We start from the raw sequence: 43254 nt of genomic DNA on the forward strand, positions 1-43254 counted from the left end.
ATGCCTGATCCAAAAACTCAAATGGAACATAACTTGTATCTGTTCCAACCATCAATTTTGGCGTACTTCCCTCGTTGTCGGATGCATTCCCCGCAGAACATGCTGCAAGGAGTACACTGCCTGCTAGTGTAAATCCGACAGCTAATTGTTTGAATGTTTTTCCAAACATAATAGAATCCCCCTTTGTTTTACTATTCTTTAAACATACTATTTGAATTTATAAGAAAATGCAATAGTTATTTCATTTTTGATTTTGGATAAAATAAAAATATCTTTTGTTTATTGAAGTTTAAATTTTCACTATTTACATTCATAAACTATCGATGTATACTTGCAATAAATATTTCATATTGTTTAGAAATGAAATAAAAAATTCATAGGGGTGGAAAAAATGGTTCAAAGTAAAGTTGTCACGGGAATTGAAGAGTATCGTAAAAAAACACCTGCTTCACTTGAGTTTTCAAAGACTTCCCGAAATGTCATGCCTGGGGGAGTGACCGCCAACATCAAGTTTTTCGAACCTTATCCGGTCATTATGCAAAAGGGGAAAGGTGCCTATTTAACGGATTTGGATGGCAATGAATACGTAGATTATTTGCTTTCTTACGGTGCATTGATGACCGGCCATGGCCATCCGAAGGTGATGGAAGCCATTCGGAAGCAGATGGACGAAGAAGGGACGTTGCTATTTGGAACGCCACATCATTTAGAAGTGGAAATGGGGAAGAAAATCCAAGAGCTTTATCCTGGGATGGAAAGATTGCGTTACACGAATTCTGGAACGGAAGCGACATTGCTTTCGATTCGAATGGCTTATGCATATACGGAAAAATACAAGATTGCTAAATTCGAAGGTCATTACCATGGCGGCTATAACCAAGTACTTCTCAGCGTCAATCCACCATTAAACGAGGCAGGACCTGCGAAAAACCCGAACTCGATTGTAGAATCAAAAGGCGTTGAGCCGCATCAAATTGAAAATACGATTATTTTGCCGTTTAACGATTTGGAAGCGACAATTGACATTTTAACAAAACATCAGGACGAAATCGCAGCTGTCATTCTGGAGCCTGTCCAAGGAGGTTTTATCCCGGCAGAACAGGAATTCATGGAAGGTCTACGAGCTGTGACGAAAAAACTAGGCATTCTGCTCATTTTCGATGAAGTGAAGACGGGGTTCCGCCTTGGTTTAGGCGGCGCGCAAAAGGTTTACGGCGTCACGCCGGATATTACAGCATTGGGGAAAGTAGTCGGCGGCGGATTCCCAGTAGGCATCGTCGGGGGCAGCAAGGAAATCATGGAGATCAGCGCGCCGACCGCTGCTTCGGATGTGTTTGATAACAGCCAAAGTAAACGTTCCGGTGCGAAGGATGTATTGTTCCACAGTGGGACGTACAATGGGCATCCGACAATACTCGCTGCAGGGTTGGCGACGATTGAGGTGCTTGAGCAAGAGATCGACCATGTGTTTGAAACGGCTAATCAACTGAAGTCGGGAATTCAAGATTTATTCCTCCAAAAAGGAATCAATGTACAAACGATTGGCATGGGCTCCATTTTCAATTTTATCTTCACCGAAAAAAAGAAAGTCCAAAGTTATCGCGATTTGCAGGAATCCAATTTCGCACTCAGAAAAGACATTGATTATCACTTGCTCGCTCGCGGCATTTACAACAAACCTCTGAACCGATACAGCCTAGCGACAGTCCATGGAGAGAAAGAAGTGGATCGTACGTTGGAGGCATTTAAAAAGACACTTGATTCACTATAATTAATCGAGAAAGTGGAAGTCGAACATGGCAAAACGTTCGACTTCTTTTTGTGTTTTATATCAATTACAAATCCATTAGATGATAGAATGAAGTATCAGAAAAGTTGGAAAGGGGAGATGCAAGTGAGCCAGTGGGCAGAATTTGAAGCATTTGTTGAAGACATTATGAAAGCCGAGCACATACCTGGCGTTGCTGTGGCGGTTTCTGAAAATGGAAAAACGATCTATCAAAAAGGGTTTGGAACGAGGGATTTGGAAACGAATGAGCCAGTCACTCCGGACACTATTTTTGGCGTCGCTTCCGTTACGAAATCATTCACTGCGCTTGCGATTATGAAGCTAGTGGAAGAGGGGAAATTGCAAATTGCCGATCCGGTTACGAAGTACCTTCCTCAATTCCAGTTAATTGGCTATGACGATATTGACGACATCACAATCCATCATCTTTTATCGCATACGACAGGAATTGCGACGATGAAGAGGGTGGAGCAATTAGACGGATTTGACGAACATCTTCGTTATATTAATAAAGTGGAAAGAACCGTTTTAGGGAGACCCGGGGAGTTTATTTGTTACAACAACGATCTGTTTTTATTGTTAGGCGCGATTATTGAACAGGTGACGGGAGAAAGTTATCAGGATTATATTAAGAAGCTGTTATTGAAGCCGTTGGGGATGAATCGGACAACTTACAGTCTCGATGAATTACAAAGCTTTGATAATGTGACGACACCCTATGTTCTAGAAGACGGTAAACCCAAACCATGTGAGTGGCCGACATTGGGGAACTATGCAGTCGGTGGTGGGATTCGTTCGACTGTGAAGGATTTACTAAAGTACGGAAACGTATTTGTCGCCCAGCAGGAAATCATTGGTCATGAATCTATTGCGAGAATGGCGGAACCCGTGCACTATACAAGCGGAAATAGCTTTTATGGCTATGCTCTTCAAATCACTCCGAATTATTCAGGTGTAACGATAGTCGAGCACGGCGGAGGGCAGCCAGGGGTATCGTCCAATTTCGGTTTCATCCCAGAGCGAGGAATTGTGGCAGCGGTCTTAACAAATTTGAGTGATGTCAGTGCAAGTGCCATTTGGCTTGCAGCTGTGAATACTGCTCTCGGTCTGTCAATCGATCAAAAGAGAAGTACGGAACCTCACTTTGACATGAAACCCGAGCAGCTTCAGCGTATGGTCGGAACGTATCGATCAGGAGAAGGATTGGAAGTGAATATCACGTTGGAAGATCAAAAGATGATGGCTACGGTTTCGGATAAGACGTACGAACTTCGAGCAAGTGATGAAAGTACGCTCGTCGTCATGATGCCGATTGAAAAGCCGATCCGGTTCTTTTTTGATGAGGACAACGATGCGTGGGCGATCTTTTTAGGGCTTCGAATGTTAATGAAACAAGTAAGTTAAGAATTATGGCTAGTCATTCTATGAATGGCTAGTTTTTTCTTTGGCCAATTAATGAATCTTATCATTCAATAAGAACGTACCAGTATTAAGGGGTGAAATAACTGTGGGGAAGAAAAATATAGGGATAATTATAGCCGTACTTATCCTGTTTATAGTGGCTAGCTATCATTTATATAATTCAAGAGAGTTATATGGAAATGATAAGGCTTCAATCAGTAAGGTAATTAAGTCTATTAATGACTATGAGAATAAAGAAATTGAAATCCTGGAAATTAACGATTTTGAAGATATTAGAATTGTAGGATTTCTATCCAATAATCAACCTTCTTATATAGAGTTCAATAAAAATGAGAAGGGGAATTTTGCTTGGAAGCATATTGAAACGCATCATAATGAATCATTTAGTATGTTCTTACCTCTAGGAATTTCAAAAATGATGTTCGTGACTAATTATGAAAGTGAAGTTGCCAAAATGCAGGTAGATATAAATGAGACAACAATAGAACAAGATTTTACTACTTATCAAGCAACTGTTACTTGGGTTGACTTGCCTCCAACAAATAATGATACTTACGAATATCGGAATTATAAATATTACGATGAAGATGAAAATCTAATTACAGAGCGGAATTAGTTCTTTAATTACCGGGTTCGTTAGAAATGAAAATCAACATTATTAGAGGCTTGTCTTTAAGTCGATACGTATAGTGAAATAGGTGAACATCCGTTTCATATGACTATTCATTTACATAACCTGTTAAGAAGGCGGTTATTAATAGGGAGTGTGATGGAATGGGGGTAAACCCAAAACGTAGTGTGGCCGTAGTTCCAGTTGGACAGGGACAAGATACAATGAGTCAAGTAAGAAGGATGTGTGATCATCATCCTTCTATCCAATCGTGTTTACAGGGAACGAGGCATCTGTTGTTATCGCTGGAAGTGCTTGATGAAGATACTAAATCCGCGGGTCTCCTGAAAAGTGCTCAATCAACTTCTCAAAGCGAATTTGTAGCCACGTACTATGACTACACCAACAATCGTACAGTGATGGCAACTGGACCGATCGGTGATTCAGGATCTATCCGTGTTTCGTACCCAGATACACAGCCACTGCCAAGTGCGGATGAGTTTGAGTTAGCGGTATCGATTGTTCGGGAGTATCCTCAGCTTGGCTACTTACTTCGAGAAAATCTTGTCCGTCCTTACAGGGCAATGCCTGCAATAATTGGATCAGATACGGATGACTATATGGAAAGAACCCTTGCAGTTGGACTTCTTCCTGTGAAGGGGAAAGTAGAGGATGGAACCGGAGAGCCGAAGCATCAGATTGTCGGAGTTAATATGGTTAAACGCGAAGTGATCTTATATGAAACGGGTGCACCGCCATCTGCAATAGCACTTGATCATATTTGTATGCCTCCACCTGATGCCAATCAACCTACCGCAAGAAAAGGTACAGCGGGACAATACAAAGTGACTGTCACGGAAGACGATCAGGAGATCTGGAGTTTCCTTGCAGTGAGACCGGCTGCCTCTTCAGGTAGAGTTGGGTCGGGCATCGAACTTCGAGATGTGTATTATCGTGGAAAAAAAGTCTTATCCCGTGCACACGTGCCGATTTTGAATGTCCGCTATGAGAATGATCTTTGCGGACCGTATCGGGATTGGCAGTGGCAGGAAGGGATGTTTGAAGCGATCGGCACAGACGTTGCACCTGGAATTCGATTATGTTCCAGTCCTCCAAGAACGGTTCTCGATACTGACTCAGATACGGGCAACTTTCACGGTGTCGCCATTTATGAGGATGAAGAAGAAATTGTATTAATGAGTGAATTGGAAGCGGGCTGGTATCGCTATATTAGCGAATGGCGTTTTCATAAAGATGGTACGATTCAGCCGCGATTTGGAATGGGCGCGGTCGCTAATTCATGTACATGCAACGCTCATACGCATCACGTATATTGGCGATTTGATTTTGATATACGTACAAGTGGGAATAACGTTATACAAGAAATTAATGAAAAGATCAGTACCGGAACATTGATTCCTCGGACAATCAATTATGAAATTCGAAGGTCTCGCGACAATTATCATAATCGCCATTGGCTCATATCTAACAAATCGTCGGGGGAAGGATATGCGTTATTCCCCGGTAAGAACGATGGCAAAGCGGATAGTTTTGGAGTGGGGGATGTATGGCTCCTTCGTTACAATAGTAATGAGTTGGATGATGGACAGGGTTTTACGACAGATATAAATAGAGCGAAAGCGAATTTAGATAAATTCCTTGTTCCACAAGAAAAAATCAATGGACAGGATGTTGTCGTTTGGTATTCGGCACATTTCCATCATGATGAAACGAGTGGAGAGGAAGTTTCGCATATTGTTGGTCCGGAGTTGAAACCACGGAATTGGTAGGGCTTGCTTTTATGCGTAGTTATAGGCGTTTATGCGGTTTTGTAGCGTTTTATGCGTAGGTTCGTTCAGTTATGCGTATATTCTGAGGTTTATGCGTGGATTTCGCGATTTATGCGCGATTTGAAAGATTTATGCGGGATTGTGGCGTGGAGACGAGATCTCTTGAGACGCGATTGAAAGAAAAAAGGGCTGTCCTAAAAATGGGGCAGCCCTTGCTACTTTTACTTCGCATTTTCATCTGGTTGGTGGATTCCGAAAAGATTACCTTCCGTGTCAGTGTAATAGCCTTGCCACGCCATGCCAGGCAGGGCGTATTTTGGCATGGCGACTGTTCCGCCGTTCGCCAAGATTTTCTCTTCGGTTTCATCGTAATTTTCTACACCAATTGTGCAAGTGAATCCGTTTACAGGTTGTCCTGCTTCAGGCAGAGGGCTTTGACGTTGCATTAATGCACCGTTGATCCCAAGTTCGCTATCTTCGCCTGTCACTGCCCCGAAGTAAGGCAACCCTGCATAGTCGCTCCAGTCTTGAAATGACCATCCGAATACTTCGCCGTAAAATTTCTTCGCCCGTTCCATGTTATCGACATGAATTTCGAAGTGAATTAATCTCCCCATAACTTCATCCCTTTCCTGTTTTACTTTTGAAAATTTAGACTTGTTCGATTAATGATATCATCTCATAATTAAATGTGTAAATGATTATTAATTGAATCCGCCAGTTAAAGAGGATTTCAGTTGTTTATGGCGAAATAACGTGAATATGAAATTTATTAAAATGAACGGAGGAAAGGTATGAAGGTTCTTATCTTAGGGGGCACTCGTTTTTTAGGGAGAGCTTTAGTGGAGGAAGCGTTGAAAAGAGAGCATGAAGTCACTTTGTTTAATCGTGGTACCAATCCCGAAGTATTTCCAGAAGTTGAGCAGCTGACTGGCGATCGAAACGGCGATGTGTCACAACTGGAAAATCGAAAATGGGATGTTGTTATAGACACATGCGGGATTTCGCCGCATCAAATTGAGAAGATTGCAGCTGTACTCGGGGCTAACATCGAGCATTATACCTATATTTCAAGCATCTCCGTTTACCCGGATTGGATTCCTCTAAATATTGCGGAGGACTATCATGTGCATTCCATCCCTCCGGAAAATGTTCTGAAAGACATTGAGGAGGGGACTGTATCTCCTTATGAATATTATGGTGGAATGAAAGTGGCGTGTGAAGAAGAAGCGGAGAAGCATTGGCCTGAACGGGTTTTGCAAGTGAGAGCGGGATTGCTTGTTGGGTCTTATGATTATACGGATCGGCTACCGTACTGGGTGCATCGTGTAGCGCAAGGCGGAACCGTATTAGTGCCGGGGCGTCCGGATCGGGCTGTCCAATTCATTGACGTCAAAGATCTGGCAGCATGGGTGCTCACGATGGCGGAAAACAGAAAGGCGGGCACGTATAATACGACGGGGCCTGGGACTACATTGACGATGGCAGAGTTTTTGAATACGTGCAAGGCAGTGACGGACAGCGATGCCAAGTTTGTTTGGGCAGATGAACAATTCATGCTTGAGCAGAAGGTGCAGCCTTGGACGGAAATGCCGTTATGGATTCCCGAACAATTTGCATTACAAGGCGCCTCGGAACCGTGGAAAGGCAGTTCTTTCATTAGTATAGAGAAAGCTGTTAGGAACGGCTTGTCCTTTAGACCGCTAGAAGACACAATTTCTGACATTTATCAATGTGTAAAAGCAAAAGAAACAGAATGGAAAGCGGGAATTTCACGGGAACGGGAGCAGGAGTTGCTGGAAGCATGGCTTCAAAAAGCCGAATAAACGGCGCTTGTGCAGCGCACTATTCAGTTAATCACTACAATTTTATATTCGTAAAAGTGAAAGCCGGTCAGAATTGAAATTGACCGGCCTTCCCATTCAATTGTATAAATCCAACCTGTACCACCACAATTAACATCTTACATATTTGCGTTTGAAGCCGATTTTTCCTCGATCTATTTCCTTTTGAATGCTTTCGTAGGCGTTTAGAATACTGCTTTTTTTGTTGTCGCGCTTCATTTCTACTGGGCCCATCGCTTTTGCGGTTTCGACCGCCATTTCATGGAGGGGGACGTATGAAAATCCGACTGTGTAGACGAAGTTGTTCATGGCGGATTTTGTCCGTTCCGGTGCATCGTGAATCGTATTTTTCACGGTTTCAAGCATGCCAGCGATTTTGCTTTCGGAAAACTCGACGTCTTTTCGATTTCCTAACAGCCAGCAATAGCAGCTCCAACCGGCTGACATTTTCAGTTCTTCACCGCTCGCAATCCATTTGTCGGCGACTTCTTGGGCGATATCCGCTTCCGCCAACGTGACGGCGACGACATAGTCGGACAGCATGTAAAAATACGCGGAATCAATCCAACGATCATAATCCGCTGCAGTCATTGCTTTCGGGTCGGCAATGATGCCGGCAAAATACATAGCGTCATAGTTCCCAGTCGCGTAAAGCTCTTCCGCCAACGGTTGGTTTATTTTTATCTTCCTCGCCATTGGTTTCATCGCACCCGTTGCTACACCGAAAAGCGGCTCATGCGCACCATTGGACATGTATATTTTCTTCGTTCGTTCCTTGCCGAGCGCTTCGAGCTCCTGCATAACCTCTTCTACATTCATTGTTCAGCACTACTTTCTATTTGAAGTTCTCTACCTGCTATTATCCTATACCAAGCAACCGTTTGTCAGCAAAAGACTGAATTGTTTGGGTGCCTGTGCAAAAAACTAATCAGTTTATTCGCTACAATTGCATAGTGTAAATATGAAAAGTCATTTATCTAGGCGAATGGTTAACTTTGATATGGATATTTATAACAGAAAGTGAATTGTCATAAATGTACCATGCACAGGCACCGTTAATTTCAGTACGCTTTTCGTGCAATCTATGGAAATGGTATACTAGTAGGAAATATAAGAATTATTTGGGATGGGGGATTATTTATGTCGGATGAAGAGAAAGTGTTGTTGGATTTTTTGAAAGTGAATTCTGCGTATGAAGCGAAGGTTGTGCCTGGGACAAGCACGTTTACTTTTCTAACGAAATTAACTGGTATTCCGCAAGTGTGGAAACTCGACGACCAAGGTGAGCCGTTCCAGTTTATTGAGATGCATGACCGGGTTTTGAGTGTTCATCATTCGCCTACCGGGGACCGGACTGTCATAGGTGTGGACAGTAAGGGGAATGAAAAGCAGCAACTGTATATCGTTGATGCGACCGGAAGCAATCCGGAAGTACTTGTGGAGTCATTGGATCATTTCCATTATGTCGGGGGCTGGTCGAAGGATGGCCGTTATTTATCCTATTCGAGCAACCGTCGTCATCCCGGATCTTTTGATGTATTCGTAATCGACGTGGTCACGAGAGAAGTGGAACAAGTCTTTACGAGTGATCGCAATTGTGTTCCGCTCGGTTGGGTGGATGAGGAATCGCTTTTTATTAGCATTATGGATACGAATATCGACAGGTCCGTTTATATCGTAAACATCCGAACGAAGGAAACGGTACGTCTTGGAGTGGATAGAGCCGTTGCACGTATACATTCCCCGATTGTTAAGAATGGTAAGGGGTTTGTCCTTACAGATACTAACGAGGATACACTGCATTTATGCAGATTTTCATTGCAAGATCCGAGCAGTCTTGGAAAGATTCTCCATTGGGAGAAATGGGATATGGAAGAAATCGCACTATCACCGGATGGGGAGTCGCTTGCTTTCACTTTGAATGAAGGCGGCGTGGCAAAACTAGGTGTCTACTATCCTAATGGAAGGAATTATGAACTGATTGATGCGTTGCCGAAAGGTGTGATTGCATCACTGTCATGGCTTTCGAATGAATCCTTTTTATTCACACTGAAAACCCCGACGAATCCGGGGGACATTTGGAAATATGATTTGAAGACCAAACAGGTAGAGCGATTGACGTTCATCGGTGAATCAAAATCCGTCGGAAACTATTGGATTGAACCCGAACTTCATTCCTATTCCGCTTTTGATGGATTAGAAATTCCGTATTTCTTTTATAACAAAGACAAGGACGGACAGAAGCCTGCCGTCATTTACGTGCATGGCGGTCCTGAAGGCCAGTCGAAGGCGGAGTACAATCCTGTTTTGCAATATCTAGTCTACAAAGGTTTCGCAGTGGCAGTTCCGAATATCCGAGGGAGCAATGGATATGGCCGGAAGTATTTGAAACTGGATGATGCGGATAAGAGGTTGGATGCCGTCGCGGATTTGGCTAGTTTGGCGAAGGATCTGACGGAATCCCACCACGTATTGCCTGACCGAATCGGCATTATGGGGAGAAGCTATGGAGGATTCATGGTGTTGTCCGCGTTGACGCAATATCCGGATTTGTGGGCAGCGGGCGTTGATATCGTTGGGATGTCCAATTTGAAAACGTTCTTGACGAATACAGGGGAATGGAGAAGGTATTTGCGTGAGTGTGAATATGGTTCCCTTGAAAAATATAGCGATTTCTTCGATGAAACGGCCCCTATGAATCTCACACATAAAATTACAGCGCCGTTGCTCGTTGTCCATGGCAGGAATGATACGCGTGTACCGGTGAGCGAAGCGGAACAGCTCGTTGCTGATTTAGAGAAGTTGGACCGTGAAGTAGAATTAGTCATTTTCGAAGACGAGGGCCATCAAACGGAAAGGATCGAAAATCATATTACGCTGCATACGAAGACAGTGGAGTTTTTTGATCGACATTTAAATACATCAAAGGTAGGGGACTTGTCGCTATGAATATGAAACCGGAAATCGTTGAGACAGTGAAGTCGATTGCAACGGATGAAAAAGTAAAAGAAGCGCTCGCGTTTTTGGAAGCGGATAATGATGCGACAACGAATGAACAAATCGAGTTAACGGGAATCGAAGCGCCCACATTTGAAGAATGGACGCGAGGGAAAGTATATCAGGAGAAACTTCGGAGTTTGGGTATCGAGGATATTCAGGTGGATGAAGTCGGAAATGTGTTCGGCATTCGGAAAGGTGCCGGGAACGGTCCGTCGCTCGTACTTTGCGCGCATCTTGATACCGTTTTTCCTGCGGGGACGGATGTTCAAGCGAAGTGGGTTGACGGAAAGGTGTATGCACCGGGGATTTCGGATGACGGTCGTGGGTTGGCGGTTGTCCTTACGATTCTTCGTGCATTGAATCATGCAGGAATTGAAACGAAAGGTGATCTAATTGTCGGAGCGACGGTCGGGGAGGAAGGGCTAGGCGATTTACACGGGGTGAAGCATTTATTCAGTACGCGCAATGATATCGATGGTTTCATTTCCGTGGAACCTGGAGCTCCTGAAAGGATCACCTATTTAGGGACGGGCAGTAAACGGTATTCCGTGACGTATAAGGGTCCAGGGGGACATAGTTTCGGAAGTTTTGGGACCGCGAATCCGATTCACGCGCTAGGCAGGGCGATTGCGGGCATTTCCGTTCTGGAGACGCCTGCTGACCCGAAGACGACGTATAATGTCGGTGTCATTAGTGGCGGAACTTCGGTGAATACGATCTCGGAGACGGCGAAGATGATCATCGATCTCCGTTCCAATTCTGAAGAGGAGTTGGCGAACCTTGAGGCGAAGGTGCTTGAGATCTTGCAGCAGGCAGCGGTCGATGAGAACACCTTCAGAGGGAAATCGGATGAAGTGACGGTGGAGATTGAGCAGGTTGGAGATCGACCTGCAGGCAGTCAGAGTCCTGATGCGGATATTGTCCAAGCGTCGATGGCGGCTGTAGCCGCGCTCGGATTTGAACCGGTTTTGGGTAGTGCATCCAGCACAGATTCCAACGTGCCCATTAATCTAGGCGTTCCAGCCGTTACACTTAACGGCGGAGGAGAAGCAGGAGGCATTCATACACTGAACGAATATTACGACCCGACAAATGCCCATTTCGGCCCGCAAACAATACTGCTCACCGTATTGGCCCTTCTCGGGTACGGGGAGACGGCGGAACCGGTGCTACCGAAACGCCAGGCAGAAGTTGCGCAAAAATAGCTGCCTGTGCAGCACACAATTCAGACAATGCACTACAATTGTATAAACGAAATGAGGGAAGCCAGTCAAATCAATGTTTGATTGGCTTCTTTTCTTATGTATATACATATCGTTGAATAGTCATAAATGTACCATACACAGGCACCGACACAATTTGAAGGGATATTTTGGCATGTCGTTAAACGGAAAATTACGTGATGTTTATTGGGCCTTCTCTTATAATGAGAGCGAGTCTAATTTATTTGTTCAACTTAGAGAAACGAGGAATGACTTTATGAAAACACCAATTATAATCGATACGGACCCAGGAATTGATGACGTCATTGCCATAACGGCTGCGATATTTGCAGAGGAACTTGATGTGAAATTGATCACGACAGTCGGTGGCAATGTTGGAATTAAAAATACGACGAACAATGCGGTCAACTTGGTAAATTTTTTAGGGAAAGATATTCCGGTTGCGAAAGGCGCGGATCAACCGTTATTGAATAAATTAGTATCTGCTGCAAAAGTTCATGGAGAGAGTGGAGTCGGCGGCTACCAGTTCGAAGTAAAAGAAAATCGCACGCTGCTTTCTAGTAAGCATGCAGTTGAGGAATTAAGAAAAGCTATTCTTAATTCAAACGAGCCAATCACGCTTGTGCCGATTGGTCCTCTTACGAATATCGCACTGTTATTTAAAATGTATCCTGAAGTAAAAAACAATATTAAAGAGATTGTCCTCATGGGTGGTGCGGTGAAAGGCGGCAACAGAACGCCAGTAGCCGAATTTAATATGTTCGTCGATCCGCATGCGGCAAAAATTGTCTTTGATGAGGATGTCAAAATCATCATGTGCGGGTTGGATGTGACGCTGCAGACACGTATTTCAAACGACGATGTAAAGAAAATAGAGGGCTACGGAAAAGTGGGAGAGATGGTCAGCCAATTGCTAAGTGGCTACGACAGCCCGTCAACGGCGGCGGACGAATTTGCCATTCACGATCTGTGCACGATTATTTATTTGACGAGACCGGAACTGTTTGCAGGTAAACGGGCAACCGTCAATGTCGTCACGGAAGGTGATGCATCAGGATGTACGCTTACGCATTATAATGAAGATGGAAATGTGCATGTCGTCTTGGACGTGGATGTTGAGGAATTCAGAAGTGAATTTATTGCGACGTTCAAAAAAGTGCATGAGCAGTTAGGGTATTAATGTATTTGGAGAAGCAGAAAGAAGTGAAGAAAATGATAACGGTCATCGGAAGTATGAACATGGATTTGGTCGTCGATACAAAGAGGGTTCCGGAAAACGGGGAGACGATTTTAGGGAAAGACTTTTATACGTTTCCGGGCGGCAAAGGTGCAAATCAAGCGGTTGCAGCTGCAAGGCTAGGTGGGAACGTCCACATGATAGCGTGTGTCGGGAATGACAGTTTCGGAACTGAATTAATTCAAAACTTAAATGAAGAAAGAGTAGATACTGCTAATGTATCGCGTTCTTCGGACAAATCTACTGGAATCGCAAATATCATCTTATCTGAAAACGATAACCGAATTATCGTCGTGCCCGGTGCAAATTATGAATTATCACCGCAAACGATTGAAGGATTAAGAGATGTTATAAAAGCGAGCAAAGTCGTCGTCATGCAACTGGAAATCTTACCGGAAACCGTTAAATCGGTGTTGAAAATATGTGAGGAGTTGAATGTCCCAGTCGTCATGGATCCAGCCCCGGCTGAATTCTTCGACAAAGACATGATTTCGGGCGTTCGATACATGACGCCCAATCATTATGAATGTGAGCAACTATTCGGCGTTCAGCTGGAGGAAGCACTGGAAATGTACCCGAATCAATTGATCGTTACGTTGGGCAAAGATGGCGTTCGCTATTTTGATGGAGAGAAGCATATTCATGTTGAAGCCATTCCGACAAATGCAGTCGATACGACAGGTGCTGGAGATACGTTTAACGGCGCCTTGGCATATGCGATCAGTCATGAATATGCATTGTATGATGCAGTGAAGTTTGCGAATACAGCATCTTCTTTGTCTGTTGAAAAACTAGGTGCGCAAACGGGTATGCCGACGAAGGAAGAGGTAGAAGCTCGGATTGCTAGATTGAATAAATGAAAAACGGAAAGCCAATCAATTCGACATTGATTGGCTTTTCTGCGTTTTTATAGTCAATTCCGCCTTGCAGGTACCAGCACAACTATTTATTAAATTGCATAGTATCCCCGACACGGATCTTCTCCTTTTTCACAGTCCCAACGGGCAACTCCAGCGTGGAGTGGGCATTTTTGACGGGAAGTATGACTCGCCACGGTTTGAGATAAGACACTGTTTTAACAACGCAGTTTGATTTATCGAGGAAAACGGCGTCAATGGGATGCCACATGAAAAACATATGGATGGAATTGCATGGTGTTAGGAGAAGACCTTTATCGACAAGAGGTCCTTTGTGACTCAATAGACCTACAAATCTTGACCAAGCAGTATCTGCACGATTGATAGGGAATGGCAGGAAAATAGTTTTGGACATAACTATCAACCCTCCTTTTTAACTAGCTTATTCTTTATTAATTGTAAAAATGCAGTGGACAAGCGAGAGAGTTGTAGGACTAATACTTTATTTGAATACCAATTTTCCTAAGAAAAAATATCTGGATTTCCAGTAATATGGACAAGTTTTCACCTAATATAATCCCTTGTACTGATAATTGAAGGAGGAAGATCATGAACTGGTTAGAAAGACTATGGAAAGAAGAAGACGGGCAGGCGCTGACGGAGTATGGGTTATTGGTTGGGTTGATTGCAGTTGTGGTGATTGGAACGATTGCACTCATAGGTCCAGAGTTAGACAGATTGTTTAACCTGATTTTAACTGAATTGCAGGGTGCAGGTACTACAACGCCTTAAGCTAGTTAATTAAACAGTTTAGAAAATAGCCCGACTACAGTTGGGCTATTTTCCACATGAAAGGAGAAATCCGGATGGCAAATATAGCACTTGCGGTAATTCTTATCATTTCAGTTGTAACGGATGTACGAAGTCGGAAGGTCTTGAATATTATAACACTACCAGCCATTTTAACGGGTTTCCTTTTTCATGTGGTAACTTCAGGTCTTGACGGCTTTTTCTTTAGCGGTATCGGATTTTTGGTCGGTCTTGGCTTGCTGATCATTCCGTTTATAATGGGAGGAATCGGTGCTGGGGACGTAAAACTATTAGCAGCAATCGGCGCTTGGAAAGGCGCTGTATTTGTATTTTATGCAACCCTTTACGGAGCAGCTATTGGCGGACTCATTGCATTGTTCATTTTACTGAAAAGAAAAAGGCTCGGTTTCACGATTAAACATATTTTGTTTTCATTCAGGTTCCTTAAAAATCGAAAGGTTCTAGGGGATCTTGGTGAAACGGATGGAACTCTCTCAATTCCCTATGCCGTTCCGATTGCGGTCGGCGCATTGATTGCATTTTTGATGGAGGTTTACATATGAAATCACAACGAGGTCAGGCGTTGGTGGAAGCGGCATTCATAATACCAATTCTTTTGATTTTACTATTCGGCATTACCGACTTCGGTCGGGTTTTTCATGCTTATTTAACACTCGACCATGCAGGTAGAGAAGCTGCCAGAGTTGCGACGGTTGGAGCTGAGGATACTGAAATTGCTGCAAGGATAGAACAAGCGACGAGCAGCCTTAATAAAGATAAAGTGACGCATACTATCTCGCCGTCAGGGAAATCAAATCGACCAAGCGGGAGCGAGGTCACAATTACATTGAAATATTCTATTGATCTGTTAATGCCTCTTATTAGTCATCTGAGTGGACCCATTGAGCTGGAAAACAAAACTGTAATGAGGGTGGAGTGATGAGAAAGATTAATCAGTCGTTGCTGTTTACCTTGAAAGATGAGCGCGGGGTAACGAAAATACTTGTCGCTCTTAGCATCGTCGTTTTGCTTGGCTTCACGGCCTTAGTCGTCGATGTCGGTGCCATCTACTTCGAAAAAAGCAGGCTACAAAAAGCATTAGATGCAGCAGTACTCGGAGGCGCACAGCATTTGAAGGTTAGCAAGGAGCAAGCGGAGGAAACGGCTATTGCACTTGCTTTGGAAAATGGATTTAATGTTGTTAAAAACGACGTGACGACCGGGGAAGATTATATTGAAATTGAGAAAACCGTTCCTAAAGAATTGACCTTTGCGAGAGTGCTAGGTTTCAATGAAGCCGATATTCATGCGGTCGCTCGCGTGAAATTAGTACAGGGGTTAGTGAAGCGAAGCGGGGTCGCCCCAATTGGTTTACAGGATGATAACTTTGAAAAGAATGGGCCGTATGACTTGAACTTCAATCCAGGAGAAGCGAAAAAAGGAAACTTTGGCTTCCTTGGCATAGATGGTCCTGGTGGTTCGATCGTAGAAGAATCAATATTAAATGGAAGCAAGACTGAAGTGGAAGAAGGCATGGATGTTCCTACCGAGACAGGGCTAACATGGGGGAATGTGAAGAAGGCAATAGAGGAACGGATAAAGCGAGATGCAACCAAAACGCATTGCAATTCTCCCGATACGGCAGATAATGAATGTAGCCGAGTTATCATTATTCCATTGGTAGACTCATACGATAATTTGAGTGGAGGTGGCAAAGTGAAAATCGTCCGCTTTGCTGCATTTTGGATTGATTCCGTCCAAGGTCAGACAATAAAAGGTCACTTCATTGATTACGTAACAAGCGGCACATTCGAGCCCGGAGGAGAGTCCAACATTTATGGTGTAAAACTTGTCAAATAAACAAACCTACAGATCTATCGCCCCTTATCAGTCTTCTGATTGGACCCCGGAAAAAAATCAATGAGGGTGGAACGATGAGAAGTAAAATTAATGCGTTACTGTTTTCTTTAAAAGACGAAAGTGGAGTGGCGAAGATCCTTGTCGCACTCAGCATCATTGTCTTGCTTGGTTTCACTGCGTTGGTCATCGATGTAGGCGCGATTTACTTTGAAAAAAGTAGACTGCAAAAAGCATTGGACGCTGCTGTTCTTGGTGGAGCACATCGTTTGTTAGTATCTGAGGAAGAAGCAAAAACAACTGCGATTTCCCTTGCACTGAAGAATGGATATGATGTTGTCGATGATTCGAAAGAGATGAGCACAGGAAACTACTTTATTGAAATCGAAAAGAAAGTGAATAAGGAAATGACTTTCGCGAGGGTTTTAGGAGTAAATAGTACAGATATTAACGCCGTGGCTCGAGCAGAGCTGCTTTATTCGGCATTAGTGCAAAAGGGTGGAATTGTACCAATTGGTCTAGAGGATGGAAAGTACGACCTTTCACATGGAAATGAGTTTGCTTTAAACCTTGATAATGCAAATAAAATAAATGGTAACCATGGGTTCCTTTCATTAGACGGAAGAGGAGAGGATAGTTGGGAAGATGCGGTGAAATATGGTAGTAAGTCTGTATTTGCAATCAAAGATCAGATTTATCCAGAACCGGGGAATTTGGGTGGGAATGTATATAATGCTTTCAACTATAGAATTAAACTTGATGAAAATAACCCAGATAAAACTTATTGCAATAATTTCGAGACTGCAGATAATTCCTGTAGCAGGGTAGTATTAGTGCCCATTGTAAGTGAGTTCCCCAACGGAAGGTCTGATAAAGTCGAAATCCGACATTTCGCGGCCTTTTGGCTCAGCGGATTTGAAGGGAAGCATAACAACATAGTAAAAGGAGTTTTCATGAATTACGTCACAAGTGGCACTTTTGATGACAAGGGAACGAAGACCAATATCTACAGAGTAAAACTCACAAAATAACAAAAAATATACAAAGCAGGTGAATGGTTGAACCCGAAGAAAGTCTGGTTAGTGGCAATCATATTTGGATTCCTAGCTGCTGGTATGCTGTATGTCATTATTAAAAATTATGATGTCAGTAAAGAGAAAGCCCCAGTCGTTATTGAGGAGCCGGTCGTAGTGGAGCCTGAGGTACAGGAAGTTGAGGAGGAGCCGAAGAATGAGATGCTTCCGATACCGGAAGGCAAGCGGGCGATGACGATTGCAGTGACGGATGTGCAAGGAGTGGCGGGGTTTATTGAGCCTGGTGCACATGTAGATGTCGTCGCTATTCTTGCTGTGCCCGAAGAGCAGAAGGAGCTGCAGCATGATGCGGCAACACTTTTATTGCAAGACGTGAAGGTGTTGGCGATTGGTCACGCGGCGGATGATCCTGAAACGATGAAGCGTTATCAGATGGTGACAATTGAAGTAACGCCAGTCGAGGGGCTGACATTGAGCTTTGCGACAAAGTATGATCTTCATTTATTGTTGCGGGAAGAGGGGGATCATGCAATCGAGCCGGATCGAACGCATGTGCATGAAGATGATTTGCATGAAGGGGTGTTTAGACCAAGATGAGTACATTGATCTCCTTAACTGGAAATGGCGAATGGGCGTACAGGTTGGAAGAGATTGCAGCGGATAGTCATTTGGAGTTGGAATGGATTGAGAATGAAACGAAGCTATTTGAGCATTTGACAGCTGTCGCGGGCAATTGTGTTGTCCTGTTGCCGAATATCAATTTTGTAGATGTGTACAGCATATGTTCAAAAATTTCTCAGTCATTTAGTACAACGCCAATTTTGTTCGTATTTGAATCCAAAGATGGATTCGACATGAAGCGCGCCATGCGGGCAGGCGCAGATGACGTCATTTTCCTCGATAACCATTCGTCAAAAATACAGGAAGATCTTCGCCATGCGATGAATAAAAGGGACGCCCTGCAACAGAAACAGCCTGCTACTCAAAAAAATGCAAAGGTCATAACGGTTGCGAGCACTAAAGGCGGGGTCGGCAAAACGACCGTCGCAGTCAATTTGGCTGTCGCACTTGCTAAACAATCGAAACGGGTCGCCATCATTGACTTGGATTTACAGTTCGGAGATGTGTCCTTGTTTTTGGACGCGAGCCCAAGGCGGACAATCTATGATTGGGTAAAAGAGGATCAAGAGGGAAAACGGATCGAGGAATACTTAACACTTTCCAAACAGGGAATCTCAATATTAGCCGCCCCCCAGCGTCCAGAATTCGCTGAAGTCATTACGGGAAATGATGTGAGGCGTGCAATTGCTGCATTGAAGCCGCGGTTTGATATCATCTTGATCGATGTGTCGAGTCATATGGGTGAAATCGGCATTGTGGCACTCGAAAGTTCGGATGAAATTCTCGTCATGACATATATGGATCTCCCGACGTTGAAAAATACTAAATTACTTATAGAAACTTTGGTTTTATTGAAACTAGAAAATCGTGTAAGAGTGGTACTGAATCGTCAGTTCACGGTGAAAGGGCTGTCGATCAACACTGTTGAACAAGTTCTCGGATTGAAGCTGTTCGCAACATTGCCTGCGAAGGAAAAGTTGATGACGACTGCTGCGAATGCTGGTGTACCGATTCGTGTTTCCCAACCTCGCTCCCGCATCGCGAAGAATTTCACGAACATGGCCGACGTTTTTGTACGCACAGACGTGCGATCGTCCAAGAAGAATCCGGCTAACATTGTCACTCATGCAGGGGGGCATGCGTAATGTCATTGCTATCGCGGCTCGGTGGGAATCAACAGGAACCGGAAGCAAATCAGGCAAAGCGGCTACAACCGATTGAACCGACCAAGACGTCCAGCGATCTATGGATCCGGCTCCACAATCATCTTGTGGATGAACTGAAAAAACCGGTACATCAAGGTGTTGAGTTGGAACCGCTCATTGAAGAACTGGCCGATGAATTTATTCTCGAAGAAGCGAATCAACTCTCCTACGAGGAAAAGAAACAGCTAAAGCATGACATCACGTATGAATTGACGGGTTATGGCCCGATATCGCCTCTGCTCGCGGATCCATCTATCACTGAGGTAATGGTGAATGGACCGGATGCCGTCTATGTTGAAATTGGTGGCGTCATTGAGAAAGTGAATGTATCATTCCAAAATGACATGCATGTACTGCGTGTCATAGAGAAAATCGTTGCACCGCTCGGACGGCGGATCGATGAAAGTGTTCCGATGGTCGATGCCAGATTGCCCGACGGCTCGCGGGTGAACGCCATCATTCCGCCACTTGCCTTGAATGGTCCGACGCTCACGGTCCGGAAGTTTTCCAAGGAGCCCTTTACAATTAATGATCTACTGCGCATGAATACGTTAAGTGAAGATATGGCTAACTTCTTGAAGGCGGCAGTGGAATCAAAGCTTAATATTTTCATCAGCGGCGGAACGGGGTCAGGAAAGACAAGTACATTGAACGTCTTATCCTCCTTCATTTCCACCAAAGAGAGGATTGTGACGATTGAGGATGCAGCGGAGCTAAGACTTTCCCAGGAACATATCGTTTCTTTGGAATCCCGTCCGCGGAACATTGAAGGGCAAGGCGAAATCACGATTCGCGATTTAGTCCGAAACTCCTTACGGATGCGCCCGGACCGCATCATTATCGGTGAGGTGCGGGGCGCGGAAACATTGGATATGTTGCAGGCGATGAACACGGGGCATGAAGGCAGCTTGGGGACAGGGCATGCGAATTCGCCAAGGGATCTATTGGCAAGACTTGAAACGATGGTGCTCATGGCGGGGTTCGACTTGCCAGTACGTGCAATCCGTGAACAGATTTCTGGAGCTTTGGATTTAATTGTCCAACAGGATCGGCTGAAGGATGGTTCTCGGAAAATAACGAAAATTACAGAAGTGCTTGGAATGGAAGGCGAGAATATCGTACTACAGGATATTTTCGTCTATCAAACGAGTAAAGACGCATTTGGTAGAATCGTAGGAAAGTTTGCACCGACGGGCATCCGTCCTTACTGTTATGAAAAGATTGCTGTTTCCGGCAACCAGTACGAGTGGAAAGGAGTATAGGAATGACGAAGCTCCTAATCCTTTCCTTGGTCGTATTCATTGTCGGCACGTTGCTTTTCCGTCTAGTCATTCATCTTGTCATGGAAAAAAGGAAGTTTGAAAGAAGGCTGAGAACTTATATTGAGTGGGAGGATGTGAAGAGAGGGGAGGAGCGGAAAGGGCAGAAAGAGAAGAGTAGCAAATCTCCGATTAAGAAGCTTGCGAAAGCGATTGAAGCAGCTCTCAACTTGTCTAAGAACGAAAAGCTTCTCCTCCAGTCTGGAGTAAATCTTTCGCTCGGAGAGTTGTTTATCGGCCGTGTGATCATTGTCATACTCGTTCTTATGATTGGCAATTACTATGAGATGAATTTTTTGATTGTTGCAATTATGGGTGTTATTGGTTTTTATCTTCCCATTTTTTACGTTAAGAGAAGAAGGAAAAAACGCCTCGAATTGGCGTCCTACCAACTGGGAGAGGCTTTAGGAGTCATTGCAAACGCCATGCGTGCTGGCTTCAGTTTCATGCAAGCGATGAAAATGGTCGCAGATGAGATCGAGGAACCGCTCGGTCCGGAGTTCTTGAAAACCCTTCAGGAAATCAACTTAGGTTTATCATATGAAGACGCTTTTCAAAATCTGCTGGATAGGCTTCCAGAAAAAGAGCTCGAGATCGTCTTGAATACGTTGATTGTGCAGCGAAAAACGGGTGGAAACATGGCGTATTTATTGGAGACGATGCAGAACATTATCTTCGACCGTGCACGTGTCAAAGGGGAAGTTAAGACATTGACTGCACAAGGAAAAATGTCTTCTGTCATCATAACAATTTTGCCACTTGCACTTGCTCTTTATATCAGGTTAGTGAATCCGGAGTACTTCCAGAAGCTGTTTTCCCATCCGGTCGGTTGGGTGATGGTCATTTATGGATCGTTCAGCATCATCTTTGGTTGGTTGTGGATTAAAAAAATTGTCAATATCGAGGTGTAGCAAGTGGCTTCCGTGTTATTCATCGTATTCGGGTCGTTGTTTTGCACGCTCATCATCGGAGCGATCCTCCTTCAACTGTTTAAGCAGGAAATTGTGATCTACAGGAGAGTTGTCGACTATTTCGACATGGATGAAGTTGTGAATAAGGACGAGGGAGCTGAACGTAGAAAGGCTAAAAGTTGGGGTGCTTTGGAGAGTATTAATCGCGGACTGAAGATTGTGATCGAGAGGCGCACCAAGCCCGCGAAAAAGAAGGCACTTGAAGAGCGGCTACGTGAAGCCGGGTATCCTTTGGGGTTGACGCCAATCGATTTTCGGCTACTTCAATTTCTCGTCGGGGCGACCGTCTTTCTTGTCCATATCCTTGTGTTTATGCCTTTTCTTACTTTATTCCCCCTATTATTCTTTTCTACATCCATGGCTGTTCTCTACATGTATAACATGTCCTTTTATATAAGTAGGTTGATTACGAAGCGAAGGCTAGCCATCCAGAAGATGATGCCGGATTTCTTCGACACGGTCAATCTGTCAATCGAGGCAGGAATGGGGCTCGATGCGTCGCTCATGAAAGTGTGCAAGCAAATGAAAGGCCCTTTATCCGATGAATTCCTCCAAACGCTCCGAGATATGGAGCTCGGCAAATCGAGAAGAGAGGCCTTCGCCGATTTACGGAGCCGTGTACCTGTCCATCAATTCCAAAGCATCATTACATCCCTCATTCAAGCGGACATATTGGGCGTCGGCATGGCGAAGGCGTTGCGCTCATTAACGCAACGAATCCGCGAACAACGAACACAATTGGCCCGGGAACTAGCTATGAAAGCCCCTGTCAAAATGATCTTCCCCATGATGTTCTTCATCTTCCCAGCGATGTTCATCGTCATGTTAGGGCCGTTGGTCATTTATTTGTTGGAGTTTGTTTTCTGAATCTTTCGGGTGCAGAATCTATTGGGTGCCTGTGCAGCAAACTATTCAGTTTATTCACTGCAGTTGTATATTGCAAGGATGTGAAGTCAGTCATTTAGGCAAATGGCTGGCTTTTTGCTGTGTTTTTATGAACGGAAGTGAATTGTCATAAATGCCTCTTGCACAGGCACCGGTTTGAGTCTATGGTCCTTCTCTCGTTGTTTATGTCGAAAGAATTGTTTTGCCCGTTCTCCCAAGTTAGCTGAAACTGTATTGCGTTCTTCCCGTAGAATAAAGAGGATCTTTAAGAGAGAAGGAGTTTATTAAAAATGAGACAGCCATTAAAAATACTAATTACAGCTTTGTTCATAGCCCTCTTATTAGTCGGCTGCACGAAAGAGACGGATCAGGGGGAGGCCGAGGCGGCGAAAACACCTGATGAGGACGTCGTGACTTCCGAGGAGGAAAATGCAGAGGAAAGTGTGGAGGGGGAGACGGATGAGGAAGAAGAAATTGAAATCATCAAACCTGCTGAGCATTTAGGAGGAATGGACATTGAGTTTTCCGGCACCGCGTCTATTGAAGGTGGGGAAATAAAAGTGGAAGGGCAGACGAATCTGCTTGAAGGGACAAAGTTATACATAGACATGAATTGGGTGGAAGGTGTGCTGATTGGCGGCAACCGGACGGCGATTGTTGAACGGGACGGGAGTTTTACGTACGAAACGAAGCTGCCTGACAAGGTGGATGGGTTGATTACGATGGAAGTGAAATTTGAGCCGGCGAGCCAGAATAAAGAGATCAAAGAGCATTACGGGGAATCCGGCGAGAATCTGGAAGGGCCTTTTATTCGCCAGTATGATTATAAGATGAAGGAAATTGTGTACCATAAAGCATCCGCGATTGTTGTACTGCCTCGAGAGGAAGGTTTGGTCGAGGTTGAAATTACTCCGCCCAATTGGAATAAGCCAGATGATTATGGATCCACAACGATTCGGATCGAGCCGACAAAAGTTGTGAAAGATGAGCAATATATTTACGTAGATGGTGAAAGTAATCTATTGGAAGGAACTAATTTGCGAGGCCGTGCCATTCTGCCGGGCTATATTACATCAGGTTTTATTGGTCATACGAATGTTAATCCTGATGGATCGTTCAGCATCATTTTTGAAAATCCGGAGACCGATTCACGTATTAAAAATCTAGACGAGTACGAGATCACGATCGAAACGAATATGAGCAACACGCTCTTCGCTACAGCAGTTGAAAAGTATGGTGAGGATGGCGAGAAAATGACCGGCGACCTTGTTGAGGAAGAAGGCAACGGGAAGAAAGCTATCGTGCGGATCCAGGAGAGGAAGGAATAAACGCACTGCTCCGGATATTCGTACAATGCTGGCTATTTTCGAAGTTGAGAACTAGTATTGATACTAAAGGCTGTTAAGTGGAGGTGTTTCCATGAAAGCATATATTGTCAAACTGACATTTGAAGAGATCGATCCGCCAATTTGGAGAAGGGTTATTATGCCTGCGGGGGCAACGTTTAATCGCCTACATGAAATGATTCAAAAAGTCACCAACTTTCAAAGCAAGTGGATTGATGAGCCGTACCATTACTTCAATGTAGAGGTAGATGGGCTTTTCATTACAAATAATCCTTTGATGCATGAAGAGTATCAGAAAGGGTTTAATGGATTGACGTTGAAACAACCTTCCCATCTGAAGATCGATAAGTATTTGGAATCGAATGGTCAATTGTTATATCGCTATGATTCGGGAGACGATTGGCGCATCATTGTGGATCTTGAGGAGATTGTAGAAGACTACTATTTCGGATTCCCGACCGTTCTTGCAGGGGAGGGTACAGCACCTCCTGAAGATGTTGGGGGTCCGCCCGGATACGCTCATTTTTTGACTGTTTACCACGACCCGGCTCATCCGGATTATTCGTCGATTCGTGCGTGGGCAGAAGCACAAGAATATAAGCCTTTTAATATGGACGACATTAATAAACGTTTAAAAAATAGTCAATACCAGAAAACCGAGTGGGATCGAATTGACCATGAGAACTATTATGTGAAATCCGATAAATATCGTGGTCCGAAATAACGTCAAAAGGAAAAGTCAGCCGGAGAATGGCTGACTTTTTCTTGAGTAATCATCACTCGCTGGGTGTTTATCATCACTCGTTTATTTTTCAGTTATCAATGAATCTTCTAATAATGTATAATGTCTGTATGATATACATATGTGAAATTAGAATCAGTAGAATTACACCTATTAGTAGAAAAAAGGAGCAGCTCAATGTCGATTATGAATAAGACAGTCATCCGTACTATGGAACTATTATATCTATTTACAGATCACCCGGAGTTGACGTTCCAAGAAATCGTTGAACTATCGGGGATGCCGAAAAGCTCTGTATATCGGATGTTACTATCCTTAGAGGAAATGAAGTTTTTGGAGAAGAAGGAAGATACAAAGTATCGGCTCGGTACAATATTTTTAACGTTTGGTCACCTTGTCTCCAGCCGGATGAATATAAGGCAAATTGCTGAGCCAATCATGCGTCGGTTGCATAGTGAAGTACATCAAGCAGTCAATTTAACGATATTGGAAGGGGACGAAGCGATTTATATCGAAAAGATTGATGAGCTTCAAAAGGTTAAACTGTATACTTCCGTTGGCAGAAGGAGTCCATTATATGGAGGTGCCTGTGCCAGAGCGGTTTTGTCTTTTCAATCAGATGAATTTATCGAAGAATATCTAGAACGTGTTGAATTTATAGCTTACTCGAACAACACGATTACAGACCGGAAACAATTGCTTGCGTCTATTGAAGATGCACGAAAAATAGGATATACGTTCAGTAAATCCGAGTTGGAGAATCACACGGCTTCAATTGCAGCACCTATTTATAATAGTGAAGGAAAGGCGATCGGTTCTTTAAGTGTGGCGGGCATCGAAATTGAGTTTTCGGATAGCGCGGTTGAGCATTTAAGTGAAAAGGTTAAAGCGGCTGCGAAAAAGATTTCGGAAGGAATTGGATATGAAAAGTAACAATAGTAAGGTCTCATAAATTTATATTTTTTAATTAAAAAAGTACTTGGGCCTAATCGCTCAAGTACTTTTTCAATTTTATCTGCTATTAAATCCATCCATAATCTTTTCATATAAATTAGATCTAAAATTACCTTCTTGAAACTCCTCAAACTGAAGGGCGTACAGTAGGAAGTCCTTTGTTGTAGGTACCCCCTCTACTCTCAGTTCCTTCAATGCCCGAATCATTTTGTGAATAGCATCGGTCCGATCTGAACCGTGAACGATCACTTTGGCAATCATTGAGTCGTAATAGGGCGGTATTGTATAGCCTGTATATATGGCGCTGTCCGTTCTGACATGCGGCCCGGCTGGTAAATGTGCAAAGGAAATAGGACCAGGGTTTGGCATGAAATTATGAAGAGGATCTTCCGCGTTAATGCGGCATTCGATTGACCAACCTGTCCAGTTTATATCTTCTTGTTTATAAGGAAGTGGTTCGCCGTTCGCAATACGAAACTGCAATTCAACTAAATCGACTCCCGTTACTTCTTCTGTTATGGTGTGTTCCACTTGGAGTCTTGTATTCATTTCCATGAAATAAAACTGACGCTCAATCGAATCATAAATAAACTCAACTGTTCCGACTCCAACATAGTTAACGGCTTTTGCTGCACGAACCGCGGCTTCTCCTAATTGCAATCTTAACTCTTCGTCAATGACGGGGGAGGGGGCTTCTTCAATAAGCTTTTGCATCCTCCTTTGAGTCGTGCAGTCCCGTTCTCCTAAGTGAATCGTATTTCCAAACTGGTCGGCAGCGATTTGTACTTCGATATGTCGAAAATGTTCGATGTATTTCTCGATGTAAACGCCACCGTTATTAAAAACGGAAGAGGCTTCATGTTTTGCAGATTGGAATTGATCGATCAGTTGATCTTCTCCATAAACAAGGCGAATGCCTTTTCCGCCGCCTCCGGCTGTCGCCTTTATAATGAGTGGATAGCCGATTCGGTCGGCGATTGCTATCGCTTCATCCACAGTATTCGTTAAGCCTTCCGAACCTTGAACGACAGGAACGTTAGATTGTTTCATTATTAGTTTCGCTTCATCTTTCACACCCATCGATCGAATGGCAGCTGAAGAAGGGCCGATGAATATTATGCCGACTTGCTCGCACATCTCGGCAAAGTGATCATTTTCAGATAGAAATCCATAACCGGGATGGATAGCATCACATTTTGTTACTAAAGAGAGGTGAATGAGTAGATCCTGACGTAAATAGCTGTCTTGTGAAGCGGCAGGTCCTAAGCAATACGCTTCATCGCTTAATTGGACATGCAGTGCATCCCGGTCAGCTTCAGAGTATACAGCGACGGTTTTAATGCCCAAGTCCCGACAGGTCCGTATAATACGTACGGCGATTTCTCCTCGGTTGGCAATTAACACTTTTTTAATCATCGGTACCACTTTCCTTTATTCGAACGACAACATCCCCATATTGGACTAGGTCCCCATGTCCAAATAAAATGTCCGTAATTTCCCCATTTACCGTTGCATGAACTTCGTTCAACAGTTTCATGGCTTCAATTGAAAATAAAACATCACCTTTTTTAACTTTTTGACCTACATGGATCATCGGTTTTTCTTCATTATTGCTATGTAAATGGAGTGTACCTAGAAAAGGAGCTTTACACTCAATCGTTGCATCCTCTTTATTTGTCTCAACTGCAGGTTGAGCATCCTCGGATTTTAATGGGATGGTTGAAGTGAAGGTCTCCTCATTTGGCAGGGGGGCGTTTAAATATGTACCACTGTCTTTATTGAACTGAATGGTAAAGCCTTCTTTCTCTAATGTACCGGAACGTAAAGAACTATTATCAATGACTTTCAATAACTTTTGAAGTAACTGTATTTCCTCTTCGGTAAACATGGAATTCCTCCTCAAATATGTTTCAACCTATACGCAACAGCTTGCTTTATTTGTTGAAACACTTTGTGTTGTTGTAATAGTGCTTGTTCTGCCTGTTCCACTTCAATATAGCGGAATTGAATTTGGTCGGTCGGTTTCATTTGGGCAAGTACCGAAAAATCAGCTGACATTACTTGGCCGATTTTAGGATATCCGCCGGTTGTTTGTCGGTCTGCCAATAGAATCATCGGCTTGCCACTTGGCGGAACCTGTAACGTGCCAAAAGCGACCGCCTCTGATAATAACTCTTTCTGATTTGTTAGTTGTAATTGCTTGTCGCTTTCCAGATGACATCCCATCCGGTCAGAACGATTCGAAACTGTAAAAGTCGCTGTTTCGAAATAGGCAATGCTCTCTTTATCAAATAGATCATGTTGCCCAGTTGGAATGACATGAATAGTATTCTTCTTCTTGAAGCGGCAAAAGTCCTCGAAATTGACCGACCATTCCAAGTGCTGTTTTCGCTTGCTCAGCCCCTCGAACAATTTTCGTTGCATTTCATTCATTGGCTGAAGCTTAATGGCATCACCTTTTTGCAACGATCTCCCATTAAAGCCACCGAATTTTCCTTTTTCGTATGTGCTTTTACTGTTTAACACAAGCGGGATGTCGAAACCACCTGCGCAAACGATATAACTCCTCAAGCCTGATTTGGGACCTTGAAATTGCAATCGATCTCCCGCTTTTACAATAAAAGGACGCCATAATGGTGCAGGTTTGTCATTGAGTAGTGGAGATGCATCTGCACCTGTGATCGCTACCAACCGGTCGGACTCGAATTGTATCGTTGTCAATCCAAAAGTGATTTCAATTCCAGCATCGTTTAGCTCGTTCCCAACTAATAAATTGCCTATTTTTAAAGCGTTGTTGTCCATTGCCCCGCTCACAACCATCCCGTATTGTTGAAAGCCCCAACGCCCAGTGTCTTGGACTGAGGAATGGACTCCGCTATTGAGGATTGTAATCATCGATTTTCCCCCTCCAGTTCGACAAATTCCTCCATTGTAATCGGATGGAATTTTAATTTATCCCCAGCTGTCAATAAAGAGGGAGGATGCTTTGTTGGTTGAAAAAATGAAGTCGGAGTTCTCCCGATGATTTGCCAACCACCAGGTGTTTCAATCGGATAGACACCTGTTTGAACACCGGCAATGCCCACTGAGCCAGCAGGAATCGCCGCAGCCGGTGTTGATTTTCTTGGTGTAGCAATTGTAGGATCCATCCCGCCTAAGAAAGGAAAACCGGGAGCAAATCCTAGCATATGTACCGTGTATATTTTTTCACTATGAATTTGTATCACTTCTTTCACGGACAGTTTGTGGAAGTCGGCAACGTATTTTAAATCAGGTCCAAATTGGTCGCCATAACAGACTGGAATGGAAATGATATCACGTGCAATCGGATTAGCTAGATCAATCATTTTGAGCCTTTGCTCAATCTCTTTTATGAAATGTTGCTGCATATTTTCTGTGTGATATTGCTCTGCAATTTTAATGGGATCGTAAAAAATAGTTAGATTGTTGTATCCCGGAATTGCTTCCACATAGCCGATTGGAAGTATACTCTCAAGATCCGAAATGATGGCTTGACTATAATACAAATAATCTTCTTGGATATCATCGCCAAAAGAAATATAAATCGCGTGATCGTGAAAAGGTTTTATCGAATATTTCAATTCATACCCTCCTTTTAGTTTCATAATTCGGGAATTGAGTTTTATTAAATGGTACTAATATTATGAAATATTTAGTAAAGAAACGCAAGTCAATTAAAAAAATATTTGAAATCAAGGAATAGTGTGATAGAATATTTTTTATAACTTGAAACAGTGGTTTTGAATTTCGGGAATGGCATGGAGGTGTTTATTTGGGAGCAGTTGATATTAATTGTGACTTTGGCGAGGACTATGGAATTTACAAAATAAAAGATTACTCAGAACTATTGCAGTATGTAGATAGCGTGAACATTGCATGTGGTTTTCATGCTAGCGATCCTGGCAATATGCGGAAAGCAGTAGAAGCTGCCATTCAGTATGGCGTAAATATCGGGGCTCATCCGGGATATCCGGATATTATAGGTTTTGGCCGCAGAGAGATGAATTTATCTAAAGACGAAATTTATGATATTGTTCTTTATCAAATTGGCGCTTTAGATGCTTTTTTAAAGAAGTTTGGAAAACGGTTACATCATGTAAAACCTCATGGCGCTTTATATAATCGGGCGGCTATTTGCGAAGAAACTTCTGAGGCAATTGCAGATGCTGTACATGATTATTCGAAGGAGCTAATTTTATATGCTCTCGCCGACAGTGTGACTGTTGAAGTTGCTCAAAAGAAAGGTCTAACAGTCTGGGCCGAGGCGTTTATAGACCGAACATATGAAGAGGATGGCCAGCTGACTCCGAGAAAAATAGTGAACAGCGTGATAAGCGAACCCCATCATGCGACGAAACAATTTCAACAAATGGTGAATGAATCAAAAGTAACGACGAGACAACAATCTACATATTTGATAAAGGCAGATACATTTTGTATTCACGGTGATAATGAAGCGTCAGTTGAAATTCTAAAATCGATTCGACAGACAATGAAAAGCGGGGTTTAACTAAAAAGGAAGTGATAGCATGTCTGAGCAGGCGATATTGCAAGTAGATGAGTTGAAAGTTGGCGTCATCGACGGCAAGAAGAAGACACCTATTGTAAATGGAGTATCTTTCGATTTAAAGGAAGGAGAAACACTAGGCATTGTCGGGGAGTCTGGATGTGGAAAAAGTATGACATCCCTTTCGCTTATGGGACTCCTACCAAAAGGAATCGATTATTTAGATGGCCATATTCACTTAGGTGAACTGAACCTCGAGAGTTTCTCGAAAAGGAACTGGCGGGATATACGCGGAAAAAAGATGTCGATGATCTTTCAAGAGCCGATGAGTTCCTTAAATCCAGTTTATCCAATTCGAAAACAAGTTCGGGAAATGATTCTAAGCCATGAAAAAGTAAGCCAAAAAGAAGCGGATGCACGGACGTTGGAAATGCTAAAGCTTGTTGGTATTCCGCGACCGGATGAAGTGATGGATAACTATCCTCACCAGTTATCCGGAGGAATGAGGCAACGCGTCATGATTGCGTTGGCTTTAGTGAATGACCCCCAAATATTAATCGCTGATGAACCGACGACAGCGTTAGATGTAACGATCCAAGCCCAAATATTGGAGCTTATGCAATCGCTGCAAAAAAGGTTGCAAATGTCGATTATCTTAATCACTCACGATTTGGGAGTCGTTGCTGAAATTTGTGATCGCGTCGTCGTGATGTATGCTGGGGAAATTATTGAAGAAGCTACGACCAAAATGTTGTTTGATGAACCTCTTCATCCTTATACAAAAGGGCTTCTATCTTCCTTGCCTTCCATTCATGAGGAAAAAGAGTACTTATCAAGCATTCCTGGAACCGTTCCTCCTCCGGGAAGTATTGTGCAAGGATGCCGATTCAAAGAACGTTGTCCGTTTGCGCATGACCGATGTTCGAAAGATCCGGAAATGTTCGCTCACTTAAACGGAAGTAAAGTCAGGTGCTGGCTGTACGGAGAGGAGGAAACAAGTTGACGACTCCCTTATTAGAAGTAAAACAATTAAAAAAGTACTTTCCGCAACTCGGAGGAGTTACCGGAAGAAAAGTTTTAAGTGAAGTAAAAGCTGTAGACGGTGTTTCATTCACGGTGAATCGGGGAGAGACCCTTGGCATTGTTGGAGAATCTGGTTGTGGCAAAAGTACAATGGGGCGGACAATTCTCAAGTTGTTAGAACCGACTTCAGGTGAAATCTTTTTTGATGGAAATGACATTACGAATCTTTCACCGAAAGAGATGATCAAATACCGAAAAGATATGCAAATTATTTTTCAGGATCCATTTGCATCACTTAATCCTAGAATGAAAGTATTTCAAATCATTGAAGAACCACTAATCAACTTTGGTGTGAAAGATAAAGAATCACGAAAACGAAGAGTGATTGAAGTTGCGGAACAGGTTGGTTTAACACAAGCCCAGCTGAATAGATTGCCACATGAATTCTCTGGAGGACAAAGACAGAGAATCGGAATTGCTAGAGCATTAATTTCAAAGCCTAAGTTCATCATTGCCGACGAACCTGTATCTGCACTAGACGTATCAATCCAATCACAAGTTTTGAACTTAATGCGAGATTTACAGAAAGAATATGACTTGACGTATTTATTCATTTCCCATGACCTAAGTGTGATCAAACATTTTTGTGACCGAATTGGAGTGATGTACCTAGGGAAGATGGTTGAGCTGACAGATAAGAACAGCCTTTATACCAATCCGCTCCATCCATACGCGCAATCTCTTTTGTCAAGCTTGCCGAAATCTCATCCGGATGAGAAAAAAGAACGGATTGTACTGACAGGAGATGTTCCGAGCCCTTCCAATCCGCCGACTGGCTGTACGTTCCATCCTAGATGTTTTTCCTGTATGGAAGTTTGCAAAAATGTAGAACCAGCTTTCATAGAGGTCGAAAAGGATCATTTTACTTCGTGTCATTTGTACCCGAATTCAGCTGAACTACAAAATAAAAGCATAGAGAAGGAGAGTGTTGTACATGTATAAGAAAAAGATATCGTTCATGCTGCTCTTAGCACTTATGGTCATTTTGGCTGCTTGCTCTGGAGGCGGAAGTTCAAACTCTAGCGGCGGAGCATCGGAAGCAGATCCGAGTAAAAATCCGGCGGCAGATAGAGGGAATAACATTGTCGTGGCAGTTCCGTCCGACCCGCAAAGCTGGGATCCGATTGATACGTTCCTATTAGATTGGAGCTCTGTGGCATCCTCTGTTTTTGAAGGATTGGTTGACCGAAATTTGGATTTGGAGTTGCAACCTGGCCTAGCCGAATCTTGGGAGTTTATCGATGATGTGACAGTAAAATTTAAATTGCGGGAAGGCGTTACGTTTCATAACGGGGAACCTTTTAATGCGGAAGCTGTTAAATTCACATTTGACCGACTCTTAGGAGATGAGGGTGCAAAAGGGCCGCAGCAATCAAACTATACATCGATTGATTCAGTTGAAATTGTGAATGATTATGAAGTCATCTTCCATTTGAATACGCCTGATCCAGTGCTGCTTACAAAATTATCCGGTTACGGAGCGGTTATTGTTCCGCCAAAATACGTTCAAGAAAACACGGATGAATTTTTTAATGATAACCCTGTAGGAACAGGACCTTTTAAAATGGTGGAATATAAGCGTGACCAATATGTGAAGTTAGAGAAAAACGAAAACTATTGGAAGGAAGGACTGCCGAAATTAGATGGCGTAACTTTCCGTTTCATTCCTGAAGCCTCCACTCGCTTAGCGGAACTTCAAACTGGAAAAATCGACATTATGAAACGAGTTGAAATTTCACAGGCGCAAACGGTAAAAGATGCACCGTATATTGAACTAAAAGAAGTAGGAACTCCTACAGTATTCTCACTTCGTTTCGATCCGGGACAAGGCATTGTTGACGATAAATTGGTGAGACAAGCATTGAACTATGCGGTTGATAAAGAAGCGATTATTGACGAGATATTAGATGGTTATGGTAATCCGATCAGTACGTATCAGAGTGACCTTTCATTCGGATACAATCCTGATTTAGAACCATATCCGTATGACCCGGAAAAGGCAAAGGAATTGCTTGCAGAAGCAGGGGTACCTCAAGGGACAGAACTTGACCTTTTCATCCCTGGTAATGATGGAAACTTTAAAGAAATAGCACAAATTATCGCCTATTATTTCGAAGAAGTAGGCATAAAGTTAAACATTAATAATGCCGATCCGACTACGTTGACTTCAGAATTGATCCCGGGCGGAAAAGCTGGGCATCTGTATCGTCAAGGCTGGGGCGGATGGACATTGGATTTCGATAATACCGCTTATTTAATGTACGCAGAGGGTCAGCATTGGAATCCGTCATTCAGCGATCCGAAAGTTGAAGAGTTGTTGAAAGCAGAACGTTCGACTGTTGATCAAAATGAGAGAGAAGAGATTTTCATGGAACTGACAGAAGTCTTATATGACCTTGCTCCTGAAATCAATCTTTACCAAGAAGTGGCTCTCTATGGTGCTAACGAAAGACTGGAAAACTTCCAGCCTCCACATGATGATCGCTTCCGTTTAGAAGAAGTATCTGTGAAGTAATATGGAAAAAGAGATAGTGTGCAAAAATCATGCTATCTCTTTCTTTTATATGATTAATAAAGGGGGATCTCCAATGTTTGCATACATACTACGCAGATTGCTTCATATGATATTCGTCATCTTTTTCATCTCATTGTTGGTCTTTTTCTCGATTCGCTTAACTGGAGATCCTGCGGCAGTCATGTTTGGCGCGGGTGAACCTACTGCTGAGGCGATTGAAGCGTTAAATGAAAGACTAGGTTTGAATGAACCTTTATACGTTCAATATGGGTTGTTTTTAAAAGGGATGCTGATGTTTGATTTTGGCGAGTCGTTTCGAAGCGGTGCATCTGTAGCTACTATGATTTTTGAAAGAGCTGGTGCGACGTTGGCTTTAGCTCTAGGCGGATTAGTAGTGGCAATGTTAATTGCTTTTCCAGTCGGTATATTATCCGCAGTCTATCGTGGAAAGTTCATTGACTTTTTTGGTCGAATCTTTTCTTTGATCGGGATATCATTTCCGAACTTCTGGCTTGGCATCATGTTAATCCTTATATTCTCCGTGACACTAGGATGGCTGCCTGCATCGGGGTATGACGGGTTCTCTTCCCTCATATTGCCATCTGTCACATTAGGATTAATCTTGTCCGGAATATTGGCCAGGCTTATCCGTTCATCAATGTTGGAAGTATTGAATCAGCAATACATATCAACAGCTCGCTCAAAAGGTATTAAAGAATGGAAAGTTGTGATTAAACACGCTTTCCGAAATGCGTTGCTTCCGACCGTTACTTTTTTAGGTTTGCAATTAGGGGCCTTATTAGGCGGTACGGTAATTATTGAACAAGTTTTTGCTTGGCCTGGAATTGGAAGGTTGATTGTTGACGCGATCAATCAGCGGGATTATCCCGTCATTCAAGGCGGGGTCATTTTCTTGGCAATGATTATGGTGCTAGTCAATTTACTTGTAGACATAAGCTATTCATTTATCGACCCGAGAATTAAAGCAGGAAAGGCAGGGGGGTAATATGGCACAAGTGCAAGTGATGGAGAAGAAAAAATCCACCTTTCAGCGCTCTTGGAATTTCATTAAGAAAAATCCTACGGGAGTTTTAGGGATGATTTTAACGGCAGCAAGTATTCTAGCAGCCATATTCGCTTCTGTTATAAGTCCGTATGATTATGCCAAAGCCAACTTGAAGGACCGTTTACTCCCACCGTCCTGGGCTGATCCGCTTGGAGAATCTGTATACCTTTTAGGGGCCGATCAAGTCGGTCGGGACTTACTCAGTAGAATCATACATGGCGCGCAAATTTCACTGATGGTAGGTTTTATGGGTGTGTTGATTGCGCTAGTCATCGGTGTTTTCTTTGGTTTGATATCAGGTTATTTTGGAAAATGGCTTGACGATTTCATCATGCGGGCGGCAGATATTCAATTGGCATTCCCGTTTATATTGCTAGCGATTATCGTTATGAGTGTTCTTGGAACGGGTATGTGGAAGATCATCATCATATTAGGGATAACGTATTGGGTAGGCTTTGCCCGTCTGATCCGTGGACAAGTCATTTCATTAAAAGAACAAGAGTATATACAGGCGGCGAAAGCAATTGGCGGCAGTAATTTCACGATAATTTGGAAGCATATTTTGCCGAATGTCATGTCCTCGATTTTAGTGTTGGGGACGATGTATATTGCTGAATTTATTCTTTTGGAAGCATCCCTCACGTTTTTAGGATTGGGCGTAGATCCGACAATTCCTTCGTGGGGTGGCATGTTGGCGGATAGCCGCAACTATACAACGACAGCTTGGTGGACTGCAGTTTTCCCTGGAATCGCAATTATGTTAACAGTGTTAGGTTTCAACTTATTAGGAGACTGGTTGAGAGACCGTTTTGATCCAAATCTGAAAATGTAGGTGATCATTGTGAATGAACTCATACAAAAGATATGGTCCACAGATGGAGTTTTAGTGGATAAGAATGAAGATGGAGTAATTGACGGGATCTCTCTTCATATAGACTTTCCGGACGACTATTTTCCTCCTGCATTATTTGATTTTTTTGCAAGGATAGGGTACGAGACGACAGCGCTTTCTTTCAATTTCTTTGAACAGGCAAATCAGCGATTTAGTCTCAGCTGGGTAAAAAGTGATTGCACACGAATTGAAATGGAAGAATCCCGGATTACAATTCATTACACGACAGAAGATGAGTTAAATACTGTATTATCAACGATTGCTAGCGAAGGACTAGCTTACCGAGAAGATACTGTCGTTCCTGAAATTGAAAATTTGGAAGACATTTGGACATTCGCCGGCTTCGGCGATAGTTTTGAAGCGTCACCGTACCGTGAGTTAAGTATAGGTTTGCATATGGAAGATCGTATCTCGGTGGAGCTCGGGAAAGCTTTTTGCGAATTTATTGCCCGGGCATCCTTACTGTCTACTCAATTCGTCTTGCCATGGCGGGATCGACAGCTTGCGAAAGTAAAAATTACGGTCGATGAGCAAAGCGACCTGTCTCTTCAACTTGTCGAGAAAAATCATATTTCATTTCAAGGAACGAATCGTGAAATACCTAATATTGTTCAGACAGTCAGCCGAGCAAAACATTGGAGTGAAGGCGGAAACTTTGGCTATTGGGAAAAGGAATTAAAGCGACTTGATTTTACAGATGATTTGATGCTTGAATTTGATTGGCAGGACCGAAGTGAAAAAGAGAAAATAGAGGAAGTATTAAATCAGTATAAAAATCAAATTGCAGATGCGAAAATCTATATTTCGAAAGACCCGGAAAGGCGAAATGAACTGAAAGAACAGTGGAAACAAACTTACGATATCAATCAGGTAGAAGTATATTCGTCGTTTAAAACGGCGTATCACTGGATTGAAGAAGTGGTAGTTCCGCAATTTCGTGGCGAGACATTCGATAAAATCATCATTTCAGTTGTAGAGGACAACCTGCCGAAAGGGTTAGAATTAAACATTCGGTGGATTCAGGAAGTGTATCCCGTTGATTTATTGCTGGAGAGAGAATGGGGTATTCAGCATGAAAAGGTGATTTTTGAATGTCAGCCTAGCCAAGAATCCACATACATTGTATATGGGGAAAAGAGCGGAGTTCGTTCTGAGATGGGAAGGTTGAATGTACCGGTAAAACGGATGGATTACGTGAATGGGAAAAACTATGCCTATCCATCGACAAGTGCGGTAGCAATTTTGTTGAAAAATGGAGAACGGGTTGTCGAATTGATAGATAGTTCGAGGGCATCGTTTTATGAATTTTATTTAAAGGAAGTATTGCCGGCCGTCAAAGAAAAGGTGAAGAATTATGAACCGGGCCAGGGGCATGTCGTACCGTTTTTTGACCGGATTGAAATTGATGTATGGATGAATGAGAGTGAGCGGAAATTAGGCTTCGATGAGGAAAGAATTTCTTCATTGGAAGCATTGCATGAAGATCTCTATTTTAATACACTTGATTACTTTGCGCATTGGGGAGAGGAAGTGGAAGGAAAGCCATTTTACGCTCCAGGCGGCGTGTATCCGTTTATGCACTTGACGATTGAAGACGAACCGAGAGCAAAAGTGAAAGTGTTCCGATATGCAAACGATCAGGTGCCTAAAGTACGAACGGAAAAACTCCATTTCAATTCATCTTACGAAATGGATAGAGTATCTGCTGTCAGAAATGGAGTTCCGGTACAATGCCTTGTCAAGTCTTATGAAATTAAGAAAGAACATGCACATCATAAGGTTGAGGAATTCCTCCAAAGAAGCCCGTATCCAGTTGTCGTGCCTGATGAATCGTTCCGTCATGCGCAAATTCCGGTTGTCGAGTGTTATTTGCCTACGGAAGAAGAGTATGTTTCTGGGTTGAAGATGACGCTGGCTAAACCGACGATTATTATCGAAGCGGGCCATCATTCAAATGAGGTTTCAAGCACATATGCAGTCCTTCAGTTAATCGATAATTTCATAGTTGAACAATTAAAAAAGGTAAATATCATTGTGATTCCAATGGCAAATGTAGATGGCTATCAATTGTTGAAACGTCTCATGAGTGAACATCCGGAATGGAAACATCATGCAGCTCGTTTTAACGCCGTCGGATTAGAGTATAACTATGTTAGATTCAGTGAATCGGTCTTCGGGGAAGGCAATATTATGCCGGAGCTATTACGGAAATGGGCGCCTGACGTCATTATCGACGATCATGGCATCCCGTCACATGAATGGGTACAGCCGTTTGCAGGATATAATAGTCCACCGCGTTTTCCGGTATCGTACTTTTTGCCAAGTGCAAAAATGTATGGGATTGCCCGAGTTCCGACGAATGTAGATGGCCGACTGCTTGTAGATAACTTTAATGCAGTGGTCGATGTCGTCAGCGCTGAAATTGGAAAGACCTCCATTTCGAAAATGAATAATTATTGGCGTGAACGATTTAAAAAGTATGGGAATGACTGGCTGCCAGAAGTGTTCTTACTTGAGGAAGCCGAGCATTTAAACTTTTACTTCGATAAAGTCGAGGCGAGTCCAAAAAGCTTTCAAAGTATTGGACGATATCCGGATTGGATAGCTGCGGATATCATTACGGAAGCCGCAGATGAAATCGTCTATGATGAAGTGCTTGAAACATGCGTTGAAGCGCAAATGGTATTTAACTCAGCCGTCATTACACAATTAGCCCAGTCCGAAATTGTATACACAGACGGTATGCAGAAATTTCGGGAACGACCTATCCGGTTGACGAACTACCTATCCGGTTGACGAACTACCTGACTTAAAAAGAGTCGTAAATTACAAAGCTGGTTTCTACATAATTTAGTAAGAGCCGTGCGTTATAGCCTGTTTGGAAAGACTTTGAAAGTGATTGTTAATAGTAGATTTACGTTAATAAGGGCTGTCCGGAAAAGTGGTTAAAACCGACTTTCCGTGACAGCCCTGTTGAGGTTGCTGAGTGCTTATACATCCTTAGCAAGTGATCATAAATTTCTGTGTGTAATCTTAGTACTTTGACAGAGTGATCATAAATCTCTCCGAACGCTCAATAATTCCGTTACACCGCCCTTTTCCGATTCCACGGCGTTCCTAGTTTCGGCAACGCCCATCGATCTAAACCGTACCAGCCAGCTACTTTCCATGCGAGGACGAGCCAGGTTGCTAAGATGAAGAGCAATGGATTTGCGCCTAATGCCCCTGCGAATAAGAAGGTGGCATTCATTAAGCCCCCGAAGAAGGCGGCGATTCCGGTGAGTAGGCCAACGATGAGGCCAAGACCGACTAAAAATTCACCGTATGCAACCATGTAGCTGAATAGTGTTGCGTTCGGCAGTATGGTATTTTCTAAGAAAGAGGCATACCATCCGGCAACATCTCCGCCTTCGTTTGCTTTCGCTAATACCCCATTGATGAATCCTTGAAGAGCGATTCCGGCGTTTTCGCCAGTCCAAGCATCGTTCGTTAGTTTTCCCCATCCTGCTTTTAACCATGTGTATCCAACATACAGCCGAATGATGAGCCAGATAAATGCCGAGCGCGTGTCGCTAAATAAAAACCGTGATACTAGGTTTTCCGGCACGACAATTGTATTGTTATTTGCCAATGAATAACCTCCTTTTGTTTCAGCGTATTGCGGGGAAGATTTTTTATACACTTCACTTATAAGGTTGTTTTTATTAACAAATGAATTTGTAAAGTTATCTATTGAATGTGCAGGGTTATCCATCAAATCCAAGAAGTTATCTATTGAATCTAGTGAGTTATCTATCGAATAAAAGAAGTTATCACCAAAAAGGGACCATACGCCTACTAGAGTCGAAATTTTGTGGCGACTCTAGTTGACTCATATGGTATAGTCAGTAATAAGGTCGTATGGTAAATATTTCATTTCAGAAGAAGGTGAATGGAGATGAAGAGGTTCGTTGCTGTTACGGTTTTCGTGTTATTACTGAGTGGAATCCTTGCGAATAATCCAGTGGAAGCTCGGACGTATACGTATAATGATGTGAAGCCTTCTAGTTCGCATTATGAGGCGATCAATTATTTGTTTGAAGAAGGGTTCATTGGCGGGTATCGCGTCGATCAGAATGTGCTAGCGTTTAAGCCGAATTCGCCAATCAAGCGGTCGGAAGTGGCGGCGATTTTCGCGAGTGTTTTGGGCCTTCCGATGCCGGAAAATCATGAAACTATTATAAAACCATATCGAGATTTGAATGTGAATCATCCACTTATTCTTTCGATCGCGGCGAATATTGAAAGTGGGATTTTTAAAGGTGAGGATCACTATTTTAAAGATGGTGTGTTGAACCGCGAGCAGATGGCGACCGTATTGGTGCGTGCTCTTGAGTTGAAATCAAATGGTAAGAGTTCACATGCTGTTAATTTATCGAATGTTTCGGAAAGCCATAAGGATGCAGTCCGGCTTATTGCAGACCTGCAAATTACGACGGAGCTACGTGATTTCCGTCCGAAAGAGAATGTGACACGGGCGCAGTTTATTACTTTTCTGTATCGCGCAATGGAGAGAAAAGGGTTGCAAACGTTCAATCCGAATACGAATAAGGACAGCATGTATTCACAAATGGTAGATTATAGCTACCGCTCTTCTTACTCTGATTCTGCCTACATATTTGCTGACGCGCCGGTCTCTTTTCATCTGCAGATGAACATTTCGAAAGAGAAGTTCAAGAAAGGGGCGGAGTATGCGGTTGCCTATCCGAACTCCTTTATTCTCTTGGACAATGAAAATGAATTTATTCACCTTCCGAATAAAAAAGAAATCATTGCAAAGAAACGGACAAACATTCCGATTTACTCACGGAACTTGCTAACTGCAGCTTACAAGAAACCGTCTGACGTTCCGCTTCCGAAAGGGAAAACGTATGCACAGTTGAAACAAGATCAAGAGGCCAAGCAACTGATGATTCGTGAGAAAAACAATTTAAAACATCATACACACTTTAATTTATTCACAGGGAACTTTGAAGACTCGATTAGGTGGCGTGCCGATAATATTGGGCTTGCCAAAGACAAGCGAAGACCGATTGACCCTGCGGAGCTCGTCCGCTTGATGAATTGGACGATTGAAACCGGAGACGTCTATGACGGCGAATACTTCTCGATGTATTATGATTTTACGGCTGGCGACATTCATATCGTCTTGCGTGAAGTGTTTTTTAATAGATGAGAACAAGTTGAAACGGCATCTTAAAACGGGTGCCTGTGAGATGAAAATATGGGAAGCCGATCAGTGTTTGATTGGCTTCCTTTTGTGTGCGTTTCACCAATTATACAGTCTTTTTCCGATTCCATGGTGTTCCTAATTTAGGGAGCGCCCAACGATCGAGACCGTACCAGCCAGCTACTTTCCAGGCAAGGACAAGCCAGGTTGCTAAAATGAACATCAATGGATTTGAGCTGAGAGCCCCTGCAAATAAGAAACTGACATTCATTAAGCCTCCGAAGAAGACGGCAATTCCGGTTAGTAGTCCGAAAATGAGGCCAAGACCAACTAATAGTTCACCATACGCAACGAAGAAACTGAACAGCTCTGCATTTGGCAGCACGGTGTTCTCTAGGAATGAAGCATACCATCCCGAAACGTCTCCGCCTTCTTGTGCTTTCGCCAACGCGCCTTTAATGAAACCTTGTAGTGCAGTCCCAGCATGTTCGCCTGTCCAAGCATCACTAGTTACTTTCCCCCAACCCGCTTTCAACCATGCATAGCCAACGTACAACCGAATGACCAACCAAATGAAAGCCGAGCGTGTGTCGCTAAATAAAAACCGTGATACCGGGTTTTCCGGCACGACGATGGATCCGTTATTGTTATTAATCATAAGAATTACCTCCTTTTTTTTCATCGTAATACAGAGAAGGTGATTTGTATACTATGTTCAATGCTTTGTCAATTTTGAACAAGAAATTTGTGTATATATGATTACAATTTAGTGAGAGAAAGATGAAGGAAGTTGTTGTGCCTCTTAGATAAAAAAACGGGAAGCCTATCAATTCACTAGTGATTGGCTTCCCTACATGTTTATATGAACACTTTCACAGACAGTAGTGGAGTGTTCGACTTTATTTCTTGTTCGAGCCCTTCTGATCGAGCTTGTACATAACGGCCGCCATTTGAGCTCTCGTTATCGGATCATTGATTCCAAAACGTCCATCTCCATAGCCTGCCATAATACCTTCTTGCTTTATTGTTTCAATAGCAACATAAGCCCAATGGTCTTTCCGTACGTCGGTAAACGAGTTTGACGCATTATTCACCGGTTGCGTATAAAAACCGGCATTATAAAATATTTGCGCCATATGTGCTCTCGTTAAATATGAATGGGGCGAGAATCGTTCACTACCAGTTCCATTCATTAACTTGTGTTGGGCAACTAACGTGATGACGTCGTGTCCCCAAAACGTTCTAGGTACGTCATTAAAATAGATCGGTTCGGTTGTTGCGCTCAATCCTAAAAAATTGCTAATGATTTTCGCTGCATGCGCTCTCGTTAAGGAAGCATTCGGTTTGAAGGTTCCGTCAGGATATCCGTTAATCCAGCCGTTTTCCGCTAAGAACTCAATTTCTTCTTGAGCCCAATGTCCTTGTATGTCTTTGAATATCGAATTCTGGTCATATTTATACAAGTCCCATTCGGTCATTACTTTGCCGACGAGGTTTCGATAATAGTCACCGCCCAAATGGTTGTATCCGGCATTTGCGATTTCATATATGTATTGTTTTGAAGCTTGTTCATAGCTCCAACCTTTTTGTAGATTGTTTTCATAGTTTATTTTTGCGAAGCCGTATCTTTTATTGAGGAGAAACGTTCCGGCCAAATAATCGACCGCCTCTTTGTAGTCGTCGAACATGCGGTACCAATTATCAACTCTTTTGGACTCGTCAAAGATTAATCGATCAACGCCATAATTAGCCAAAACAGGGACGGTTCCATTGTTTTCATCAGGTTGGCCTTTCAGCTGCCACTTTTCGCTTGGGTTCGTCACCCACACTTTTATCCCGAATATGTTATTTGCGTTTGTTGCAATTCTCGTAGTTCCATATCCACTTTCGATAATCGCCATTCCGATAATCGCACTAGCCGGAATGCCCCATTTCGCATTTGCCTCTTTTGCATAAACTGAAATTTCCTCAACGAAACTTCTTTTCAAATCCATAGAGGGCTGGAATGTCGGTAAATAAGCGTTACTGTTTCTTCCTGCTTCAGCGTCTTCAAAAGGTAAAACGTTTTTCGCACTGGCACTTACCATCTTCGTGTTTAACGACAAGAGCGAGAAGACAACGAGTAATAGTGTGATTCTTCTTGTTAGTGGCATGACGTTTCTCCTTTACTAGTAATCTCAGAATTAGTTAACACAAAAACTATCTAAAATATATTAATTCCGTAGAATACTATTATAAAGGATACTTTTTTCGTTTTAGGCGAGAAATCTGATTTTGTTCTTGGTAAGTTACACCACTACAGGATGTAAATTCTTTAGGGTGCCCACTAGCGTTGCATACATCCCATAAACAGTATTAACTTATATATTTTTACAGTTTAATTACTTATGAAAATTTTAAAAAGGAACAGGGCTGTAAAGACGATTCAGTTCCCTTTTTTTTACA

41 protein-coding genes (1 of these 41 only partly in view) are annotated in these 43254 nt (G+C 43.0%); 30 read left to right on the forward strand and 11 right to left on the reverse strand.

What is annotated here, in order from left to right; translation table 11 throughout:
• A protein-coding gene (gene glnH, locus MHZ92_RS08300; protein WP_239431202.1) for a glutamine ABC transporter substrate-binding protein GlnH crosses the window boundary here: on the reverse strand, positions 1-169 show its 5' portion. The gene continues 623 nt to the left of window position 1, outside the view; only the first 169 of its 792 coding nucleotides appear in the window; it begins with the start codon at positions 167-169; its stop codon lies beyond the left edge, outside the window.
• A gap of 222 nt (positions 170-391) precedes the next feature.
• Between glnH and MHZ92_RS08305 the strand changes: the two genes are divergently transcribed.
• From MHZ92_RS08305 to MHZ92_RS08320, 4 genes are all read left to right on the forward strand, one after another.
• On the forward strand, positions 392-1771 hold the full coding sequence (locus MHZ92_RS08305) for an aspartate aminotransferase family protein (protein WP_239431203.1): 1380 nt from the start codon (positions 392-394) through the stop codon (positions 1769-1771).
• Between the two features lie 48 nt (positions 1772-1819).
• A complete protein-coding gene (locus MHZ92_RS08310; RefSeq protein ID WP_239431204.1) occupies positions 1820-3193 on the forward strand; it encodes a serine hydrolase domain-containing protein in 1374 nt (457 codons plus the stop codon).
• A 103-nt stretch (positions 3194-3296) separates the two neighbouring features.
• On the forward strand, positions 3297-3827 hold the full coding sequence (locus MHZ92_RS08315) for a hypothetical protein (RefSeq protein WP_239431205.1): 531 nt from the start codon (positions 3297-3299) through the stop codon (positions 3825-3827).
• Between the two features lie 158 nt (positions 3828-3985).
• Entirely contained in the window at positions 3986-5611 is a 1626-nt protein-coding gene (locus MHZ92_RS08320; RefSeq protein WP_239431206.1) for a copper amine oxidase, read from the forward strand.
• 221 nt (positions 5612-5832) lie between these two features.
• On the opposite strand, the gene MHZ92_RS08325 is transcribed toward MHZ92_RS08320, so the two are convergent.
• Entirely contained in the window at positions 5833-6228 is a 396-nt protein-coding gene (locus MHZ92_RS08325; protein ID WP_239431207.1) for a VOC family protein, read from the reverse strand.
• 177 nt (positions 6229-6405) lie between these two features.
• Here MHZ92_RS08325 and MHZ92_RS08330 point away from each other — a divergent pair, with 177 nt between their 5' ends.
• The gene (locus tag MHZ92_RS08330) at positions 6406-7437 is read left to right on the forward strand and encodes an SDR family oxidoreductase (protein ID WP_239431208.1); all 1032 of its coding nucleotides are present in this window, start codon (positions 6406-6408) and stop codon (positions 7435-7437) included.
• A gap of 129 nt (positions 7438-7566) precedes the next feature.
• Here the strand turns inward: MHZ92_RS08330 and MHZ92_RS08335 are convergent, their stop codons facing one another.
• Positions 7567-8274: a DNA alkylation repair protein gene (locus tag MHZ92_RS08335; protein WP_239431209.1), complete on the reverse strand. Its 708-nt coding sequence runs from the start codon at positions 8272-8274 to the stop codon at positions 7567-7569.
• 321 nt (positions 8275-8595) lie between these two features.
• On the opposite strand from MHZ92_RS08335, the gene MHZ92_RS08340 reads away from it, so the two are divergent.
• The 4 genes from MHZ92_RS08340 (at position 8596) to rbsK (ending at position 13775) form a co-directional block, all read left to right on the forward strand.
• Entirely contained in the window at positions 8596-10404 is a 1809-nt protein-coding gene (locus tag MHZ92_RS08340; RefSeq protein WP_239431210.1) for a S9 family peptidase, read from the forward strand.
• Positions 10401-11660, forward strand: a complete 1260-nt coding sequence (locus MHZ92_RS08345; protein WP_239431211.1) for a M20/M25/M40 family metallo-hydrolase — start codon at positions 10401-10403, stop codon at positions 11658-11660. The genes MHZ92_RS08340 and MHZ92_RS08345 overlap by 4 nt, the downstream gene beginning before the upstream one ends.
• A gap of 274 nt (positions 11661-11934) precedes the next feature.
• Positions 11935-12858 carry a nucleoside hydrolase gene (locus MHZ92_RS08350; RefSeq protein WP_239431212.1) on the forward strand — a complete coding sequence of 308 codons (924 nt, stop codon included), beginning with the start codon at positions 11935-11937 and terminating at the stop codon, positions 12856-12858.
• Positions 12859-12890: 32 nt separating this feature from the next.
• Positions 12891-13775, forward strand: a complete 885-nt coding sequence (gene rbsK / locus MHZ92_RS08355; protein ID WP_239431251.1) for a ribokinase — start codon at positions 12891-12893, stop codon at positions 13773-13775.
• Positions 13776-13857: 82 nt separating this feature from the next.
• On the opposite strand, the gene MHZ92_RS08360 is transcribed toward rbsK, so the two are convergent.
• Positions 13858-14187, reverse strand: coding sequence for a DUF192 domain-containing protein (locus tag MHZ92_RS08360; protein ID WP_239431213.1), 330 nt, complete (start codon positions 14185-14187; stop codon positions 13858-13860).
• Positions 14188-14381: 194 nt separating this feature from the next.
• On the opposite strand from MHZ92_RS08360, the gene MHZ92_RS08365 reads away from it, so the two are divergent.
• The 13 genes from MHZ92_RS08365 (at position 14382) to MHZ92_RS08425 (ending at position 25495) form a co-directional block, all read left to right on the forward strand.
• Positions 14382-14564: a Flp family type IVb pilin gene (locus MHZ92_RS08365; protein WP_239431214.1), complete on the forward strand. Its 183-nt coding sequence runs from the start codon at positions 14382-14384 to the stop codon at positions 14562-14564.
• Positions 14565-14638: 74 nt separating this feature from the next.
• Positions 14639-15145: an A24 family peptidase gene (locus MHZ92_RS08370; RefSeq protein WP_239431215.1), complete on the forward strand. Its 507-nt coding sequence runs from the start codon at positions 14639-14641 to the stop codon at positions 15143-15145.
• Positions 15142-15522, forward strand: a complete 381-nt coding sequence (locus MHZ92_RS08375) for a TadE/TadG family type IV pilus assembly protein (RefSeq protein WP_239431216.1) — start codon at positions 15142-15144, stop codon at positions 15520-15522. Before MHZ92_RS08370 ends, MHZ92_RS08375 begins: the two co-directional genes overlap by 4 nt.
• Positions 15522-16442 (forward strand): pilus assembly protein TadG-related protein, encoded by a 921-nt coding sequence (locus tag MHZ92_RS08380; protein WP_239431217.1) that lies wholly within the window; start codon positions 15522-15524, stop codon positions 16440-16442. Before MHZ92_RS08375 ends, MHZ92_RS08380 begins: the two co-directional genes overlap by 1 nt.
• Before the next feature lie 74 nt (positions 16443-16516).
• Positions 16517-17470 (forward strand): Tad domain-containing protein, encoded by a 954-nt coding sequence (locus tag MHZ92_RS08385; RefSeq protein ID WP_239431218.1) that lies wholly within the window; start codon positions 16517-16519, stop codon positions 17468-17470.
• Between the two features lie 27 nt (positions 17471-17497).
• Positions 17498-18070, forward strand: a complete 573-nt coding sequence (cpaB, locus tag MHZ92_RS08390) for a Flp pilus assembly protein CpaB (RefSeq protein ID WP_239431219.1) — start codon at positions 17498-17500, stop codon at positions 18068-18070.
• On the forward strand, positions 18067-19239 hold the full coding sequence (locus MHZ92_RS08395; protein WP_304649572.1) for an AAA family ATPase: 1173 nt from the start codon (positions 18067-18069) through the stop codon (positions 19237-19239). Before cpaB ends, MHZ92_RS08395 begins: the two co-directional genes overlap by 4 nt.
• On the forward strand, positions 19239-20561 hold the full coding sequence (locus MHZ92_RS08400) for a CpaF family protein (protein ID WP_239431220.1): 1323 nt from the start codon (positions 19239-19241) through the stop codon (positions 20559-20561). Before MHZ92_RS08395 ends, MHZ92_RS08400 begins: the two co-directional genes overlap by 1 nt.
• 2 nt (positions 20562-20563) lie before the next feature.
• A complete protein-coding gene (locus MHZ92_RS08405) occupies positions 20564-21529 on the forward strand; it encodes a type II secretion system F family protein (RefSeq protein WP_239431221.1) in 966 nt (321 codons plus the stop codon).
• Between the two features lie 3 nt (positions 21530-21532).
• Positions 21533-22456, forward strand: coding sequence for a type II secretion system F family protein (locus MHZ92_RS21585; protein ID WP_239431222.1), 924 nt, complete (start codon positions 21533-21535; stop codon positions 22454-22456).
• 308 nt (positions 22457-22764) lie between these two features.
• The gene (locus tag MHZ92_RS08415) at positions 22765-23802 is read left to right on the forward strand and encodes a hypothetical protein (protein ID WP_239431223.1); all 1038 of its coding nucleotides are present in this window, start codon (positions 22765-22767) and stop codon (positions 23800-23802) included.
• 91 nt (positions 23803-23893) lie between these two features.
• Complete coding sequence (locus MHZ92_RS08420; RefSeq protein WP_239431224.1) at positions 23894-24544, forward strand: plasmid pRiA4b ORF-3 family protein; 651 nt, start codon at positions 23894-23896, stop codon at positions 24542-24544.
• Positions 24545-24739: 195 nt separating this feature from the next.
• Positions 24740-25495: an IclR family transcriptional regulator gene (locus tag MHZ92_RS08425; RefSeq protein ID WP_239431225.1), complete on the forward strand. Its 756-nt coding sequence runs from the start codon at positions 24740-24742 to the stop codon at positions 25493-25495.
• A gap of 78 nt (positions 25496-25573) precedes the next feature.
• On the opposite strand, the gene accC is transcribed toward MHZ92_RS08425, so the two are convergent.
• The 4 genes from accC to pxpB are packed head-to-tail and all read right to left on the reverse strand — an operon-like array spanning position 25574 to position 29118.
• A complete protein-coding gene (gene accC / locus MHZ92_RS08430; protein WP_239431226.1) occupies positions 25574-26932 on the reverse strand; it encodes an acetyl-CoA carboxylase biotin carboxylase subunit in 1359 nt (452 codons plus the stop codon).
• Positions 26925-27404 carry an acetyl-CoA carboxylase biotin carboxyl carrier protein gene (locus MHZ92_RS08435; protein WP_239431227.1) on the reverse strand — a complete coding sequence of 160 codons (480 nt, stop codon included), beginning with the start codon at positions 27402-27404 and terminating at the stop codon, positions 26925-26927. The genes accC and MHZ92_RS08435 overlap by 8 nt, the downstream gene beginning before the upstream one ends.
• 11 nt (positions 27405-27415) lie before the next feature.
• Entirely contained in the window at positions 27416-28411 is a 996-nt protein-coding gene (locus MHZ92_RS08440; RefSeq protein ID WP_239431228.1) for a biotin-dependent carboxyltransferase family protein, read from the reverse strand.
• Positions 28408-29118: a 5-oxoprolinase subunit PxpB gene (pxpB, locus tag MHZ92_RS08445; protein WP_239431229.1), complete on the reverse strand. Its 711-nt coding sequence runs from the start codon at positions 29116-29118 to the stop codon at positions 28408-28410. The genes MHZ92_RS08440 and pxpB overlap by 4 nt, the downstream gene beginning before the upstream one ends.
• Positions 29119-29309: 191 nt before the next feature.
• Between pxpB and MHZ92_RS08450 the strand changes: the two genes are divergently transcribed.
• The 7 genes from MHZ92_RS08450 (at position 29310) to MHZ92_RS21590 (ending at position 38396) form a co-directional block, all read left to right on the forward strand.
• Positions 29310-30047 (forward strand): 5-oxoprolinase subunit PxpA, encoded by a 738-nt coding sequence (locus MHZ92_RS08450; RefSeq protein ID WP_239431230.1) that lies wholly within the window; start codon positions 29310-29312, stop codon positions 30045-30047.
• Between the two features lie 19 nt (positions 30048-30066).
• Entirely contained in the window at positions 30067-31047 is a 981-nt protein-coding gene (locus MHZ92_RS08455) for an ABC transporter ATP-binding protein (protein WP_239431231.1), read from the forward strand.
• Entirely contained in the window at positions 31044-32069 is a 1026-nt protein-coding gene (locus MHZ92_RS08460) for an ABC transporter ATP-binding protein (RefSeq protein ID WP_239431232.1), read from the forward strand. Before MHZ92_RS08455 ends, MHZ92_RS08460 begins: the two co-directional genes overlap by 4 nt.
• Entirely contained in the window at positions 32062-33642 is a 1581-nt protein-coding gene (locus MHZ92_RS08465; protein WP_239431233.1) for an ABC transporter substrate-binding protein, read from the forward strand. The genes MHZ92_RS08460 and MHZ92_RS08465 overlap by 8 nt, the downstream gene beginning before the upstream one ends.
• Positions 33643-33715: 73 nt before the next feature.
• Entirely contained in the window at positions 33716-34648 is a 933-nt protein-coding gene (gene nikB / locus MHZ92_RS08470; RefSeq protein ID WP_239431234.1) for a nickel ABC transporter permease, read from the forward strand.
• 1 nt (position 34649) lies between these two features.
• On the forward strand, positions 34650-35540 hold the full coding sequence (locus MHZ92_RS08475) for an ABC transporter permease (RefSeq protein WP_370644663.1): 891 nt from the start codon (positions 34650-34652) through the stop codon (positions 35538-35540).
• 9 nt (positions 35541-35549) lie between these two features.
• Positions 35550-38396, forward strand: a complete 2847-nt coding sequence (locus tag MHZ92_RS21590; protein WP_239431235.1) for a M14 family metallopeptidase — start codon at positions 35550-35552, stop codon at positions 38394-38396.
• A gap of 289 nt (positions 38397-38685) precedes the next feature.
• On the opposite strand, the gene MHZ92_RS08485 is transcribed toward MHZ92_RS21590, so the two are convergent.
• On the reverse strand, positions 38686-39231 hold the full coding sequence (locus tag MHZ92_RS08485) for a DoxX family protein (protein WP_239431236.1): 546 nt from the start codon (positions 39229-39231) through the stop codon (positions 38686-38688).
• A 306-nt stretch (positions 39232-39537) separates the two neighbouring features.
• Here MHZ92_RS08485 and MHZ92_RS08490 point away from each other — a divergent pair, with 306 nt between their 5' ends.
• Complete coding sequence (locus MHZ92_RS08490) at positions 39538-40815, forward strand: S-layer homology domain-containing protein (protein WP_239431237.1); 1278 nt, start codon at positions 39538-39540, stop codon at positions 40813-40815.
• Between the two features lie 100 nt (positions 40816-40915).
• Here MHZ92_RS08490 and MHZ92_RS08495 read toward each other — a convergent pair whose 3' ends face one another.
• Together MHZ92_RS08495 and MHZ92_RS08500 are read right to left on the reverse strand one after the other, a co-directional pair.
• Positions 40916-41467, reverse strand: coding sequence for a DoxX family protein (locus MHZ92_RS08495; RefSeq protein ID WP_239431238.1), 552 nt, complete (start codon positions 41465-41467; stop codon positions 40916-40918).
• A 241-nt stretch (positions 41468-41708) separates the two neighbouring features.
• Entirely contained in the window at positions 41709-42962 is a 1254-nt protein-coding gene (locus MHZ92_RS08500; RefSeq protein WP_239431239.1) for an S-layer homology domain-containing protein, read from the reverse strand.
• Positions 42963-43254 lie beyond the last annotated feature (292 nt).

Origin of the sequence: Sporosarcina sp. ACRSL (assembly GCF_022346605.1) — a bacterium.
Classification (GTDB): Bacteria; Bacillota; Bacilli; order Bacillales_A; family Planococcaceae; genus Sporosarcina.

Excerpts from the sequence above, each read along its gene's own strand:
- MHZ92_RS08305 (WP_239431203.1), top strand. The coding sequence starts at position 392 with ATGGTTCAAAGTAAAGTTGTCACGGGAATTGAAGAGTATCGTAAAAAA.
- MHZ92_RS08320 (WP_239431206.1), top strand. The coding sequence starts at position 3,986 with ATGGGGGTAAACCCAAAACGTAGTGTGGCCGTAGTTCCAGTTGGACAG.
- MHZ92_RS08325 (WP_239431207.1), bottom strand. The coding sequence starts at position 6,228 with ATGGGGAGATTAATTCACTTCGAAATTCATGTCGATAACATGGAACGG.
- MHZ92_RS08330 (WP_239431208.1), top strand. The coding sequence starts at position 6,406 with ATGAAGGTTCTTATCTTAGGGGGCACTCGTTTTTTAGGGAGAGCTTTA.
- MHZ92_RS08335 (WP_239431209.1), bottom strand. The coding sequence starts at position 8,274 with ATGAATGTAGAAGAGGTTATGCAGGAGCTCGAAGCGCTCGGCAAGGAA.
- MHZ92_RS08340 (WP_239431210.1), top strand. The coding sequence starts at position 8,596 with ATGTCGGATGAAGAGAAAGTGTTGTTGGATTTTTTGAAAGTGAATTCT.
- MHZ92_RS08345 (WP_239431211.1), top strand. The coding sequence starts at position 10,401 with ATGAATATGAAACCGGAAATCGTTGAGACAGTGAAGTCGATTGCAACG.
- MHZ92_RS08350 (WP_239431212.1), top strand. The coding sequence starts at position 11,935 with ATGAAAACACCAATTATAATCGATACGGACCCAGGAATTGATGACGTC.
- rbsK (WP_239431251.1), top strand. The coding sequence starts at position 12,891 with ATGATAACGGTCATCGGAAGTATGAACATGGATTTGGTCGTCGATACA.
- MHZ92_RS08360 (WP_239431213.1), bottom strand. The coding sequence starts at position 14,187 with ATGTCCAAAACTATTTTCCTGCCATTCCCTATCAATCGTGCAGATACT.
- MHZ92_RS08365 (WP_239431214.1), top strand. The coding sequence starts at position 14,382 with ATGAACTGGTTAGAAAGACTATGGAAAGAAGAAGACGGGCAGGCGCTG.
- MHZ92_RS08370 (WP_239431215.1), top strand. The coding sequence starts at position 14,639 with ATGGCAAATATAGCACTTGCGGTAATTCTTATCATTTCAGTTGTAACG.
- MHZ92_RS08375 (WP_239431216.1), top strand. The coding sequence starts at position 15,142 with ATGAAATCACAACGAGGTCAGGCGTTGGTGGAAGCGGCATTCATAATA.
- MHZ92_RS08380 (WP_239431217.1), top strand. The coding sequence starts at position 15,522 with ATGAGAAAGATTAATCAGTCGTTGCTGTTTACCTTGAAAGATGAGCGC.
- MHZ92_RS08385 (WP_239431218.1), top strand. The coding sequence starts at position 16,517 with ATGAGAAGTAAAATTAATGCGTTACTGTTTTCTTTAAAAGACGAAAGT.
- MHZ92_RS08395 (WP_304649572.1), top strand. The coding sequence starts at position 18,067 with ATGAGTACATTGATCTCCTTAACTGGAAATGGCGAATGGGCGTACAGG.
- MHZ92_RS08400 (WP_239431220.1), top strand. The coding sequence starts at position 19,239 with ATGTCATTGCTATCGCGGCTCGGTGGGAATCAACAGGAACCGGAAGCA.
- MHZ92_RS08405 (WP_239431221.1), top strand. The coding sequence starts at position 20,564 with ATGACGAAGCTCCTAATCCTTTCCTTGGTCGTATTCATTGTCGGCACG.
- MHZ92_RS08415 (WP_239431223.1), top strand. The coding sequence starts at position 22,765 with ATGAGACAGCCATTAAAAATACTAATTACAGCTTTGTTCATAGCCCTC.
- MHZ92_RS08420 (WP_239431224.1), top strand. The coding sequence starts at position 23,894 with ATGAAAGCATATATTGTCAAACTGACATTTGAAGAGATCGATCCGCCA.
- MHZ92_RS08425 (WP_239431225.1), top strand. The coding sequence starts at position 24,740 with ATGTCGATTATGAATAAGACAGTCATCCGTACTATGGAACTATTATAT.
- accC (WP_239431226.1), bottom strand. The coding sequence starts at position 26,932 with ATGATTAAAAAAGTGTTAATTGCCAACCGAGGAGAAATCGCCGTACGT.
- MHZ92_RS08435 (WP_239431227.1), bottom strand. The coding sequence starts at position 27,404 with ATGTTTACCGAAGAGGAAATACAGTTACTTCAAAAGTTATTGAAAGTC.
- MHZ92_RS08440 (WP_239431228.1), bottom strand. The coding sequence starts at position 28,411 with ATGATTACAATCCTCAATAGCGGAGTCCATTCCTCAGTCCAAGACACT.
- MHZ92_RS08455 (WP_239431231.1), top strand. The coding sequence starts at position 30,067 with ATGTCTGAGCAGGCGATATTGCAAGTAGATGAGTTGAAAGTTGGCGTC.
- MHZ92_RS08465 (WP_239431233.1), top strand. The coding sequence starts at position 32,062 with ATGTATAAGAAAAAGATATCGTTCATGCTGCTCTTAGCACTTATGGTC.
- nikB (WP_239431234.1), top strand. The coding sequence starts at position 33,716 with ATGTTTGCATACATACTACGCAGATTGCTTCATATGATATTCGTCATC.
- MHZ92_RS08475 (WP_370644663.1), top strand. The coding sequence starts at position 34,650 with ATGGCACAAGTGCAAGTGATGGAGAAGAAAAAATCCACCTTTCAGCGC.
- MHZ92_RS08490 (WP_239431237.1), top strand. The coding sequence starts at position 39,538 with ATGAAGAGGTTCGTTGCTGTTACGGTTTTCGTGTTATTACTGAGTGGA.
- MHZ92_RS08495 (WP_239431238.1), bottom strand. The coding sequence starts at position 41,467 with ATGATTAATAACAATAACGGATCCATCGTCGTGCCGGAAAACCCGGTA.
- MHZ92_RS08500 (WP_239431239.1), bottom strand. The coding sequence starts at position 42,962 with ATGCCACTAACAAGAAGAATCACACTATTACTCGTTGTCTTCTCGCTC.